Annotated in this window: 44 protein-coding genes; 18 read left to right on the forward strand and 26 right to left on the reverse strand. The window is 50.3% G+C overall.

What is annotated here, in order from left to right; all coding sequences use genetic code 11:
- Positions 1 to 222 precede the first annotated feature (222 nt).
- The gene (locus EYQ01_10455; GenBank protein ID HIE66206.1) at positions 223 to 492 is read left to right on the forward strand and encodes a DUF4321 domain-containing protein; all 270 of its coding nucleotides are present in this window, start codon (positions 223 to 225) and stop codon (positions 490 to 492) included.
- A gap of 55 nt (positions 493 to 547) precedes the next feature.
- On the opposite strand, the gene uvrB is transcribed toward EYQ01_10455, so the two are convergent.
- The 10 genes from uvrB to pdxA form a co-directional block, all read right to left on the reverse strand.
- Complete coding sequence (gene uvrB / locus EYQ01_10460) at positions 548 to 2,539, reverse strand: excinuclease ABC subunit UvrB (GenBank protein ID HIE66207.1); 1,992 nt, start codon at positions 2,537 to 2,539, stop codon at positions 548 to 550.
- Between the two features lie 76 nt (positions 2,540 to 2,615).
- Positions 2,616 to 3,533, reverse strand: coding sequence for a signal recognition particle-docking protein FtsY (gene ftsY / locus EYQ01_10465; GenBank protein HIE66208.1), 918 nt, complete (start codon positions 3,531 to 3,533; stop codon positions 2,616 to 2,618).
- Between the two features lie 6 nt (positions 3,534 to 3,539).
- Complete coding sequence (gene ybeY / locus EYQ01_10470) at positions 3,540 to 4,004, reverse strand: rRNA maturation RNase YbeY (protein ID HIE66209.1); 465 nt, start codon at positions 4,002 to 4,004, stop codon at positions 3,540 to 3,542.
- Positions 4,005 to 4,016: 12 nt separating this feature from the next.
- Positions 4,017 to 4,958 (reverse strand): PhoH family protein, encoded by a 942-nt coding sequence (locus EYQ01_10475; GenBank protein HIE66210.1) that lies wholly within the window; start codon positions 4,956 to 4,958, stop codon positions 4,017 to 4,019.
- A 394-nt stretch (positions 4,959 to 5,352) separates the two neighbouring features.
- A complete protein-coding gene (locus tag EYQ01_10480) occupies positions 5,353 to 6,174 on the reverse strand; it encodes an AAA family ATPase (GenBank protein HIE66211.1) in 822 nt (273 codons plus the stop codon).
- A complete protein-coding gene (locus EYQ01_10485; GenBank protein HIE66212.1) occupies positions 6,171 to 8,528 on the reverse strand; it encodes a hypothetical protein in 2,358 nt (785 codons plus the stop codon). Before EYQ01_10485 ends, EYQ01_10480 begins: the two co-directional genes overlap by 4 nt.
- Positions 8,529 to 8,579: 51 nt before the next feature.
- Positions 8,580 to 9,308, reverse strand: coding sequence for an outer membrane lipoprotein carrier protein LolA (locus EYQ01_10490; protein HIE66213.1), 729 nt, complete (start codon positions 9,306 to 9,308; stop codon positions 8,580 to 8,582).
- A gap of 80 nt (positions 9,309 to 9,388) precedes the next feature.
- A complete protein-coding gene (locus EYQ01_10495; GenBank protein ID HIE66214.1) occupies positions 9,389 to 11,554 on the reverse strand; it encodes a DNA translocase FtsK in 2,166 nt (721 codons plus the stop codon).
- Between the two features lie 271 nt (positions 11,555 to 11,825).
- Positions 11,826 to 12,641, reverse strand: coding sequence for a ribosomal RNA small subunit methyltransferase A (rsmA, locus tag EYQ01_10500; protein ID HIE66215.1), 816 nt, complete (start codon positions 12,639 to 12,641; stop codon positions 11,826 to 11,828).
- A gap of 7 nt (positions 12,642 to 12,648) precedes the next feature.
- Positions 12,649 to 13,704 carry a 4-hydroxythreonine-4-phosphate dehydrogenase PdxA gene (gene pdxA, locus EYQ01_10505; protein ID HIE66216.1) on the reverse strand — a complete coding sequence of 352 codons (1,056 nt, stop codon included), beginning with the start codon at positions 13,702 to 13,704 and terminating at the stop codon, positions 12,649 to 12,651.
- Positions 13,705 to 13,879: 175 nt separating this feature from the next.
- On the opposite strand from pdxA, the gene EYQ01_10510 reads away from it, so the two are divergent.
- From EYQ01_10510 to EYQ01_10520, 3 genes are all read left to right on the forward strand, one after another.
- Positions 13,880 to 15,601, forward strand: a complete 1,722-nt coding sequence (locus tag EYQ01_10510) for an ABC transporter permease subunit (GenBank protein HIE66217.1) — start codon at positions 13,880 to 13,882, stop codon at positions 15,599 to 15,601.
- A gap of 77 nt (positions 15,602 to 15,678) precedes the next feature.
- Complete coding sequence (locus tag EYQ01_10515) at positions 15,679 to 16,428, forward strand: ABC transporter ATP-binding protein (GenBank protein HIE66218.1); 750 nt, start codon at positions 15,679 to 15,681, stop codon at positions 16,426 to 16,428.
- A gap of 41 nt (positions 16,429 to 16,469) precedes the next feature.
- Positions 16,470 to 16,967 (forward strand): hypothetical protein, encoded by a 498-nt coding sequence (locus tag EYQ01_10520; GenBank protein HIE66219.1) that lies wholly within the window; start codon positions 16,470 to 16,472, stop codon positions 16,965 to 16,967.
- 116 nt (positions 16,968 to 17,083) lie between these two features.
- Here EYQ01_10520 and EYQ01_10525 read toward each other — a convergent pair whose 3' ends face one another.
- Positions 17,084 to 17,503: a DUF4399 domain-containing protein gene (locus tag EYQ01_10525; protein HIE66220.1), complete on the reverse strand. Its 420-nt coding sequence runs from the start codon at positions 17,501 to 17,503 to the stop codon at positions 17,084 to 17,086.
- An 820-nt stretch (positions 17,504 to 18,323) separates the two neighbouring features.
- Between EYQ01_10525 and EYQ01_10530 the strand changes: the two genes are divergently transcribed.
- Positions 18,324 to 19,622 (forward strand): spore maturation protein, encoded by a 1,299-nt coding sequence (locus EYQ01_10530; protein HIE66221.1) that lies wholly within the window; start codon positions 18,324 to 18,326, stop codon positions 19,620 to 19,622.
- A gap of 48 nt (positions 19,623 to 19,670) precedes the next feature.
- Here the strand turns inward: EYQ01_10530 and EYQ01_10535 are convergent, their stop codons facing one another.
- The gene (locus EYQ01_10535; GenBank protein HIE66222.1) at positions 19,671 to 20,078 is read right to left on the reverse strand and encodes a hypothetical protein; all 408 of its coding nucleotides are present in this window, start codon (positions 20,076 to 20,078) and stop codon (positions 19,671 to 19,673) included.
- A 533-nt stretch (positions 20,079 to 20,611) separates the two neighbouring features.
- Here EYQ01_10535 and EYQ01_10540 point away from each other — a divergent pair.
- Complete coding sequence (locus EYQ01_10540) at positions 20,612 to 21,268, forward strand: PAS domain S-box protein (protein HIE66223.1); 657 nt, start codon at positions 20,612 to 20,614, stop codon at positions 21,266 to 21,268.
- 5 nt (positions 21,269 to 21,273) lie between these two features.
- Positions 21,274 to 22,047 (forward strand): flagellar motor protein MotA, encoded by a 774-nt coding sequence (locus EYQ01_10545; GenBank protein HIE66224.1) that lies wholly within the window; start codon positions 21,274 to 21,276, stop codon positions 22,045 to 22,047.
- A 116-nt stretch (positions 22,048 to 22,163) separates the two neighbouring features.
- Here EYQ01_10545 and lpdA read toward each other — a convergent pair whose 3' ends face one another.
- Positions 22,164 to 23,633, reverse strand: coding sequence for a dihydrolipoyl dehydrogenase (gene lpdA, locus EYQ01_10550; protein ID HIE66225.1), 1,470 nt, complete (start codon positions 23,631 to 23,633; stop codon positions 22,164 to 22,166).
- Between the two features lie 234 nt (positions 23,634 to 23,867).
- Between lpdA and EYQ01_10555 the strand changes: the two genes are divergently transcribed.
- Together EYQ01_10555 and EYQ01_10560 are read left to right on the forward strand one after the other, a co-directional pair.
- A complete protein-coding gene (locus tag EYQ01_10555; GenBank protein HIE66226.1) occupies positions 23,868 to 24,101 on the forward strand; it encodes a hypothetical protein in 234 nt (77 codons plus the stop codon).
- Positions 24,102 to 24,187: 86 nt separating this feature from the next.
- Complete coding sequence (locus EYQ01_10560; GenBank protein HIE66227.1) at positions 24,188 to 24,511, forward strand: (2Fe-2S)-binding protein; 324 nt, start codon at positions 24,188 to 24,190, stop codon at positions 24,509 to 24,511.
- Here the strand turns inward: EYQ01_10560 and EYQ01_10565 are convergent.
- The 10 genes from EYQ01_10565 to EYQ01_10610 all read right to left on the reverse strand — a co-directional run bounded on the left by EYQ01_10565 (position 24,498) and on the right by EYQ01_10610 (position 35,422).
- The gene (locus tag EYQ01_10565; protein HIE66228.1) at positions 24,498 to 25,619 is read right to left on the reverse strand and encodes a KamA family radical SAM protein; all 1,122 of its coding nucleotides are present in this window, start codon (positions 25,617 to 25,619) and stop codon (positions 24,498 to 24,500) included. The genes EYQ01_10560 and EYQ01_10565 overlap by 14 nt on opposite strands.
- Before the next feature lie 264 nt (positions 25,620 to 25,883).
- On the reverse strand, positions 25,884 to 26,120 hold the full coding sequence (locus EYQ01_10570) for a glutaredoxin (protein HIE66229.1): 237 nt from the start codon (positions 26,118 to 26,120) through the stop codon (positions 25,884 to 25,886).
- An 82-nt stretch (positions 26,121 to 26,202) separates the two neighbouring features.
- Positions 26,203 to 27,669, reverse strand: a complete 1,467-nt coding sequence (locus tag EYQ01_10575; protein ID HIE66230.1) for a hypothetical protein — start codon at positions 27,667 to 27,669, stop codon at positions 26,203 to 26,205.
- A 112-nt stretch (positions 27,670 to 27,781) separates the two neighbouring features.
- Complete coding sequence (locus tag EYQ01_10580) at positions 27,782 to 30,601, reverse strand: acyl-CoA synthetase (protein ID HIE66231.1); 2,820 nt, start codon at positions 30,599 to 30,601, stop codon at positions 27,782 to 27,784.
- Between the two features lie 32 nt (positions 30,602 to 30,633).
- Entirely contained in the window at positions 30,634 to 31,359 is a 726-nt protein-coding gene (gene rsmI, locus EYQ01_10585) for a 16S rRNA (cytidine(1402)-2'-O)-methyltransferase (GenBank protein ID HIE66232.1), read from the reverse strand.
- A gap of 7 nt (positions 31,360 to 31,366) precedes the next feature.
- Positions 31,367 to 31,867 carry an SIS domain-containing protein gene (locus EYQ01_10590; protein ID HIE66233.1) on the reverse strand — a complete coding sequence of 167 codons (501 nt, stop codon included), beginning with the start codon at positions 31,865 to 31,867 and terminating at the stop codon, positions 31,367 to 31,369.
- Between the two features lie 116 nt (positions 31,868 to 31,983).
- Entirely contained in the window at positions 31,984 to 33,108 is a 1,125-nt protein-coding gene (locus EYQ01_10595) for a hypothetical protein (protein HIE66234.1), read from the reverse strand.
- 184 nt (positions 33,109 to 33,292) lie between these two features.
- On the reverse strand, positions 33,293 to 34,147 hold the full coding sequence (locus EYQ01_10600; protein ID HIE66235.1) for a hypothetical protein: 855 nt from the start codon (positions 34,145 to 34,147) through the stop codon (positions 33,293 to 33,295).
- A 159-nt stretch (positions 34,148 to 34,306) separates the two neighbouring features.
- Positions 34,307 to 34,936, reverse strand: a complete 630-nt coding sequence (locus EYQ01_10605; GenBank protein HIE66236.1) for a hypothetical protein — start codon at positions 34,934 to 34,936, stop codon at positions 34,307 to 34,309.
- 114 nt (positions 34,937 to 35,050) lie between these two features.
- On the reverse strand, positions 35,051 to 35,422 hold the full coding sequence (locus EYQ01_10610) for a hypothetical protein (GenBank protein HIE66237.1): 372 nt from the start codon (positions 35,420 to 35,422) through the stop codon (positions 35,051 to 35,053).
- A gap of 290 nt (positions 35,423 to 35,712) precedes the next feature.
- On the opposite strand from EYQ01_10610, the gene EYQ01_10615 reads away from it, so the two are divergent.
- The 9 genes from EYQ01_10615 (at position 35,713) to EYQ01_10655 (ending at position 47,957) form a co-directional block, all read left to right on the forward strand.
- Positions 35,713 to 36,519 carry a hypothetical protein gene (locus EYQ01_10615; protein HIE66238.1) on the forward strand — a complete coding sequence of 269 codons (807 nt, stop codon included), beginning with the start codon at positions 35,713 to 35,715 and terminating at the stop codon, positions 36,517 to 36,519.
- Positions 36,516 to 37,685: a 6-bladed beta-propeller gene (locus tag EYQ01_10620; protein ID HIE66239.1), complete on the forward strand. Its 1,170-nt coding sequence runs from the start codon at positions 36,516 to 36,518 to the stop codon at positions 37,683 to 37,685. Before EYQ01_10615 ends, EYQ01_10620 begins: the two co-directional genes overlap by 4 nt.
- A 20-nt stretch (positions 37,686 to 37,705) precedes the next feature.
- Positions 37,706 to 38,845: a hypothetical protein gene (locus tag EYQ01_10625; GenBank protein HIE66240.1), complete on the forward strand. Its 1,140-nt coding sequence runs from the start codon at positions 37,706 to 37,708 to the stop codon at positions 38,843 to 38,845.
- A 1-nt stretch (position 38,846) separates the two neighbouring features.
- Complete coding sequence (locus EYQ01_10630; protein ID HIE66241.1) at positions 38,847 to 39,371, forward strand: hypothetical protein; 525 nt, start codon at positions 38,847 to 38,849, stop codon at positions 39,369 to 39,371.
- Between the two features lie 153 nt (positions 39,372 to 39,524).
- Positions 39,525 to 41,363 (forward strand): hypothetical protein, encoded by a 1,839-nt coding sequence (locus EYQ01_10635; GenBank protein ID HIE66242.1) that lies wholly within the window; start codon positions 39,525 to 39,527, stop codon positions 41,361 to 41,363.
- Complete coding sequence (locus EYQ01_10640; protein ID HIE66243.1) at positions 41,288 to 42,406, forward strand: 6-bladed beta-propeller; 1,119 nt, start codon at positions 41,288 to 41,290, stop codon at positions 42,404 to 42,406. Before EYQ01_10635 ends, EYQ01_10640 begins: the two co-directional genes overlap by 76 nt.
- A 25-nt stretch (positions 42,407 to 42,431) precedes the next feature.
- Positions 42,432 to 43,856, forward strand: coding sequence for a hypothetical protein (locus EYQ01_10645; protein ID HIE66244.1), 1,425 nt, complete (start codon positions 42,432 to 42,434; stop codon positions 43,854 to 43,856).
- A 113-nt stretch (positions 43,857 to 43,969) separates the two neighbouring features.
- Positions 43,970 to 46,969, forward strand: coding sequence for a hypothetical protein (locus EYQ01_10650; GenBank protein HIE66245.1), 3,000 nt, complete (start codon positions 43,970 to 43,972; stop codon positions 46,967 to 46,969).
- 19 nt (positions 46,970 to 46,988) lie between these two features.
- The gene (locus EYQ01_10655) at positions 46,989 to 47,957 is read left to right on the forward strand and encodes a formylglycine-generating enzyme family protein (GenBank protein HIE66246.1); all 969 of its coding nucleotides are present in this window, start codon (positions 46,989 to 46,991) and stop codon (positions 47,955 to 47,957) included.
- A gap of 249 nt (positions 47,958 to 48,206) precedes the next feature.
- Here the strand turns inward: EYQ01_10655 and EYQ01_10660 are convergent, their stop codons facing one another.
- The 3 genes from EYQ01_10660 to EYQ01_10670 form a co-directional block, all read right to left on the reverse strand.
- On the reverse strand, positions 48,207 to 49,349 hold the full coding sequence (locus EYQ01_10660; protein HIE66247.1) for a carotenoid 1,2-hydratase: 1,143 nt from the start codon (positions 49,347 to 49,349) through the stop codon (positions 48,207 to 48,209).
- Positions 49,342 to 51,897: an ABC transporter permease gene (locus EYQ01_10665; GenBank protein HIE66248.1), complete on the reverse strand. Its 2,556-nt coding sequence runs from the start codon at positions 51,895 to 51,897 to the stop codon at positions 49,342 to 49,344. The genes EYQ01_10660 and EYQ01_10665 overlap by 8 nt, the downstream gene beginning before the upstream one ends.
- A 150-nt stretch (positions 51,898 to 52,047) precedes the next feature.
- Positions 52,048 to 52,722 (reverse strand): ABC transporter ATP-binding protein, encoded by a 675-nt coding sequence (locus tag EYQ01_10670; GenBank protein ID HIE66249.1) that lies wholly within the window; start codon positions 52,720 to 52,722, stop codon positions 52,048 to 52,050.
- Positions 52,723 to 52,817: the final 95 nt, after the last annotated feature.

Below are 52,817 nucleotides of genomic sequence, written 5' to 3' on the forward strand. Positions count from 1 at the left end.
TAAATCTTGATCTCTTCATCGTAGATTCTCCTCCTAAATTACTATATTGGAAAATTCTACTTCTGAGCACCTTTATATTTAGGGAGGATTACCGGTTAATCTAGCCTTTCCATGAGAATCTTGTCAATTTTTACCAATAATTATAACAATTTACCTGCCGAGGCGCTTTATAATCCTTGACATCCCCTGCAAAAAAAGATAGCCTTCAAATTGAGATCCGGTATGGCTATTTTAAATAAAACACCATGGACTTTAATTTTCTTTATACTCGTCGGGGGTCTTTTAGGAGGGGTCATGGGAGAGATTCTTCTCCTTTTCTCCCCGTCCGGACTCTTACAGGATATCTTTCTAAAAGGATATCAAGTCGGGATTAATCCTCCGGCAGTATTGGACCTTCGCTTAATTACCTTTACGATTGGGTTTACATTTCGGATCAATCTTCTCAGTCTCTTGGGCATCATCCTTTCCATTTATACCTACAAGCAGGCCTAAGGAAGAAAGCTTATGATCTTAATCGATTTTTTTGTAACGATTCAGATGCCGTCTTTTACTCCATAAGTTCCATCTCTTCCAGTGACCGGATCCGGTCACGAATTTCAGCTGCCCGTTCGAACTCCAATTTCTTTGCCGCCTCCTTCATGTCGTGGTTCAAGCTCTGAATGAGTTCGCCCCGGTCCTCTTTTGTGATATAAGACACGCCTTCCTCCGCAACAACGGAAACAGCCTGAACATCGGAATCAAGCTCCTGCCGGAGGGTCTCCGAAATTCCTTTCTGGATGGATACAGGCGTGATGTGATGTTTTTTATTATATTTCGCTTGAATATGGCGGCGACGGTTGGTTTCATCAATGGTCATCCGCATCGACTTTGTTATTACTTCCGCGTATAAAATGACCTTCCCTGATACATTCCGGGCCGCCCTTCCTGCAGTCTGGATGAGTGAACGATGCGACCGGAGAAAGCCTTCTTTATCCGCATCAAGGATTGCAACAAGCGAGACCTCTGGCAGGTCGAGGCCCTCACGCAACAAATTAATGCCCACCAGGACATCAAATTCACCGCGTCGCAAATCACGAATCACTTCCATCCGTTCAATCGTTTTAATATCAGAATGAAGGTATCGAACCCTGATCCCGACTTCCTGGTAATAGTCAGTCAGATCTTCTGCCATTCTTTTTGTAAGCGTCGTCACAAGAATCCGTTCAGACTGGGCCACCCTTTCCCGAATTTCTCCAATCAGGTCATCCACCTGCCCTTTTGCAGGCCGGACAAAAATTTCCGGATCCACCAATCCGGTCGGGCGAATGACTTGCTCAATGACCTGTTCTTTCGCTTTTTCCATCTCATAAGGTCCGGGAGTCGCCGACACATAAATCACCTGCCGCATAAACCCTTCAAATTCTTTAAAAGTCAAAGGACGATTATCAATGGCGGAAGGAAGGCGAAAACCATACTCGATCAGATTCTTTTTCCGGGCGCGATCTCCTTCATACATCCCTCCGATTTGTGGAACGGTTGCATGGCTTTCATCTATAAGTAAGAGCATATCTTTTGGAAAATAATCGAGTAGTGTCGGCGGTGGCTGACCCGGCATTCGACCGGAGAAGTAACGCGAGTAATTTTCGATTCCCTGGCAATAACCGATTTCCCGTATCATTTCCAGATCAAATCCTGTTCTTTGCTCGATCCGTTGTGCCTCCACCAACATCTGTCGGTCATGAAAGGTCTTAATCCTATCCTGAAGTTCCGCTTCGATCCCGCACAGGGCCGTCTCGATGCGTTGCGGGGGAATCACATAGTGGCTCCCAGGGTAAATTGCCACTTTATTGAGACGCCGGATGACTGAACCCAGGAGTGGATCAACCTCATGGATGGCCTCGACCATATCTCCGAAAAACTCGACCCGGATGCCGTATTTATCAGACGAAGCAGGAAAAATTTCAATGACATCGCCGCGAACCCGGAAGGTCCCCCTGTAGAAATCGAAATCATTTCTTTCATACTGAATCTCAACCAACTTTTTGAGAACCGCCTCCCGGTTATTCTCCCGGCCTTCTTCCAGATAGACGAGCATTCCGTGGTAGGCCTCAGGTGATCCCAGACCATAAATACAGGAGACCGAAGCAACAATTATAATATCATTTCGCTCCAATAAAGAGCGTGTCGCCGAATGCCGCATCCGATCAATGGCATCATTGATTGAGGCATCTTTCTCGATAAAGGTATCGGTATGAGGAAGGTAGGCCTCCGGCTGATAGTAGTCATAATAACTGACAAAATACTCTACGGCATTCTCCGGAAAAAACTCTTTAAATTCACGGTAGAGCTGTGCCGCCAATGTCTTATTATGGGCAATCACCAAAGTGGGTTTCTGTACCGCTTGAATGACATTTGCCACCGTGAAGGTCTTCCCAGAGCCGGTTACCCCCAATAGGACCTGATGCCGCTTCTCTTGAGAGATTCCCTTCGTGAGGGCCTTGATCGCAGCCGGCTGATCCCCTTTCGGCTCAAAATCAGAATAAAGTTTAAATGGTGACATTCAGATACCTTTACGGGAACAGTGTGGTTTTTCCTCTTCACTCCGACGGAAGAAGGTCAGGCAGGATGGTTTTACTTTAGGGGCTGTCTTCAAAAAGGGCATCTACAAATGATTCGATATGAAAGGGGATCAGATCGTCCGCCCCTTCTCCGACACCAACCTCGGTGACCGGGACTTCAAGGGCCTCTACAATCGGGATGACAATTCCGCCCCGCCCTGTGCCGTCAAGCTTCGTCAGGATAATCCCCGTGATCCCGATCGCCTCATTAAAAAGTCTTGCCTGGGAAAGGGCATTCTGCCCGGTGGTGGCATCGAGTACCAGGATTTTTTCATGGGGCGCTCCCGGCATGGCCTTGCCAAGAACCCGGACTATCTTCTTCAATTCCTCCATCAGGTTGTTTCGGGTCTGCAAACGGCCAGCCGTGTCAATAAGAACATGGTCTGACTTACGTGCCAGACCGGCACTCACGGCATCAAAGGCCACGGCCGCCGGATCTGCGCCCGGGCGATGGCGGATGACTTCCACTCCGGTGCGTTCCCCCCAGAGAGCCAACTGTTCACCGGCCCCGGCTCGGAAGGTGTCTCCAGCCGCGAGAACAACCCGGCGTCCCTCTGTTTTCAGTCTTTGGGCCTTCTTCCCAATAGTGCTTGTCTTTCCGACGCCGTTGACCCCGACAAAGAGAGTCACCCAAGGAGAGGCCGAATCGGGTTCTTCCTGCCTTCCTTTCTCCAGAATAGATACCATGAATGATTTGAGCTTCTTCTTCAGTGAAACGAGGTCGCAGACCTCTTTTCTTTCAACACAGGGCTTCAGGTCCGCCAGAAAGCGCTCTGTCACCTCTACCCCTAAATCCGCACCGATGAGAAGTTCTTCCAGGCGGTCGAGGGTATTTGCATCAATCGTTGGGCGACCCAAAAAGAGCGCGGCAACCCCCTCCGAAAAATAACTTCGGGTCCCTTTCAATCCTTTGCCCAATTTCTCCAGAAACCCCATTGACATCTATCCTCCCAGCAAGCCTTCATCGCTTATGATCTGGAACAGCCGTTTTTCCCGCCGCCGCATTCTCGCGGCCTCAAAAACCGATACTTCATGATCATATCCCAACAGATGAAGGAGTCCGTGAATCAATAAAATCAACAAGTGCTCCTGCATCGACCGCTCATAAAGGAGCGCCTCTTTTTCGACAGTTTCCAGTGAAATCATCACATCTCCAATCACTTCCGGATGGAGACCACTCCCGATCCCTTCCTGCATCGGAAACGCAAGGACATTGGTCGGGGCGTCTCGTTTTCGGTAGTCACGATTATATCCCCTGATTTGACGATTATTCACAAAAACAAGACCGACCTCGCCATTTAGTTTTTGCTCCTGAAGGACCCGGCCTGTCCATCGCAACAGTCTCTCACGGTCAAGGGGATATTTTCTTTGTCGATTCAAGATGGTGATCTGCATCGGGGGTGTCATACGGAAAAGGCCTTACTTCTTTTTTCTCTTCACTTTTTTTCCATCAAAACGGTCATAGGCCTTTATAATTTCCTGAACCAGGCGATGCCGAATGACATCTTTTTCGGTAAAATAGGAAAATTGAATGCCCGGGATACCCTCCAAAACATCTTGGATTTCAATAAGACCCGAGGGTTTATCGGACGGAAGATCAACCTGCGTCACATCGCCCGTGATCACCGCCTTGGAACGGAAACCGAGACGGGTCAGAAACATCTTCATTTGTTCAGACGTCGCATTTTGCGCTTCATCTAAGATAACGAAGGAATCATTCAGGGTCCGCCCGCGCATAAAGGCCAGGGGCGCAATCTCGATATCTCCCCGCTCCAGGAGGCCTTTCGCCCGATCCACCTCCATCATATCATACAGGGCATCATAGAGTGGGCGGAGATAGGGATTGATCTTTTCATACATATCCCCCGGGAGGAATCCAAGACGCTCTCCTGCCTCAACGGCGGGCCGGGCCAGGATAATGCGATCCACTTCTTTACGCTGTAAGGCCGAGATGGCCATGGCCATCGCCAAATAAGTTTTGCCAGTCCCGGCCGGGCCGATCCCAACAACGACATCAAACTTATTAATATGATCAATGTATTCTTTCTGAGCAGGCGTCTTGGGTATAATGGACTTCTTTTTTCTCGACAAGGGAATAGCCGCTTGAGCAAGCGAATCGGATTCTGTAACAGGTTTTTCTGAAAACGGAGAAGGCACTCCCCCCTCCCCTTCGATGCGGGAAACGCGGGAAGCACGAATGGCATGCCCAACATCTTCCTCCGTCAAGCGAAAGCCCTCTTTCAGGAGAGAGGACAATACGGAAAGGGTCTTTTCTGCCTGCTGGACTTTCTTGGGTCTCCCGTGGATCGTGATCTCTTCACCCCTGGCCGAAAATCTTACACCAAAGGCACCCTCAATCATCTTGATGTTCCGATCATAACTCCCGTATAGGGAAAAAATGTCGGTCCCTTTCTCTAGGCTTACTTTTCCCTGAAAAACCTTATTCAACGAGAAACATTTCCCCCAGGATGATGGTCACTACAGGTCCGAATCATATTATAACAATCGGATTTTCAAAAGACAAGGTGCGTCAGAAACCTCACCAATTTCAGAGTTTTTTGGATGAAAACGAGATGATTTCCGGCATTCTCACAGGAGAGGGCTCCGGAAAGATTTCATGAAACTATTTCCATGGAGGCGAGAGGAGGGAGAAGGGGCATGGCAACCTTCCGCGTTTTGTAATGATTCAGTAAGACCACCTAACAAAATCATAGGATGACAGAGCGGCTGGCCAAATCCTTACCCTGTTTTGTCATCAAGCTGTATCAACGAGGTCGAGGTCAGAACTGACTTCCTCAATCATCTTTTGATCAATCACAGAACGCCTTCGAAGAAACCCTTCAAAAAGAGCATTGTCGCAGATAATATTGATCAACCGGGGAAAGCCCTTTGAATACTCATGAATGGCGGATAAGGCCTCTTTTGTAAAGAGTCCATCATCAACCCCGGCCACATTCAAGCGGTATTGGACATACTCCTCTGTGACTTTCTTCGGGAACGACTTAAGCTCATACCGAACAGCAATGCGTTGCTGAAGCGGCTTGTCGAGGGCAAGATTCGAAGACAGCTCAGCCAGCCCAAAGAAGACAAAGGTGATCAGTTTCTGGTCATCCAATTCTATGTTCAGGATGCCCCGAAATTCTTCCATGAGCTCCTTGCTTCGAAGCATCTGCGCCTCGTCAATCAAGACAACGGCTTTTTTCCCGGAATCATAAATCTCTACGAGGCGACTGTAAAGTTGGCTCAAAAGATCAATTTTTCCCTCCAGGGGATCCTCCACCCCAAGCTGTATCGCGATCTTGCGCAAAAGCCACTCCGAAGAGATTGCGCTGTGAATGACAACGAGAAGAGCAGACTCAAACTCTTTTTCGTCGAGTTCCTCTAGCAGTCTATGGGCCAGAGTGGTTTTTCCAGTCCCAATCGCCCCGACCAGGACAGCAAGACCTTTTCTTTCCGAAGCAGCGTATTTCAACTTTATCAGAGCCTGCGAATGCTGGTTGCTGTTAAAATAAAACCGGCTGTCCACCGCAACATTAAACGGCTGGTTTTTTAATTTATAGTATTCAAGGTAGCTCATATATAAGAAATCCTATTTTTCTTCTTCGATTTCATGTGTAATTTCGATTCCGCGAGGGGGACACCATCTTTCTCCTCTTCGTTAAGCTGCCTTCTTTTTGCAACATCCCGGAAGTCCGGCTCAGCCTGATAGGCCTCCTCATAAAGTATCCCCGCCTTCTTTTTATCTCCGGCAAGATCGACCATAATTGCCATTTCGTACAACAGGGGAACACGCTTGTTAACTGCACACCGTGGATCTTCCAGGGCATCTTGAAGGATCTTAATTGCAGTAATCATCGCACCCCTGGAACGATAACAAGCGGCCAGCATAATCATAGAATCCTGAAATCGATTGTCCCCCTGCGAAGCCAATTCAAACTCCGTTATCGCCTCAGGGATCATATCCATCTCTTTATACGCAATCCCCAAGTCATAATGGGTTTCCATATCTTTCTCGTTATGAGTCGAATCCACTTCTTTTTTGAGTTCCTTGAAGGCCCCCTCCAAGAGAGTGTCATCAAAACCAGATGACTCCTCCATCTCCTCTCCAAGCTCTTCACTCAAGATCGAAGCGAGATTAATATACTCCTCTTTCTCCTCAGTTTCCGCAACAGTTTCCTCGGTGGGTTCCACAACAGGCGCAGATACCGCATCCTCCATTGATGTGATGCCAGAGCCCTCGCCTTCTAAGACTCCTTCAAAAGAAACCTCTTCTACAGGAACCTCATCTACAAGAGTATCCTGTGCGGCACTCGCTGAAAAGGACTCAATCTCTTCTGAAAAAGAAACCCCTTCCTCCTGCACGAGGCCTTCTTCTAAAGACCTCTCAACATCCGAAGAAGAAGCTCCGGCTTCAGACAAGGGACTTTCTCCCTCCACCGACTCAAGGGCATCTTTTTCAGAATCTTCCGCACTTTCCTGTTCAACCGGCTCGAGATCCCACTCAGAGGATTCCTTTTCTTTTCCCCTAGCTTCCTCTTTGTCCTCCTCCTGAATCTCCCCTGAAGAAACTTCATCCGCAAAATCGAAACCCATCTCGCTCTCTGGTGCTTTTGATTCAGCTTCCACAACGGGAGAAAGACCTTCACCAAGCTCCACATCTGAAGATATCGCCATATTTTCAAAGGCAAGAATCTCATCATGAAGCTCTTGCCGGTAGTTTCCATCCTGATCGAGCAGGGAGAGTTCATTCAGGGTCTCTTTAACATTTTCTTCGTCCCCCTTTGCATGAAAAATACGGGCCAGGGTGCAACATGCCTCAATCGCCTTTTCCGTAATCCCTTCTTGAATGTAGATCTCTTTTAGCTTTAAATGAGGCTCTTCACGGTCCGGGCACAGTTTAGAAACGAGAAGGAGTTGGTCAATGGCCTTACTGTTTAAGCCGTATTTAAAATAAACTTCGGCTTCCGTCAAATACCCTTTAAATGCCGACTCCGTAATCTTCTTTGGAGACTGTGGGTCAGGACCAGACATCGCATCGGCATGAGAGGCCTCCTCTCTCACCGGCAAGGCCTTCTCATCCGATGTTTCTTCCACTACTACACTTTCTCTGACGGGTAAAGAGACTTCAAATTGAGACAATCCATCTGCTGTCAGCTGAGAACCCTCTTCCGGTATTACAGGTTCCAGAACCTCCACCGCCTTAGGAGATTCCGAAGGCAAATCAGGTCCAACCAGTTCAGGTGATTCGGAGTCTTCAGCGGCGAGCATCTCTCCATCTGAGCTCTCAGAACCATCCTGAGAAGGAGAGGCTATCGCGGAAGCACTGAGGGTTTCAAAGTAATCGGGATCGAGACTTAAGATCTTTTCCCGCACCTCTTCAGACTCTGAGGTCATCCCTTTTCCTTCATATAACGTGAAAACCTTGCCAAACTCTTCAACGGCCTCTTTCTCGAATCCCTCCTTCTGGCACATATCGGCAATCCTGATACGAATGTCAAAATTCTCAGGATCAAGGTTGGCCATCTTTCGGTAAACGTCCAATGAAGCACGAACATCATCCTGCTTCACATAATACTTCGCGGCCTTGAGGTAATCACTAATCGCGTTTCCAACCAGGCCGCGTTCCGCATGGACATCGGCCAGTTTTTCATAAATATCATGGCGGGATTGGTCAACTTTGATGGTTTTTTTGTAGAGGGCAATACTCTTCAAGTCAAAACCTGCCTCCTTGAAGGCACTTGCCGCATCAAGGTAAGCCGTAATCGCATCCTCTTTCATATATGCTTTTAACTGAAGGTCACCAATGGCATTATAGATATTGCCATTGTCCTGCGAATCCGAAAGAAGTTTCCGCCACTCCTTGATGGCCTCCTTAATATTTCCCTTGGAGGCCAGTTTCTGGGCCTTTTCAATGATCGCACTTTTACTCATAGCCAACTGGAAGTCCCCTGAAGCAAGTTATAAACAATGATCACATTCCCCTTACGGCGCATCAAGGACCTCGACCCCCTTCGGAATTTTAAAGACAAAGATGTTGTCCTCTAAGCCCTTGTTTATTTCAATTCCCTCAAACGTAGAGGTCGATATATTCCCATTTTCTTCACGCAGGACCGCCTCATGTATCATCAAGCCCCCAATTTGAGGAGAGGGCGCGACCCGAATAACAATCTTGATGAGCCCCATCTTCTTCTTTGGAACCAGCCGAAGAGAAACCGAACCTTTCACAGAAGACCCTTCCTCTTCAAAAGAAAGATCAAAGTCTTCGTTGAGTTGTCCTCGACCCGAAAGAAGTTGGAGCGGAAGATGTACATCTGAACGCCCGCCAACACGGCTCCGGATGACCTGTTTATGTTCTGGAACGTAATAATGGAATCCACCGCCATCGACAAAAATCTGCTGCCGACTGGGTTCATGGTAATCCCAGCGCATCTTCCCTTTTTTTATAAAAAGATTCCCTTTGGAGACATACGGAACATTAAAATCAAAGATCTCAACGGTCTGGACAAAACGGGCCTTGAAGTCTTCCATTTTATCATATGTTTCATGAATCTGGGCGACGATATCATTTATGTTATTTGTCTCCTTGAGTTCTTCTTCCCCAAGCACATTAAATGCGGGAAAAACAAGGGCAAGCACGGATGACAATAACAATATTCTTTTGAAAAACCCCGCCCTAAAACGGAGGGGACTCCACTCGCTATACATGTTCACAAACACTCCTTTTGTAGAACCCTACATCGGAGAGGCCTCTCTTCCTAATCGGCATGTTTCAGGAATAACTTAATAATGCCTTAGAGAGGTTGTTCCTCTCTTCTGATCAGGATCTCTCTCGGTTTTGCCCCTACGGCCGGACCGATCAGCCCATCTTCTTCCATCATCTCGATGATGCGTGCAGCCCTGGGGTATCCCACTCTCATCCTCCTCTGAATAAAAGAGGCCGACGCGTGTCCTGTCCCAATGACCAGCTCTCGTGCCCGCTCATAAAACTCGTCCCTGTCGTCCTCCGTGGCGAGATCTCCTGAAGACACGGGAGCCGTAAAGGCAGAATCGTAAAGGGGTGAACTCTGCTCCTTAATGAATCCAACAACTCGCTTCACTTCTTCTTCGGAAACGTAGGAACCATGCACCCTGACTATCTTTCCTGTTCCCGCCGAGAGATAGAGCATATCTCCTTTCCCGAGCAACTGCTCAGCGCCGTTTGCATCAAGAATGGTCCGCGAATCGGTCTTTGACGAGACACAAAACGCGATTCGCGCCGGAAAGTTGGCCTTGATCAATCCTGTTAAGACATCTACAGAAGGACGCTGGGTTGCCAATATCAAGTGAATTCCGGCAGCACGGGCCATCTGGGCGAGCCGGGCGATTGAATCTTCAACATCCCGTGGAGCCACCATCATGAGATCCGCAAGTTCATCGATAAGAATAACAATATAAGGCAATGGACTCTCCTCGACGGCCGATCCTTCATCGTCTGTTTCCAACATGGACCGCCCTTTTTTCTTCTTGTCCTTGAGAAGACGTTTATTATATGCGTCGATATTCCGAACCCCCTTCCCAGCAAGGAGCTGATAACGGCGCTGCATTTCAACCACCATCCGCTTGAGCGCATCAGAAGCGGCCTTCGGGCGGACGATCACCGGCGTCACCAAATGAGGAATCCCGTCGTAAAGTGAAAACTCAAGCATTTTCGGATCGATCATGATCATCTTGACCTCTGCCGGCGTCGCAGAAAAGAGGATTGAAAGAACCATACTGTTTAATCCAACACTCTTTCCGGACCCGGTTGAACCCGCAATCAAAAGATGCGGCATGGCTGCCAGATCGGTTGCCAGGGGGTTTCCAAAGATGTCCTTCCCCAGTGCAAGCCGAAGTTTGGATTGAATCCGGTTAAATGAGGGAGATGCAAAGACCTCTTTTAAACCAACCTCTTCTCTTTTATAGTTTGGGATCTCAATGCCGACAGCGGCTTTTCCAGGGAGAGGGGCAACGATTCGGACATGAAGCGCCCGCATGGCCAGGGCCAAATCGTCACTCAGGTTTATAATTCGATTCAGCTTTACCCCAGGTGCCGGTTCAAATTCAAACATCGTAATCACCGGCCCGGGATGAACTTGTGAGACCCGTCCCTCCACATCAAAATCGCGTAACTTCCTTTCCAGGATCTGAGACTGAACGATCAACTCTTCCTTAGATCTTGCGTTGGGAAGTCGGGAGGAATCGGAGAGAAGAGAAAGCGGAGGGAGACGATAGTCTCCTGCATCCTCACTCACAAAGGTAAAGGTCTCCTGCTTTGGGGGCACCGCAATACGAGGCGGCGGATTGGCAATAGCCGGTCCCTCCTCCCGATTATTCTCACGTTCTCCATTCTGGATGGAGGGAGATCGTCGACCCCTTTTCTTTTCGGATGGGGACGCCGAGACCAGGCCCAGTTGCCTGATCACTTGCAGGCCGGTAATGAACCGATTCAGCACCTTCTGAGGGGAAAAGGAAAAGAGAAGGATTCCCCCCATCAGAAACAAGGAAAACAAGAGGACTGCGGTTCCAAATGAAGCAAAATAATCCAGGAGAAATTGCGACAGGAAACGGCCGAAAATACCTCCTTTTTGATCGAGAGAAACCAGTCGGGAAAAACCAAGCCATTCCAGGTGTGCCAAAGCGGACAGGGTAATCACCCAGAGAAATCCCCCCACAATAATCTTTTTATGGAAAAATCCTTCGCGCTTCTGAAAGAAGCGAACACCCAAGGCGGTCAAAAACAACGGGAAAAAATAGGAACCGACCCCGAACAACTGAAAAAACAGGGCGGAAAGGTGAGCACCCACCTTGCCAACTGCATTTTGAACAATCGATGTGGATGAGATTGAGAGAAATGAGGGGTCTTCTGAATGATAGGTCAGAAGGCTCACGCCAATAAGAAGTCCAAGGACAACAAGGAGCGTTCCCGCGACTTCATTCATATAGTCAAAGTCGGTGTCTTTTGAGGCCATAAACCCAATCTCACGATCCACAAAAATGAATTAAATTTATCACAGATCGATCCTATAATCAAACAAGTTGACCTTGTCAGAAGTCCTGGTAAGAACACCGGCTGAAATCGGCAAGTCGTCTAAAAGACAAGGCCAGAGGACATAAGGACGATCGAGACATCCTCCCTGTATGTTGAGGAGCCCTTATGTTCGATAACGCAGTATTGCAGGCGGATGGGTCTCGCGCCAGCCATCGGCGGTTTCAGATGAGGCGGCTGATTTCTTTGGCCATCGCCACAAACTCTGACAAAGTGAAGGTTTCCCCTCTTCTCCCTGGATCAAGACCTATTTTTTCAAGGGAACACAGAACGATCTCTTTTGAAAACCCGCTTTCAACCAGAGAATTTACAACCCTTTTTCTTCGGTAGGCGAAGGCCCCTTTCACCACTTTCAGGAAGAGAGTCTCGTCCTGAACAGGCATCCGGCCCTCAGACCGGGGTGTAAGGAGAATGACGGTCGAATGAACCCTCGGACGGGGCCGAAAACAGCCAGGCGGAACATCAAATGCGGCACGAACATCCGCACAATATTGAACGGTAACCGTCAGTGCTCCATAACTTTTTGTTCCAACCTGGGCGGCCAACCTGTCGGCTACTTCGCGTTGGAGCATCAGGATCATCATTCTTATCTGTCGATGTTCTTCAAGAAGACGGAACAGAATCGGGGTTGAAAGGTTGTAGGGAAGGTTCGCTACAACCTTATAAGTCCCTTGAATTGCTTCATAAGGATATCGAAGGGCATCTCCCAGGACAAGGTCAAAATTCGGCGTTTCGACGGAGGGCATCTCCCTTTTCAGGCGCTCAACCAGGTGAGGATCAATTTCGATCGCGGTCACAAGGGCCCTTCTTTCGAGCAATCCCCGGGTCAGCATCCCTCGTCCAGGACCGATTTCGATGACCTTCTCCCCCTGTTTTATCTCTGCCAGGTCGAGAATCTTTCTCTGAATATTGAAATCAATCAGAAAGTTCTGTCCCCATGATTTTCTGGGGCGGGTAAAGGTATTTGGTGCGGTCTTCATGTTGATATCAATCTATACGCCCTTGGGCTGACCGCCTTAGAAATCCAGCCCGATGACGAGCCATCTGAACGGCCAGTCGGACGGCTTCCTGAAGGCTCCCTGCATCCGCCACCCCCTGGCCGGCAATATCGTAAGCAGTGCCATGATCTACAGAAGACCGGACAAAGGGTAGACCTACCGTCACGTTCACCGCAGAGCCAAAAGCAAGAAGTTTGATTGGAATCAAGGCCTGATCATGGTAAAGGGCGACCGCAGCATCGAAGCGCCCCTGCTTCAGTTGATAAAAAAGAGTGTCTGCCGGGTAGGGGCCACTTACCCCGATTCCATCCGCCTGGGCCATTTCTATCGCGGGGAGGACCTCTCGTTTTTCTTCATCTCCAAAAATGCCTCTCTCCCCGGCATGCGGATTCAAAGCCGCGACGGCGAGTCGCGGCTCCTGACAGCCGAAATCTCTTTCTAGGCTTGCCGCAGTCAGACGAATCGCATCATAGATGCGTTCCTTCTTGATCTGTCCGATCATTTCTTTTAATGAAAGATGAATCGTCGTCAACAGGATCCGCAACCCGCCCCCGACCATCATCATTCCGAAGGCGTCTGTCTTCGCCATATCTGCAAAAAACTCGGTGTGACCCGGAAAGGAAAAACCAATCCTCTGCATCTGCTCCTTGTGAATCGGACCCGTCGCGATCCCGTCAATCTCACTCCGTAGTGCCATCCGGGCCGCCAAGATGATCGCGCTGAGCGCCATGGAAGCGGCCGCCGGATGGGGATTCCCGTACTGGAACGGGAAGGGGCCTAATTCCTGAGCAAGATCAAGAATATCCAGCATCCCCGCCTCAAAGCGTCCATCTTTAAGGTCTTTTATCGAGCAAACATCAAGCGACGGAGCAAAATGAGAAGCGGCTTGCATCATCCAGTCGGCATTTCCGATAACAAAGGGACGGCATGTGTCATAAATCTTTTTGTCCAGCAAGCCTTTTACGATCACTTCAGGTCCGATCCCGCAGGGATCTCCCATGGTGATCGCGATGATCGGCTTATCAATCTCGTTCATTATTCCCAAAAACTGTTCCTCCTGATTATCTTAAAATTGTATACCTGTGTCTGGATCTTATCATTCCTCGAAAAGTGATGTCAAAAATGTCTAAACCGAACAGGCATCATCGGAACATCTGAATACGTTTTGGGTCCTGTCACCTCGTTTGAACTTATTTATTTATTCTGCTAGGGTCTTTCAAATGAAGAAACAACTCAAGAAAGAAATCATTCGCAAGACAGCGTTTGGCATGGGCATCCTGATCCTCTCCGGGCTTCTCTACGCGCTGAGTCAACAGATCGCGTTTCCGGAAAACGAGGTCACCCTGGATACGACGATCTCGCAACTCCCCTATTACGCAAGTTATTCCCTCCTGAGAATGTCGGTTGCCTACCTTATCTCCTTCGTTTTCTCAATCATCTATGGGTATATTGCCGCAACTGTTCAAAAGGCCGAAGGGCCGATGATCGCGGTGCTGGATCTTCTTCAGTCTATTCCAATCCTGGGATTTTTTCCCGTCGCGGTCTTATTTTTCATCAACCTGTTCCAGGGAAGTCGATGGGGCATTGAAGCAGCCAGCATCTTTTTAATATTCACATCAATGTCCTGGAACATGGCCTTCAGCGTTTACGAATCACTCAAGACCCTGCCTAAAGATCTGGCCGAGGCCTCTGACGCCTTCTGTGTCCGCGGCTGGCTTCGATTCAGGAAAAATATCTTTCCAATCTGCATCCCGAAACTGGTCTACAGCAGTATGCTTTCCTGGTCCGGGGGCTGGTATTTCTTAATCGCCGCAGAAATTATCGCCATCGGCCCGGTGAAACATCGCCTCCCCGGATTAGGGAGTTTTCTGATTCAATCGACCGAAACGGGTCAACTCATCCGAACCTGTTCCGGATTAGCTGTTCTTATTCTCATTATTGTCTTCTTCCACCTCTTTATCTGGAAACCGCTTTCGGTCTGGAGCGAGAAGTTCCGCTATGAATCTTCCTCATCTACCACCCCTTCCGCTTCCTTTGTCCTGCAATGGTACCGGAAACTCCTCTCCCTGAAGCTCTTTTCCTCGACACGGATCGCGCAACAACCCCACCCCTTACCAGGGCATCCCAAACCTTCTCCTCAACACAAAAAGCCCCCGATTTCAACCACGGGCGGTAAAATCGGCCTCATCGCTCTAAAAGGAATCGGAATTCTTGCTGTCGGCCTGATCTCCTACGGTGTTGGAAAGAGTGTCCTTTTGCTCATCGAGGGACTCACGCCCCCGTTTCCCCCGGAAGTGGGCATGATCCCAATGGCCATCCTTGCTTCATTCCTCAGGCTGACCATCGCTTACATTATCGCCCTGGCATGGACCCTGCCCGCCGCGATCTGGGTGGGAGAAAATCCCCGAGCCTTTCGCATATTTACTCCGTTGGCTGAGATTGGCGCCGCCATCCCCGCCCCCGCGCTCTTCCCTTTCTTCATCTTCTTCGCCATCAATACTTTTGGAGGAATGAACGGGGCCGCAATCCTCTTGATCTTAACAGGAATGCAATGGTACCTTTTCTTCAACCTGATCGGCGGCGTTCGGAGTATTCCCGGCGATCTTAAAGAGGCTGCAAGGTCCTTCGGACTGACGAAATGGCAGTACTGGAAGCGGCTTTATCTCCCGGCCGTTTTCCCTTCTCTGATCACCGGGAGTATTACGGCCTGGGGAGGCGGGTGGAACGCCCTTATTGTCTCAGAATATATCGTCTACCAACAAAAGACCTATTCCGTTATCGGCATCGGCGCGATGCTCGACCGTGCCATCTACGAGGCCGGAGACACTCGCATGATTCTCTTTACACTTCTGGCCATGATCATCACGATTGCATTATTAAATCGTTTATTCTGGAGAAGGCTTTATCTTTACGCCATAACGCGCTATAAATTTGAGTATTGAGTCGCACATGCCCCTTCGAGACGGACCCGGGAGCGCGCTGCAAATATTGTTTCAGGATAGGATTGGATCAATCATCAATGGATCTTCTGGAGATTCAAAAAGTTTTCAAATCTTTTCGCCAGGACCGCGTCTTAATGCCGGTTCTCAAAGAGATCTCTTTTCGCATCCAAGAGGGGGAGTTTATCGCCCTGGTCGGTCCGTCCGGTTGCGGGAAAAGCACCCTGCTTCGCCTTTTAACAGGTCTGATTTCGCCAACAGATGGAGACATCCGCTACAAAGGGAAGACGTTGGACTCCGTGAATCTGGAATCCGCCATGGTTTTTCAGTCATTCGGACTCTTTCCATGGTTGAGCGTCCAGGAAAATATAGAACTCGGTCTTGAGGCCCGCGGACTTTCAGAAAGCGCTCGAAGAGAACGGGCGATCCACTTTATAGACAAAGTCGGTCTGGACGGTTTTGAAGAGGCCTATCCCCGGGAACTGTCGGGCGGAATGAAACAACGGGTCGGATTGGCGCGGGCTTTGGCAGTCGAGCCAAAACTTCTCTGTATGGACGAACCTTTCTCCGCCCTCGATGCCTTGACTTCTTTGACCCTGCGCGAAGAGGTTCTGATGTTGTGGGAGGATAAGTCTATGGCAGTGAATACCATTATTATGGTGACTCATATCATTGAAGAGGCCGTCCTGATGGCGGACCGGGTTCTGGTTCTTTCGCCTCATCCCGGGACATTGCTTGCCGACATTCCGATTAAGCTTGCCCGGCCTCGCGACAAGAACGACGCAGCGGTCAATGAATTAACGGATCGTATCTTTTCCCTGATGGCGTAGCATAATATCGGTTATTTACTTATTATTACATAGGAGCATCCATGCAAATTGAACCTCTACCTGAAGTTTCTGCAAGCGAAGTCATCGGATTACTGGAATATCTGGATGACGAACACGGCAGGGAAGACATCTATAAGCTGGCGGAGGCCATTCAGTACGAATCGGGAGAACTGCTTTCCATTATTAAAATGGCCGAGATGCTCGGTTTTGCTGAGACCCCGGGAGGCGATGTTGTCATTCTTGATCTTGGGAAAAAACTGATCAAAAGCAAAATAGGCCAGCGTAAGCTGATGATTCGAGATCAACTCAAAAACTTGGAACTCATACAGCGTCTCGTGAACGCTTTACAAAAATCCACAGAGGGTCGATTGGATCGGGAATCAACCTTGGAGGAGCTTTCACGTTTCCTTCCTCATGAAAACATCGAGGGACTCTTTAAAACAATCGTCAATTGGGGAAGATACGCCGAACTCCTCGGATACAACGACGACACCCAGACACTCTACCTGGACGAAGAATCCTTCCCTTCCTGCGCATAACATAACCCTTGAGCAGGGTTGTTCAAAACGACATCCATAATGAAAAGAAACAAAATGGCCGACTCTCCTGTCTCTTCCACCACGTTCAGCGAATCGCCGCTATAATACAATAGCAGTCACTTCACCAGAATAGTGACTGCTCCAGATGCCAAAGGTGGATCGAAAGGGATATGAGATTTATCCCCAAAGACAAGTTGAAGAGTATGTGTTCCGGGTGACAATTCGAGGGCGATTTCTGTCTGACCTTTGCCGAAGTGTTTGTGATGCTTATCTGAAGGGATCGGTTTGTCCAAAGGAGGAAACCGTTTTGCATCGATAAGCAAGTGATGATGGCCCGTGTTTTTCATGTCCACTCCTGCCGGAGCGACGCCCATCCCTTGCAAACCAAATTTTACGATGACCGGATTACGAACCCCCTCCCCATCCGCAGGAGAGATGATATATACCAGTGCACCCTCCGGAGACGGTGTGCGTGCATGCGTAATGAATGGAAAAATAAGAATGAATATCGCCAAGATCAAAAACCCCTTCTTCATCATGATTACCTCCTTTACCTTAGGAAAGGTCTGAACAAGTCATGAATTGTTTTTTCCGGGCAAAAATGTCCCGCTTCTGCGTTGCAAATCTTGAAAATAGCCGGCTATGGCTTCGCGAGAACGATCCTCTTCAATTTCCGCCTTGGATCGAAATTTTTTATCCTCTTAAAAACTCAAGCCAGGCTTAATCAGAGCTTCCTTAGAAGTTTCCTTTACCATTCTTCTGTCATCCCGAACAAGGTTCTGAAAAACCCCGCCCGAGGAGCATGGAGCCTGAGCTCGCTAGATGCGCTTATAGATGAGAGAGTCTCATTGTATAACTCAATCGATTTCAGGGTCAAGCCTCTGTCCCGTACCAAGAAAGAGATGAACCCCAAAACATAACAATGCGTGTTCTCCTGCGGGCCGGTTTGGCGAGCAAATAAATCGAGGAATTTCCTGATCTTCACGCCATAATTCATTGATTAATATCAACTTGTTGAGAAGGTCATGGTAAATTCAATAAATTAGAGAGTTTTAATGTTCATTTTTACTGTAATGATCTGATATCATTGATCTAATAATTCATTTATACCCTCAGAATACTCTATTTATTTATCCACAATTCCTGTGGATACATTGTGGATACACCCTTTTGATCCCCACTTTCCTCTTATCATTCAGGCCAATCAACACATTGCCCAAATAATGATCATTGGGACCTTCTTCATCTCTATACAAGATATAGTGTCAAGAAAAAAACGGAAGAAACGGAGAACAAATCTGTTGTTGACTGGAAGCCTAAAATCGTTAATATTGATCACAGATCTGAGGTCACCCTTTGAATATTATTTTTTTCCTCCTCATCCTGATTGCTTTTTTTACAACCGGGTATCATCAATTGATGTGGGACACCACGGGGGTGGATGCCGTTTCCCCGATGCAGGCCTTAACGGAGGGGATTGTGCTTTCGGCAAAGGGTTCCGTCGAACTCGCCCTCGGCCTGGTCGGAATTATGGCCTTTTTTCTGGGATTGATGAAGGTGGCGGAGGAAGGAGGACTGCTACGGATTATCGCACGTGTGGTCCGACCCCTCATGGTAAAGCTCTTCCCGGATGTCCCGGCGGATCATCCGGCCATGGGAGCGATGATCATGAACATCTCGGCAAACGCCTTGGGCTTGGGCAATGCGGCAACCCCTTTCGGTATTCGCGCCATGCAGGAGTTGGATAAACTGAACCCCACGAAGGGGACGGCAACCAACGCCATGGCCTTGTTTCTCGCGATCAATACCTCCAGCGTCACCTTGCTGCCGACCGGAGTCATTGCTTTGCGAGCCGCCGCCGGTTCCAATAACCCAGCGGGCATTCTGGCCACAACGCTCTTTGCGACGCTCTGCTCAACCACTGCAGCCATTATCGCTGCGAAAACATATCAGCGATTTTCACCCGTATCCCATTTGCCGGAACCACCTCAATCAGAAGAGCCCCCCCCCCACTCCACCTGTGAAAGAGAACGAACCCCACAGGAGAACTCCGGTGCTTATCCGAGCTGGGTTTCTTACCTCGCTCTGGGCGGACTGCTTACCTTCATCCCTCTTGCAATCGTTTATGGCAAGGAAATTGGCCCCTGGATTGTGCCGGGTCTGGCAGTGGGTTTGTTGGCCTTTGGTTTCGCCCGCGGGGTAAACATTTACGAAGTTTTTGTAGAAGGAGCAAAAGACGGTTTTAATGTTGCTATAAAAATCATTCCTTTTTTAGTCGCCATCCTGGTCGCAGTCGGCATGTTTCGCCACAGCGGGGCAATGGACCTTCTCATCGGAACCCTCGGCCATTTCACGGCAATGCTCGGTCTGCCCGCAGAAGCCTTGCCGATGGCCCTGATGCGACCGCTCTCCGGTTCCGGTGCTTTTGGCCTTTTGGCGGAAACCATTAACAACCCGGCCATCGGTCCCGACAGTTACATCGGGATCCTGGTCAGCACCCTACAGGGGTCCACGGAAACAACATTCTATGTGTTGGCCGTTTACTTCGGCGCGGTACAGGTACGTCGATCCCGTCATGCCTTGTTCGCCGGACTGACCGCCGACGCGGCCGGGATCATCGGCGCGGTTGCCGCATGTTCTTACTTGTATGGGTGATGTGCCTGGATGAACGCCATAATCAGAGCTTCCTCAAGGGTTATTACCTTACTTCTCATCACCCCAGTCTCTGACAATCGTTTCTGCATCAATAAAGTGTTCCTTCTGATGTCCCCCAAAGCTGCCTTCTTTATGATAGATCCCCTGAACGATCACCCTGCGGTTCAAAATATTGCTCGCGGGTTTGGTCATCACTACTGTAACGCGATCCTCTCCCACGCCCACAATAAGATCCAAGTATAAACTTCCCCGGCGTCCCGTCTTGACCTCGCCGGACTGGACCCATCCAAAAATCGTAATCCTCATTCCATCGTGCATGTCTCCAAGATCAGAGAGTTCGACAAGCAGAGGAAGTTCTCTCGCAAGACTGAAGCCCAGACAAAGCGTGGCCGAAAAAACAGCACTGAACAATAAAAGAGTGACTCCGGCCCGAAAGTTCTTTTTATGAGACCTCATACAGATGTTCTCAAATCATACATTGCAACAGTGAAAATGGATGGGAACATTTTTGATATACATCGAAATTTATTTGTTCATGACTATACTAATAATGTCTCGTGCCTTCAATAAAAAAAAATGTTAATCATCTAGTTCACATCCCAAGTTCCGCGATTGATCTTAGGGTGAACCGTCAAGTCTGCTGAAAAATAAGGCCAGAGGCCAAAGGACGACCAAGGCCTACTCACCGGAGTCCTTTGGCCAATAACGCGTTATTCTCAGAGGAATCGACGATATCATGAGAGTCCAGGATGAATTGCTTTTATAAATATTTTCTCTTGAGCCTTAAGTTTTATTTTAATTTTTCCGATAATAAGTCAGAGAGGAACTGCGCGAAGCACCGTTCAAATTGAGAAATGACCTCTGGGCCAGTATTGGATCTTTTTGTAAACAACGAAACTCTAGAACAGACAAGGGAAATACCCCATAAACCTTTCCGAGAGAGTTTCAGTATTTACTGAATATCCTCAGTCTCGATACCGAAAGAAGACATGGTAAAAAAAATTGCCAATCACTCGATTTTGCTTGGAGCGGTTTTAGGGTTGCTATTTTGGATCCTAGATTCCGCGATTGATGCTTTTCTATTTCAGAAACATACGTTTTCTGAACAATTACTCACCCCGAATGGGATGGAAATATATTTTCGTTTGGCCCTTGGAGGTCTTCTTGTCGCTCTCGTTTGTCTCAGAGTTGAGATCACCAGACAAAAGCTGGCGGAGGAGAAGGCTCGATTCCAAAAGGGGTTTTATGAAAACCTCATCAACAGCAGCATTGATGGCATACTGGCCTTCGACAGTGAATGTCGCTACACCCTTTGGAATGCGACGATGGAACGGATTACGGGTATCAAAAAAAAGAATGTCCTGGGAAAAACACAGAACGAGATTCATGTTGTGGGACATACAGATAACTTTCCCATACGCAGTACGCTTTTCCAAACAAACTGGGAACTTTCAGTGATCCGCGCATCGAGAGTGGCCCGGTACCTGATCGAAGCAGGCGACCTTGAACCCGGGCGCTTTAGCGTCCTTGGCCATTCCATGTACAGGCCTGTCGCTCCGAATACCACGGAGGAGAACAAGCAAAAAAACAGGCGTGTAGAAATAATCATTACCAGGGACAACTACACAGTGAACCCGACGAGGTAACGAACATGAGACCCACTAACTTTATAGGCGCATTCATCTGCATACTTGTGTTTATGCTCAGTTTTCTTCTAGGTGATGACAATGTCATCCCCTTATACTTTAACCTGATTGCCCTACTCGTGGTAATCTCCGGTACAGTTGGGGCTATCTTTCTGAGCTATCCTTTCTTCAGGATAAGGTCCGCGTTTCTTGTAGCCCGAAACGCCTATCTGACCCAACTTCCGAGTCAGGACAGCATCATCAAGGCCCTGCTCGGTTTGGCCGTCAGAAGCCGCTATGACGGCATCCTGTCTCTTGAAAAATCACTCGGTCGCTCCGGCACTTCTTTTCTAAAAGATGCCTTGAATGCCCTCGTCGATGGCCACAGAGAAGATGAGATCAGAGAGGTGCTTTACACAGAAATGTACTTCTTCAAGCAAAGGCGGGAGCAGAACGAAAGGGTCTTCAGGAGTATGGCAAGCGCTGCACCCGCCTTCGGGATTATCGGAAGCGTCATCGGCCTGATCGGGATGCTCTCCAATATCGGGGATGCCAATGTCATCATTCAAACAATCCCGATTGCTTTAACCTCGACCCTTTACGGAATATTATTCAGTAATTTTATCCTCACTCCCATTGCCGAATATATATATCCGCACACAAGAAGAACTCCTGCTCCAAAAGCTTATCGTCAGCGGCGTCATGGCCATCAGCAGCGCGCAAAACACCTATACCCTCGAGAAAAAACTCTGTTCTTTCCTGACCCCCTCGGACCGTCCGAACCACCAGAGAAGTTTTGAGGAGATCCGGAAGAAATATATGAAGATGAGCTTTCAGGAAAGAGAAAGAGAAACCATGGGAACGGCATAGGAAACCAAAGCGTTACGCCAATGATTCAGTATGCCGCAATTTTTCTTTAACCCCTCCCTTTCTTCGGGAGGTAGAGATCGGTGATCGTTCCGGAAAAGGTATCTGCGGCCATGGCGACTGTTTCCGACAGCGTCGGATGGGGGTGGATGGTCAGGCTGATGTCTTCAGCCGTGCAACCCATCTCGATGGCCAACGTGGCTTCGGAAACCAGATCTCCGGCATGGACCCCAACCGCACCCATCCCGATAATCTGCTTTGTCTCCGGATCAAACAGGAGCTTGGTCAGTCCTTCACTTCGACCCAATCCCAATGCGCGTCCGCTTGCCGCCCAGGGAAAAATCCCCTTACCGGTGGCGATGCCGCGATCTGTTGCTTCCTGCTCAGTCAGTCCGACCCAGGCGACCTCCGGATCGGTATAGGCGACCGACGGAATGACCCTCGTGTTAAAAGCACTATTCATTCCGGCACAAACTTCGGCGGCAACCCGGCCTTCATGTGTGGCCTTGTGTGCCAACATCGGCTGACCCACAATATCTCCGATGGCAAAGATATGAGAGATGTTGGTGCGTTGCTGTTTGTCGACAGGGATAAACCCTTTTGCATCCACTTGGACGCCTGCCGCTTCTGCGTTGAGCCTATTGCCATTTGGTGCGCGGCCCACGGACACCAGGATGCGGTCGTAAACCGTGTCCTTTGGCGCATCCGGACCTTCAAAAGAGGCCTTCAGTCCCTCTTCGAGAGACTGAATCTCCGTAACGCGGGTATTGAGGAGAATGGTTTCATATCGTGCTGAAAGATATCTATGCAGGGGCCGGATCAAATCTTTATCACTTCCCGGCATCAGTTGATCCGTCATTTCAACAACACTGACACGGGAACCCAGGGATTGAAAGACGCAGGCCATTTCCAAACCAATAATCCCTCCCCCCACCACCAACAGACGCCCGGGAATATCCATAAGCGCCAGGGCGTCGGTCGAATCAATCATCCGGGAATCTTCCCAGGGAAAGACCGGAAGTTTGATCGAATGAGACCCCGCAGCGATAATGCACTGATCAAATGAGATGCCTCGCGCGTCCTTAGTATTTTCAAGACGAAGCGAATGGGCCGAAATAAATCGTCCTGTTCCGCGGAGAACCTGCACTCCCCGTTTTTTGGCCAGGGTCGACAGGCCGCGTGTCAACTTCTGAACAACCCCCTGCTCAAAAGAACGCAATTGATCCAGGTCAATTTTCGGCTTGCCAAAGTAAATGCCCTGTTTGACCATCGCCTCCGCTTCATTGATAACCTGGGCCATATGCAAAAGGGCTTTGGAAGGAATACAACCGACATTCAGGCAGACCCCGCCAAGCGTTTCATAACGCTCCACAAGAAAAACCTTTTTCCCAAGGTCTGCAGCCCGAAAGGCTGCCGTATAGCCTCCCGGCCCCGATCCAAGGACGAGAACCTCGGCATGAAGCGTCTCTTTCGCACCTCTTTCTGCGCCAGAAGAAAGAATTTGGTTCATAGGAATCATCCTTGATCATCAAACAGGAAAAGACATGGATATGACTAAAGCCCGGTTGCGGCCTCAGTCATGATACATGATGTCTTCTCAGGCTGCAAACAGCCGCGATCATGCGAAGATGTTCATTCCCTTTTATCCTTCAGACAGGGTATAGTCATGAAAAGAAGCGCGTCAGATACACCGTTCCCTGCAATTGCAAATTTTTGTCACTTGGAGCGAATAATGATGAACCGACTTGGCAAGATAAAGCAATTGATACTCTCCCTCCTTTTTTTGCTATTCATACTCGGATGCAGCAACCCCGAGGAGAAGAGTCAGGAGATTTTTGAAACCGCCCAATTTGAGGAGCAACAAAACAACTTTAAACATGCCCGGCAACTCTATCAGGAGATTACCAGTAAATACCCGGAGACCTCCTTCGCCTATAAAGCAGCGTCAAGACTGGAAACGCTTGGAGCACAAAATTCCCCAAAATAAACCACACGTTGCAAAATTCTTTCCGATTGCGTATCTTCTCATTGTGAAGATTTCCTGGGGATAAAAATAAAAAGGGAGGATCACGGATGAGCGAGCAGATACATATTTTGATTAACGGGAAAGACATTGAAGTGGATAAGGGAACATCTGTTCTGGCTGCATCAATGAAGGCCGGAGTGAATCATATGCATCTGTGCGGGGGCCGCGGCCTGTGCTCAACATGCCGAATCCGGATACTGGAGGGGGGAGAACACTTAAGTGAAATGACCACTTTTGAGCGCTTCTCTCTGCGAGGACATCTCTCCTTTTCCTCAAAGGTCCGGCTCGCCTGTCAGGCAAAAATAGAAGGAACGGTCCGTTTGGAAACGATTTTTCCGACCATTGGGAAGCTGGACTTTAAAGGACCTTAGTGTCTAGGTGAGGAAGCATCGCAAGCGGAATGTCTGCCTCCTTTCCGGCCCCGTTGGACTGCACAGGCTGAGGATATCTAAAGGTAAGGTTCTCATAATTTTTGAGGACCACCTCTTCATCGTCCATGTAGAGAAGCGTCTCTTGCGGCAAAATCGCAATCTTTCCTCCGCCCTGCGGAGCATCGATCACATAGTGGGGAACCGCCATGCCGGACGTATGTCCGCGCAGGGCGGCAATGATCTTTAGGCCCTTTTCAACGCGTGTTCGGAAATGGTGCGTTCCCTTGACCAAGTCGGCCTGGTAGATGTAGTACGGCTTTACACGGATGGCGAGAAGCTTCTGCATCAGTCGCTTCATCACTTCCGGATCATCGTTCACCCCTTCCATCAAAACAGTTTGACTCCCAAGCGGGATTCCGGCATCGGCCAGCATCCCACAGGCCCGGGACACCTCTGGGGTAATCTCGTCCGGATGGTTGAAGTGAAGATTCATATAAAGGGGATGGTAGGCCTTCAGCATGCTGCAGAGCTTTTCTGTAATGCGCGACGGCAAGGACCCGGGCACACGGGTCCCGATCCGAAGGATCTCCAGATGCGGGATCGCCCGAAGCGCCTTTAACACACGTTCGAGGAGCATGTCCACAACCATGAGCGGATCGCCGCCGGAAAAGATCACATCACGCACTTCATGATGCTCGGAAAGATAGGCGACCACCTTCTCAAGATTGTCGGGCGTCAGTGTTCCCGGCGAACCGACAAAGCGTTTCCGCGTACAAAACCGGCAATAGATCGGACACTGGTTTGTAATCACCAGGAGAACCCGGTCGGGATAACGATGAACCAAGCCCGGCACAGGACTGTCCTTCTCCTCATACAGGGGATCCTCCGCCTCACATGCCGCATCGGAATTTCCTTCTTCGCTTGTCGGGACCACCTGCTTCCAGATCGCATCTCCCTTCTTTTTGATGCGGCTCAAGACGTAGGGTGTGATCCGCATCGGATATTGGTCCACAATATCCCGGACTTCATTCGCCGGAACACCCAACACCTTCTCAAGGGTTTCAACATCGACAATGCTTTCTTTAAGGTCTTTCTGCCATTGCTCCACAGGGACCACTCCATCATTAAGTCAGCAGTCGTTTCCGACTATCGTATTTCTTATCTAAGGAACCTCTGAATAAGTCATGAATTGTTTTTTCAGGGCAATAATGTCCCGCTTCTGCGTTGTAAATCTTAAAAATAGCAGGCTATGGCTTCGCGAGAACCATCCTCTGCGATTTACGCCTTGAATCGAAACATTCTATCTCCCGAAAAATTCAACCCAGACTTAATCAGAGGTTCCCTAACCATTCAGCATGCCACTATTTTCCTTTCAAGACTGAGACCCATAGGTCGTCTCCAGGTAAGCAAGGATCTTATCTTCGTCGTCAAGGACCCGGTCCTTGTCGACCAGGACCGGCACTAAATACTGCCCGGATACCTCATAGACCTCATGGCGATTTCCCTGCCAGGAAGGAACCTCAATTTTTTCATACTCCAACTCCAGGACCTTCAATCGATCACGGACCATTTTACAATAGAAACAGGATTCTAGATTATAAAGTTTCAAGCCCTTCCTTTCTTGAAGAACACTCTCATTGAAGAAGAAAGTTGTTCCCTTGATGTGGGCGTTCAATTATACCGTAATCCTGTTATAGGGCAGACACCGCACAGGGCGCCATGACAGCATCCACCATCCCATGAATTATTTTCTTCTCAAGTGAACAAACCGTCGCCAGTACCCCGCCGAGGCAGGCCTTCTTTCCCTCAACAAAATAGTAGGGAGACAAACGCACCCGCCCCTCCATCTCAACGAGACACTCTTTTTCAAAATCATAATACTCGACAACAACCTTCTTCCCTTTATGAAAGGCCTGGATAAGATAGGGCGTCCTAGAGAAATTTTCCATCGCCCGATCAATCGCCTTTCGCCACTCCTCCTCTGAAAGATCGTGGCCGATCGAGACCCCTCGGCTTCCCCATGCCAACTCGGAAAACCCGGACGGCTTAATGACAAAGCGACGCTGCTTTTGTGTCGCATCCCCCATCTGTCTAAAATCAGTCACAGGTCGATCTCCGAGTGTTAAGTCCGGGATCACGGCATGTGGAGGGAGGACCGTAGGGTCAATTATCCAGGTTTTTGGAAAAAGCGTCCCCAGAAAGGCATAACACCCTTCCCCCAGATGCCTCTGCCAAAATGTCTTCAGAACCGGGTGATGAAAAAGAGCAAAGAGATTTTTTTCTTCTAATTGTGCCTTCGGGGGTGGCGTCATGATCACACGCTTCTTTTTGGCCGCGTAGAGGATTAACTCCGCCTTCGGGATATTCTTCAGGTCAAAAAGCTCAAAGAAGCGATAGAGGATGTCGATCTGTTTTCTTTTTCCATCAAGGTTCAGCCAAAGCCCTTCTTCGGTAAAAATAATCTCTTCCGGACCAATGACCGCAGTCGAGAGACCACGGGCCCTGAGCGCCTTACCCAGCCAGATCATCTCCGGTCGATAGGCCTCAGATTCCTTCGAAACAACGATGGCCAGAACAAGATCTTTTTTGTTTGAGAGAGAACGGATCATCCGTTCAAAACCCTGGACCATCCCCTCTCGATCTCCAATAAGGGCGCCTTTCCGAATCAGTGAGGCATAGACCGCCACCAGGCCACCTGTCATGCCGATTCCACCCGGAACGGAATCGAGTTCCGTCGCAATCATGCCTTTTTCTGTTTGAATAAGGTCGGGACGGATAATCCCGGGAAGATCCTGTTTGAAGCGATTCATGCCCCCGTATTCAATAACCGCCTCCGGCTTCCCACGGTCCAGATAGCCGGCCACCCAGGAAGGAAGGCGACCATGGGTGCTGTCCAGATAAAGCCGGTTGGCCGCCTCATAAAAGGAAAGGAGATGATTGCCCAGGGACTCCAGGAAGGCCAACTCCTCCGGGGTGATCCAATATGGACCCGAAGCAATACGCCAATGCCGGTTGCCTTCATCCAGAGCAGGATTGGAGCTATCCTCTCCCGGCGAAGGCACACGGTATAAGCCTTCCTGAATCAAACGGGTCCGGATCTCACAGTAGGGCTCGGACAGCAACGGGCCTGATTCAGACAGATCTGCGTTTGTTGACATCAAATAAATAGTTCTCTCTCAAAAATAAATATCTTCACTATACCATTGAAAAAAGAAGCTCCGCAAGTCTGATTTAAAGAGTTACCAAGGGTGAGGATTCCGCTCACGATGCTTAATCACCACAATGGCGAGAAATTTCTTCTCGGCAGAGGTCACGAATGCGAACAATGTCTCTCCAATCCTTTCCACTCGGAAGAATCGGTTTTCCGATGATGACGGTAATACGGTGACGTCGAGGAAGCCATTCTTCTGCCCCAAGGACTTGTCTCGTTCCCCCCAGTGTGATGGGACAGAGCGGAAGGCCCGTCTCGACAGCCGCCTTAAACGCACCCAACCTGAAGGGGAGCAATCTCTCTGCCTTTTGAAAAGTCCCTTCGGGAAAAACCATGATGGAGGAACCGCTCCTGAGGATCTCTTCGATCTTCTCGGTATCTGAAGCACTCCTGGAAAGATCGGCGCGATCGACCGTGAGATGTCCTCCTTTTAAGAGGAAGGTTTTGAGTATAGGAAATTTGAGCAATTCTTGTTTGGCGATAAAATGAATTCCAGCAGGCAAAACCGCCGTCAGAACCCCGGCATCCACATAACTGGCATGATTTGCAACAAAGACCATCGGCCCTTTACTTTCAAGGTGATGTGCCCCCTCTACCACTGGAGTACAACCAAGCAACTTAAACAACAGACGCGCCGCGCCTTTCAGTAGACGATGGACCTGCTTTACGGGAAGTGCCGCAGCCAGGGCCCAAACCGGGACAAGGAGTACTGCCAGGACCAAGCCGACATAAAGTCCATAAAAGCATTGCCCCACCTTATCAATTCCCCTGCCCGTCCATGACCAGAACCACGCGGTAATGAGTCTTACAAACTGAATTTGCGTGGTGCTGCGCGGCTTGCCAAGCTGGTCCATTAAAAATGCCTCGCGACATGCCGATCTGGAGATTTTTCCACTCGATGTTTTCTGGACAGATCCCGGTGAGAGGAGGAGCACCTGGTCCGGGGGGATGCCAATCGCGGCAACGACCCGATTGTTTATCGCGGTAATCAGTTGCAGATGCCTCTCCTTCCCTTTTTCCCGAGTCTCAGCGACCACAACCAGTTTCTCGGTCGAGAGTTTCTTATCAAAGATCCCGAAGGCCGCGACGCATCCTTTTCGAACCTCGGGGACATCTCCCACAACATCCTCTATCTCATGCGGATAGAGATTACGGCCCCCCTTGATGATGACATCCTTTTTCCGGCCGGTGATAAAGAGCTCTCCTTCCGACAAGTAAGCCAAATCTCCGGAAATCAGCCAGTCGCCATGATAGAGGGCAGCGGTCGCCTTTGGGTTCCGATAATATCCCTGTGTGCATGAAGGCCCGCGAAACTCCAACCCTCCCTCGATGCGCTCGCCGACCACCTCACCCTGGTCATCCACAATCCGAATCTGATGGTCCATAATCGGCGTGCCGCAGGAAACAAATTCAAGGAAAGACAGCTCTTTTTCATCTGAAGGGACCGCCTGTCGGTCACGTTCAAAGGCCTCTCTTGATATGCGGTCAATCCTTGGAAGGGCCTCTATTTCCGGAAAGGTCAAGGCCACTGCGGTTTCGGCCAAACCATAAACAGGCGTAAAAGTCTCCGGGCGAAATCCATAAGGCGCAAAACGGCGCGTAAAACGAGCCATTGTTTTCGGACTCACCGGTTCGGCCCCATTCAAGGCCGCCCGCCAGGAACTGAGGTCAAGACCCTTGATATCCTCATCCTTGATTCTCCTGGCACATATTTCGTAAGCAAAGTTGGGTGCGGCTGAGAGCGTCGCCCGATGGCGGTGAATCGCCCAGAGCCATCGCTCTGGGCGATTCAAAAAGGAAAAGGGGGGGAGGATGGTCACCGAAATTCCATGATAAAGACAGAAAAGCCACGAGCCGATCAATCCCATATCATGATAAAGCGGAAGCCAACTGACACCGGAATCGGCCGGAGAAAGACCAAAGGCCGCACCGATACTCTGGATATTTGAAACAAGATTCCGATGGGTCAGGACAACCCCCTTAGGATCACCCGTACTCCCTGATGTGTATTGAATCAAGGCAGGATCATCTTCACTCACAACATGCAGAAATGTGGGGGCCTTTGATTCGGGCCGAAGGGCTGGATCCGGGCGCAACAACTCTTCCGGCATCAAAACATCAAGCAGGGCGCTTAGACGCGGCCTGAGAAGACGCGCCAGGCGTCCAGCCTGCTGAAAAGTGATCAAAAAACGGGCACCGGCATTATCAAGGATTCGACATTGTCGTTCGGCATACTCTTCAATTCGATCCGGCCTGAAGGGCGGGTAAACCGGCACGGCAATGCCGCCGGCGAGAAGGACACCAAAAAAGGATTGAAAAAAAGACAGTTCCGTCGGGAGCATGATCGCCACGGTCTCCCCTTTTTCAAGTCCTCGCGTCATCAGGTTATTGGCAATAACCGTCGCCGATTTGAAAAGTCTCTGGTAAGTAAAGATCTCTTCTTTCCCCTCCTCATGGAAGAGGGTGACATGGGTCCGTTCAGGATTATTCTTAGCTTGCAGTATAAGCGCTTCATTCAGGGTTCGCGCCGAGACGCGCCCGACCCCGGCCTCTCCCATGAGAGGAACACGCTCAGGTAGTGGCTTCACCGCTTTTACCTTCTGCGGCTCTGCACGAAGAATGACCTGCGCCAAATCGCGCGGTGTCTGGGCCCCTGCCATGGCGGTATCGGGAAGGCGCAGAGAAAATCGCTCCTCAATTCGGAGAAGAAGCTCCACCCGCTCCAAACTCCCCAGGCCGAGTTCGCGATCAAAGGAGGCCTTCGGCGAGAGAAAAGCGTTGCTTCGGTTTTCACCCGTCTCGGACAGAAGGGTCCTCACTACCTCCAGAACCACTTCCTCGATCTCGATATAGGATAAATCCAATTCTGTCGTCTTCACCGCTTGGTTTCCAAATGACCCATGACATCATTTTATTCCTCCGGGACTTCGATATCAAGGAAGCCGGGAATTCCTTTTTTCTTCTCGTGGTACCCTTCGATCAGGATTGTGATTTCCCCTTTGAGCTTTCTAGACCCTATTTTCTCAATCACTTCAGTGATGGTTCCATAAATCATCTCTTCATAGATCTTGGTCAACTCCCGCCCAACAGCAACACGACGGTCTCCGAAAATGGAGCTGATCTCCTCGAGAAGGGCACGGATACGATAGGGAGATTCAAAAAAGATGAGGGTTCTTGGGTCTGTTAGCAGGTAAAGGAGGCGTGTGGCACGCTTCCCTTTCTTTCGCGGCAGAAAGCCTTCAAAAGCAAAGCGATCGGTCGGCAAGCCGGAAGCAGAAAGGGCCGCGATCGCGGAACTCGGTCCGGGAATGGGGCTGACACATAACCCTTCCAGGACGGCCGCCTTGATCAGATAATATCCCGGATCAGAGATCGTCGGGGTCCCGGCATCGGACACGATTGCAATGGAATCCCCTTCCTGCATTCGGGAAATAAGCACGGGAGTTTTCGCTTCTTTATTAAAGTCATGGTAACTGGTTAGGAGGGCGTTGATATTATATCGCCTCAGGAGCCTTTGGGTGTGACGGGTATCCTCAGCAGCAATAATCGCAACTTCTCTCAGGATGCGAACGGCCCTGTATGTGATATCTTCCAAGTTTCCTATCGGCGTGGCAACAACGTAAAGGGTTCCAGTCATTTGATAATCAGGATAAGCTTTTTTCGATAAGTGAGCAGAGGATATGCCCAATCAGGATATGTGATTCCTGTATCCGCGCTGTATTTGATGAGGGAACTTTCAGGCATAGATCCGTGATGGACACAAGTCGTCCTCCTTTCTCTCCGGTCAATCCGATGGTCCGGGCGCCCTGGTCCTTCGCCGCCTCAAGCCCCTTCACAACATTGGCTGAATTGCCACTCGTACTGATTCCAAGGACGATGTCGGATGGGCCGGCCCAGGCCCTCACCTGCCTTGAAAATATCGCATCATAGTCGTAGTCATTCGCAATGGCCGTCAGCGTAGAGGTGTTGGTGGTCAACGCAATCGCTGGAAAGGGTTTCCTTTCCAGTTCAAAACGCCCGACCAGTTCCGCGGCAATATGTTGTGCATCTCCCGCACTGCCCCCATTCCCGAAGAGAATCAACTTCCCCCCGGAGGAAATCGAATCACTGATCCATTCGGCGGCCTGAATCAAAGAAGGAATCATCGTCCGGAGCACACCCTGTTTTACGGCAATACTGTCGTGAATCGCCTGTTCCGCGATCTTCTGCGCTTTTTCGAGCCCTTTCATCGTTCTCCCTCCCGGCAAACAATCCAATGCAATCATTTCCCCATGTACTGGCTGACCCCACCAAAGGTTCCAAACCACTTATTTCCCTGGCGATCAATCGCAATAGCATAGACCGAACCAATCCCATCTTTCTGGGTCAGGTTTGCGAACCTCTTTCCATCAAAGCGACTGACCCCGCCATTTGTCCCGATCCATAAAATCCCATTTGAATCAATTTGGAGAGCATGGACCATGTTTCCCGCAAGACCGTCCCGGGTTGTAAAACTCTTCCAGTTCTTCCCATCAAAACGGCTGAGCCCGCCTCCAAGGGTCCCGATCCAAAGGTGATTGTTCGCATCGATGGTCGAAGAAACAACATAGTTCGGATTATACTCCAGGGGCTTGTCGCCCCCCTGGTGATGCCTCGGGGTAAAGGGAAGCGCCTGGGCTTCGGGGGGAACCCCCCTTCCCGTATCGACCCCTACCCCATCCTCATTGCTCCAACTCTTCCAGTTTTTACCGTCGAATCGTGTCACGCCCCCTTCTGTTCCGAACCAAAAGGTCCCTTTTCGGTCAAGGGACAAGGTGTAAACCCACTTATCGATCAGGCCGTCATCGGTCGTATAGGTCTTAAACGACGTTCCATTAAACCGGCTGACCCCTTTCCAGGTTGCCACCCACATCACCTCATCCCGGTCAAAAAGAATCCCATAGACCCATAGATCTCCAAGCCCCGTCTTTTCGGGGAAGGAACGCCATTCTTTTCCATAGACCAAAGGGGAACCGCTTCCATAAGGGGTATACGTGACCCATCTTTTCCCATCAAAACGGCTGAGCCCGCCTCCATACGTCCCGACCCACTTGTCTCCACCAGGACCGATGGTCACCGTATGAATGATATTGGATAAAAGACCATCCCGCGTTGTATAGACCTTCTGATCATCATTGCTCAGGTCATATCTGAGTACACCATTGGCCGTTCCAACCCAAAGGACATCCCCCTCAAAGGCCAGCGAACGGACAATGGAAAAAAGCTGAAAGTGGTTCCAGATCAAGGCGGGCCGATTGGGTTCAGAAAAGGCCTTTAACGGAAACCCGGCTTGCCAGAACAGGCTGATAAAAACCAGGAAAAAGAAACAAGGAAAACGGCTTAAGAATCGAAACAATGCCAAACCCATCCTACTATAAATTGGTTGAAAAACCCCCACCGTTATTTAGGGAACCTCTGAATAAGTCATGATTTTATTTTTCAGGGCAAAAAAGTCCCACTTCTACGTTGCAAATCTTGAAAATAGCGGGCTATTCTCTTCGATTTTCGCCTTGAATCAAGACATTTTGTCTCCTGAAAAATTCAACCCAGACTTAATCAGAGGTTCCCTTAGAGAGGTAATACTTTATCTTCCGAAAAGTCACTTCGGTCGGGATTAATTCTGACGCGTCGCCCTCCTCAGAAATTTCCCAGGCGGTCTGGGATATCCAGTTCCCCTCGGCATCAAATTCGTAGCGATACCGTTTATCTGATTCCACGACGCCGGTGGGGCCAAAGTGTATTTTTCCCGTAGGATGGCCTTCTTTGCCATAACGATAGACTGATTTATAATTAAGAGATAGGCCTTTCTGATTGAGAAGAGGTTTGGATCGGATCAGATAAAAGGATTCCTCAAGCATTCTTCCCGCTCCGTCGTAAGCGTAGGTCCACTTGAAACTATTTCCGGCGAGTGAATGTCTGCGCACTTCCTCTATCAGATTGCCACTGTCATCGTAAAGGTAGACCGATGTGGAAAAGAGCTTTCCATTGGGAAAAACCCGTTTTTCCGTGATCTTCATTGCGGTCTCACGCGTGTAACGCCACTTAAACACGACGGTCCCTTTAAAATCGGTCTCAAGACCCTCTTTGAGTCTCCCCTTTGAATCATGCACAAAAAAAGATTTAAAATTAAGCGCCTCTTCGTTATAGAGTTGGTCCTCCTCAATCCGGTTTCCCTTCAGGTCATAGGTCGTGGAAAGCCAGGGCATTCTCGAACTGGGAACCCACTTTCCGGTCTCATCCTTTGACATCTTCCCGATCTCGACATAGACCGTCTTTACAGGGCCAAAAAGTCCTTCCCGTTCCTTATCTGTTTTTTGTCCGGGAGCGGCATTCAGGAGATCCGGCACGCCATAGAAGGAAAGAAAAAAAAATCCCGCCAAAACCAAGAATAATGGCTTACGCTTCATGGTGCCTCATTATATCATCTTCAAGTCGAGTCACATCAGGATACAGATCCACGAAGGAATCCGGGAAGAGAAAACATCAGGCAGGATTCTGGAATAAGGTCCACATACAACAAGTGGCCGGACCTCTAAAGATGTTGGGAAATACCTCTGCGGATCGATCTACTCTTTCGGCTTGACATGGCAACGGGTGCAGTTTGCAATCGGGAAGGCCACCCGCCCATGGCAACGCCCGCAGAATTCTCCATTCACAATCTTCACCATGGAGATCGGATTTCCGCCCTTTTTCATCATAAAAATCCCCGGATGGCAATTGCTGCAATCCAGCCAGAAGGTATGCGGAAAATGAGGAAAGATGACATTCGGCATCGAACCCACAGCAGGAATCTCAACGTCGAACATGAAAGGAGGGACAGGCGGCTTTGAAAGGTCGAGCGATTCGTGTGGTTGAATGATATTTTCCTTAAAGGCCTTGACCCAATCCTCAACGCCGGTCGCCTCTTTCGGAATATCTTTCATGACAACATGAGGATTGGTATTACTCTCGTTATAGGGTGGTCCCGGGGTCGGAAGCACGGCCGGATCTTCAAACTGCCGCAGTCCGGTAACAGGCGGAGGAGCTTCCAGGGAAAGAGGTTCATCCTTTCCCAACTCCATTTCCTGGGCCTGAACAGGCGCCTTCGCCTGAGCCAGAACAATTTCCTTTTTTACAGGAGAGGGCGCAGGTGAAATGGTTTCACTCTTTGCCTGCCGGGCACATGCGTAAAGGATCGAGAGGGAAAAAAGCACCATCACGAATCCTGTGTAAATACGTTTCTTTCGCCCTTTTTTGCCGGTCATCCGAACCCCTCCCCTCATCTTATATAAAACGGAGCCTCTCTACAAAAAAATCAAATCTCAAGTCGACTACTGCGGAAACCCCTCTAAAGGGCCGGTTACCATCCCCGGCACACCGGAGTGACACCGGGCGCAGACAATCGGCTTCCAGGAAATAGTCCCATTGTGGCATTTGCCACAGTACTGACCGTCAATAATAATTTTCTTCATGTCGATATCGTTGGCGCCGGACCGCATTTCAAATATTGCAGGATGACACACCTTGCACTTGAACTCCGCGCGATGATACCAGTGAGGAAAGACAACCGGAGGCATCCCCCGTTTCTCCGCCTTGCTGTTCAACACCATGTCGCCAAAATAACCTGATACGTGATCGCCGACAAACAGAAACGAAAACAGAAGGACAAATCCAAGTACGATGCCGACCCGAAACTTTTTCATCTTCCCTCCCTATTCTTTCGCCTTTTGCCCCGGATTTTATGTATTTCAGTAATATGCTTGTAGCCGTTTGATTATCATACCCCTTTTATTTTGTCAACATTTTTTTATATAAATCTGGATTTAATCAAGCAGGAATCAGGGCCGAGCAGACAGGGCAAACCTCTTTTTTTCTTGACAAAAACAAAAAAAAACTTATAGTTACCTTGATATTTTCAGGGTGGTTATTAATGTCGTTTCCCCATACATATTAACCTCAATGCCGAGTTGTGCGAGCGAGATGGATACTCAGGATGATATTTAAGAAAATCCATTTTTTTTTCTTACTCGGAACAGTCGGTCTTTTTTTTCTTCTTTCCGCCTCGGCAAAAGGAGGCTCGATCGTTCGCTCCCGTCACGATCTTTCAGCCCTGAACTGGCGTGGCTATCAAAATGAGACCGGACCGATGCAGGGAGGAACCTTCAGCGACTTTCGTGAAACATGCGTCTATTGCCATACCCCCCACAATAGCAGTAGTTTTGCCCCGCTTTGGAATCGAGTACTTCCGACGGAAAGAGAGTATCAGATGTATTCCAGCCCCAACTTTGACTCGACCCTGCCCAAGGCACCCGATGGGATTTCTCTCGCATGTCTTTCCTGTCATGATGGGTCGGTGGCAGTCGATTCCATCCTGAATCCCCCTCGGTTCCATGACATTGTTGAAAGCGGCGTAAAACATCGTATGACCCTGGAAGGAGAGCCGGGATCGGACGGCTGTTCCAAGTGTCATAACCGTGTGGAAGGGGCGTACGGCGGCGTCTCCGGAGCGCATGACGCCACCATCCGTTATTTCACAAAAGACCTTCGTGACGATCATGCCTTTTCAATGACCTTCCCGACGATTGATCTTGATCCGCAGTTCAATCAACCGACGATTCTCAAAACCGACGGGGGAAGAATGTTTGCAAACGGGATACAGACCTTTGAAGGGGACAAAGTTCAATGCGCCTCCTGTCATGACATACATAGTCCGGATGAGAAGAATCTGGAGGGGCGAGACCCTTTTCTCAGGACATCCAACCGCGGAAGTGCGCTCTGCCTGACCTGTCATCAGAAATGAGAAAATTGAGGAGTCTGTCCCTGAAAAACCAAAAAGGTACGTCGAAAGGAAAAGGAATGAAGCAGGTTCTCGTCTTTGGTTTATTTATTTTCATCCTGGGTGGCTGCGGCGCAAAGACACTCCAGAGAGAACCCGATCTCTTCTGGCCGCCCCCGCCTGAGATACCGCGGATAAAATTTATCAGGACGATTTCATCCTCCAGCGACGTTGAGAAGAAAAGCTTTTCAGATCGATTGAAGTCCGTACTCTTCGGAGGAAAATCCGGGGCCGCTCTGGTGAAGCCCTATGCTGTATTCACGACACCGGACGGACGGGTCTATGTTGCGGATTCAGGATGGCGAAAAGTCCTCGTTTTTGATCCGAAAAGGGAACGTTTTTTCATGATCGGAGTCGATGGCCCCGGCGCGTTGGCAGGACCTCTGGGTGTCACCGCGGATGAGAATGGACGGATCTATGTGACCGACTCCGTACTCCGCAAGTGCTTTGTTTACGACGCTGAAGGAAAGTACCTCTTTGACATGGGGGATTTGAACCGATTAGAGCGCCCGGTCGGCGTCGCCGTCAATAATAAGCTGAAGAGAGTTTATATTGCCGACACCCGGAAACATCGGATTTTTGTCTTTGATATGGAAGGGAATTTTCTTTTTGAATTTGGAAAACGGGGCAATAAAGACGGTGAATTCAATTTTCCAGCCAACCTGTTTATTGATACTAAAGGGAAGATCTATATCACCGACATGAATTTCAGGGTCCAGATTTTTGACCCGGAGGGGAAATACCTTTCACAATTTGGCAGTGTTGGAACCGGCTTCGGCCAGTTTTCACTTCCGAAAGGGATCGGCGTCGATTCTCAGGGAAATATCTATGTCGTGGACTCCCGCTTTAACAATGTTCAGATCTTTCGTCCGGATGGAAGACTCCTCCTCTTTTTCGGTGAATTCGGGGGAGAAAAGGGCCAGTTCTGGCTGCCCGCAGGCTTGACAATTGACAAAGAAGACCGGATTTATGTTGCAGATCAGTATAACCACCGCATTGATGTCTTTCAATATATCGGGCCAAAAGAGAGTCACGAAAGACCTGCAGACCAGAAACAGATGCCTCAGGACAAAGAAGGGAATTTCCGTCTGACCGACGAGAGACCGAAAGATGCAAACAAGAAAGAGTAATGAATGGAAGGGAGTCCTTGATGGAATCACCGGCCAGTTCTAAGCCCGGTACAGGAAAAAGATTGAAGGCCTTATTAAGGCCCTTTTTCCTTATCCTCCTGGTCGTCACGGCAGGATTGGTGTTCTTTCGGGTCAATGCCTCTGCACTGGAAGATGTCCGGCATTCAAAGCATAACCTGGCCGTCAACCCTGACATCCTCGCCGGGGAAGGAAACGATTCCAAACCGGGCGACCTGACCTCCTTACGAGGTGCGCGCAACCCTGAAATCCGGGGGGTTGAGGGCGACATTCGCCTCAACGAAGAGATCTGCATCTTCTGCCACACGCCGCATGGAGGTCGGAGCAACGTCGGGGGGGCCGTCGGTCACGCCCCGCTTTGGAACCGACGTCTTTCCAATCCGATGAATTTCACGCCCTATACCAGCCCCAACTATGATGCGCAAGACCGTCTGGGCGCACCAGGACGTCCCAAGGGGGTTTCCCTGGCCTGTCTTTCATGTCATGACGGCGCCGTCGCTTTCGATGCGCTGATCAACAGCTCAGGATCCGGCGGTTTTTTTCAGAGCAATAAATTTGGGTCCGGGCCGGGAGGGAGCATCGGCATGGATTTCTCGGGACCTGCGGTTGACGCGGCAAACAGCTTCCGGGAAGGAAGAAGAGACGGGACGGCGGGCGGGTTTATCTTCTTTGATGCCTTTGGCGGCGGACCGGTCTTCTCTCTCGGATCAGAGCCCTTTCCCAACCTGGGTCTCGACCTCCAGGATGACCATCCGATCAGCATCGAGATCCCGCGAACCGATCCCCAGTTTAGTGAGATCTTAACCAATATCACAACAAAAGGGGGGCGCGTCCCCGGCAGCGGCAGCGTGATGTGGATAGACCGAAACCCAAACGGCGCCTTTCTTCCCCTCGATAAGCGTGATCGGATCAGGGCTTATGCCTCAGATCCAAGTCGACCTGACGCCCCTTATATCGAGTGCGCATCCTGCCACAACCCGCATGATGCAAGCCGTCCGGGCGGACAACCGGCCCTGTCCGAACCGGTAAATGCTCGGACCATTAATAACAGCCTCTTCCTCCGGATGGCGTCAATGCCGGGTGCCAACCCGCAAGACCGGAATGAGAGGAGTCTGGTTTGTTTGAGCTGCCATAAGAAGTGAGATGATGAGCCAATGGATACTCAAATTTTTAAAGGGTGGGGTCTTACTCCTCCTTCTGTGTTTTGTGACGGAGGCCCATTCCTTAGAAGGACGCGTCTGGGCGGAGGTCAACAAGATTCCGATCACAGAAGAAGCCGTCAATGAGGCGACTCGGGGCTATCTCGCCCAAATCGGGCACAGCAGACTTTCGCCCGCCAGGATGCTGGACCTCAAAAGAAAAATGCTGAAGGGGTTAATTGAGGAAGAACTCCTCTACCAGGAGGGGTTAAAAAAAGACTGGGTTATCTCTGAAAAAGAACTCGAAGCTGAAGTTAAACGGATCCGTGATCGCTTCCCTTCAGAAGCCGAATTTTTGGCCGCGATCAAGATAAAAGATCTCAGCCTCAAGGATCTCAGGAAGGGAGTCCAACGCTTTGTTTTGATCCGGAAGATACGGGAGTCCATCTCCCAACTGCCCGATGGCGCACAACAGGAAAGGCTCCAGCAGATCACTGAAAACTCCGCCATCAGGATCCATGAAGAATAGCTTAAATACGTGGCCCGACTGCAATTAACGGATCGGCCCGGAGTGTGCTGGCACCCGCCGCGGGCAGGCAAAGAATGAGGGGGAAGATTGCTCCATTTTGGGAAGAGGACTTATTTTGCGTCCAGAATATTATCACTGTTCTTTCTTTTGCAGATGCTTGTCATCTTCCCTGCTCGCGTTGAAGGGCGGATGATCAATCTGGGGGGTTCTCTTGATTTCAGTTATGGACATATCCGAAGCCATCAGAACGAACGGAGGGATGAAACTACTTTTATCCAGCAGCGTTACAACCTTCACAACTTCGGTGAAATCTTCGATCCGCGTATTGGCACCTTTCTCATCAACGGAACCTTCTTGACCCAGAACTCTAAAACAAACCGGTCCGGAATAAATCAGGACTTCGAATTCAAAGATTACTCCTTCGCACTCAATCTCATTCCCTACATTTCCCCCTTCAGCATTTACTACCAACGGGTCAACCGCGCAAATGATATCGCCGTTCCAGATCCTGTTATTGTCGGAAAACAAAACCCGCTTACCGTGAAAGACCGTGTGACGACGATTGGAGGAAACTGGTCGCTTTCCGTCCCACGGCTCCCAAGAGTTTCACTCTCCTATAATCAATCCAAGCTGGAGTCGATAGATGATTCAAGGCGTCTTCCAAACACCCTCAGCCGCTTCTTCAATCTGGAATCGAGCGGCCGGGTCAGGGAGACCACCGTGGTCGCCCGCTATCAATTCAACACAACAGACGTTGCCCGACTGGGTGGCGTGGTGCAAAAGGTCACGGGAAATGCTTTCAACCTGTCGACCGCAAGCCGGCTCTCCTCCAAGCTCTTCCTGAATACCTATTCCCGCATTGCCAATAGAGGAGGAGGAAACGCCACGGGTGTCACATTCGCCCAGGAACGTGGTCTTGGGGCTTCCGTCTTTTATACGCCCAGTGTCTTATGGGATACTCATGCGCGAATCGACTACTCCGAGACCCCGGGTGGAGCAAATGCGACCGATTTAAAACGCATCACAGCCTTCTGGAGCGGGTCTTATCGTCCTGCCAACGAACTCGACATGGTTATGAGTGCCCGGTACTTTCAATTCGATGTGGCCGATGCCCGGACCACCTCGCCCTATCTCGACTACCATATTAACTACCGACCTTTTTTCGGTTTTTCGACAGGCTATGGATCCTCTATCGGAAACACAACAACCCGTGGCAGCGGATCTGAAATCAATACCCTCTTCCACCGCCACCGTGCCTTCGTTAATTACACCCGCTCTCTTGAGATTCTTCGATTCACCTCCAGTTACGCGGCCAGTTACGGGGTCTCGGATACGAAACAAAAAGGCCCTGGACGACCGGCATCTGAGCGATCGACGGATCTGATGAACACTCTCAGCGTGGGCGTTGAGAACACACGTATCCGCATCGTTCATGTTGCACTGGCCTACACCTTCAACCACGTTGAACGCCGCAGCCGAACCGTTCAGGACCTTGAGGATCAGAGATCACATGTGATTCAAGCCAACGCAGACAGCAGTTATTTCAGAGGAATTTTACTGGAAGATGACCGCCTCCAGTTGCAGTCCACGGCAAGCCTGACTCAAATCGATGGTTTTGGCCCCAGAGGAATAACCCTTCTTCTGGACGGCCGGGGAACCTATTACTTTCTTGGCGGCGGCATGGCCTCTCTGGGCTGGACACATCAGGACTATCCTGGCGGTTTCTTTTTGGAAACCGATGTCTTTTCTGAAGAGATCCGATGGACCTCCAGGTATGGAAATGCCTCGATCACGCTGGGTCTCCGTGGAAGCCAGACACGCGGTCCGGACGGTCGCTCCCTGGATCGAGACACTTTTGCTTCAACAAACACGATTGCCTACCGAATCGGAAAATTCAGGTTTAACCTTGACCATCGATGGTCGACAGACCGCTCCTCCGGTATCGAGTATGGCAGCCAATCCATCTTTGCACGCGCCTCAAGGTCATTTTAATGCTCCGAGACTTGTTCCGATACGCTATTGTAGGGATGACGCTTTTCAGCCTTTCCGCCTGTGCGGCTGCACCCGTCAAGGTAGAAGCCCCTCTTTTCTGGCCGGACCCGCCCGATCCCCCAAAGATAAAGTACCTGAAGAGCCTATCGGAACCGAAAGATATCGGCGTCAACCAGTCCTGGTTCAAAAGAGTCCTTCGCTTTATTTTCGGAAAGGGACGCACTTCCTACATCATCCGCCCCTCAGGCATTGCCGTGGATGATCATGGCGGCGTCTATATCGCCGACACAGGCCTACAGGTTGTCCACCATTTTGACCAGACTGAGAACAAGTACCGTCAGTTCTTCAGGATCTCTCCAAGGCTGCGCCTGCAAAACCCGATCGGCGTGGCCCTCGATGGATCCAACCACGTTTATGTCTCCGATGCGGACCTGAACCGCGTCTTTGTTTTTGACCCGAAGGGAAAGTTGGCCCGGGTCATCGGGAACGATGAAGAGATTAAAAGGATCTCCGGCATCGCAATCGACAGGATGCAGGAACGACTTTATGTGGTCGATACCATGGGGCACCGCCTGCTTGTCTATAGCCTCTCAGGAGAAAAAACAGGCGTCATCGGAAAGCGCGGCATCCAGGATGGAGAATTTAATTTCCCAACCTATGCCACGGTCGATTCAGAAGGCCGTCTCTATGTGTCCGACTCCCTTAACTTCAGGGTTCAGGTCTTCGACCGGGACGGGAATTACCAGTCACAAATGGGCTCACTCGGGAACAGACTCGGTCAATTTTCCCGGCCAAAAGGGGTCGCAGTCGATCAGGAACAAAATATTTACGTGGTCGATTCCCTTTTCGACACAATTCAGATATTTAATCCTTCAGGGGAATTGCTCCTCCATTTTGGAAAAACAGGGGTCGAACGGGGCACATTCTGGCTACCCGCAGGGATTGCGGTTGATCCGCAGGGACGTATCTATGTGGCCGATACCTACAATAAACGAGTTCAGATTTTTCAACTGCTAAGGGAAGAGGAGATCCCGGCAGGCTAGGCGTTTGTCTCCAGGGAGTAATCCAATGAAGAAAATCTTTTCTTTTTGGAATATTATTTTCATACTTTTCATTGTCACTCTGGCCGGATGTGGCGGGGAAGACTCCGCTCCTGCAGTCCAAGAAACAACCAATACGGGACAACCCGAATCAGGAGGAGGTCTTGTCGCGGACATCCCCAAAACCCTGACGATCGCAAAAACAGGGCCGGGGACCGGTACCATTGTTTTTTCTCCTTCAACTTTGGATATACGTGATTGTGCTACCCTCTGTTCAGGTGTTTCAATCAATGGTTTAAATGCATGGGTTCCCATCGCAACACCCCCAACAGTAGAAACGTTATCAGAGCGTTATGCCCACACTGCCGTCTGGACCGAGACAGAGATGATTGTCTGGGGGGGGTGGGTCGGCGATTTCAGTAACACCGGCGCGAAGTATAGCCCCGCAACAAATCAGTGGACCCAGATCGCAATTCCTCCATCCGATGTTATTTCAGCGCGTGACCGGCATTCTGCCGTCTGGACAGGGACGGAGATGATTATCTGGGGGGGAAGGGAAGGGAGTTCCGGTTCAAGCACCGAGGCCGTGGGTGATCAAGGTTCAAACACGGGGGCAAAGTATAATCCTGCAACCGACACCTGGACGACAATCACACCTCCGCCACCCTCTATTCTTGAAGCACGTATGGGACACACTGCCGTCTGGACGGGCTTGGAAATGATCATCTGGGGGGGATTTGAATTCGGACCGAATGCCCCGGTGAACACCGGCGCAAAGTACAACCCTGCAACCGACACCTGGACGCCGATCCTCACTCCTCCACCCCTCCTCTTTTTTACGGGGCGTGAGCGGCATTCTGCTGTCTGGACCGGGACGGAGATGATCATTTGGGGGGGACTCGGAGACGCTCCGATAGGCTTCCCCCCTACAAACAACTTTCCGACCAGTGATACGTTCAATAATGGGGCAAAGTACAATCCTACAAGCAATATTTGGAGAACGATTGCCACGCCGCCATCCAATATTATGGGAAAGCGTCGCCTCCATTCCGCCGCCTGGAACGGGACTGAAATGATCATCTGGGGAGGATTTGAACTCGGGGCGGTTGAAGTAAAGACCGGCGCAAAATATAATCCTGCGACCGACACCTCTCCCTCTCTATGGGAACCTATTCTTGCCCCCTCGAGTTTTTCAGAACGGGGTTGGCATTCTGCCGTCTGGACAGGAACAGAAATGCTCCTCTGGGGAGGGGTTGACCGTTTAAATCAACTCTTCAACGATGGCAGTGGTTTTAGAGGGGGTGAACTCATTACGCTCACTGCCACAGCAGATCCGGGTTCAATGTTTGATCGTTGGTCTGGGTTTGGGCCTTGCGAGATAATCACTGGACCTTGTGAGATAAATGTGGATGGCGACCAATTCATAACAGCAACTTTTATCGAGGTACCCTAAGGAACATAGAACTTGACCTGTCATCTCCTGTTCTTTACTCTTTGCGAAACTTTATTGACAAAAATGGCGTACTCCTATTATATTGATTGTTCGATGAAGAGGCTGACCGGACCATGCGACAATTTCGTTCAATAATTCAAGGTATTGGGCTGTTTTTAACGCTCTTTCTGCTCTACGGCATCGCCTCTCAAAAAGGCATAGAACTCCTGCCTGCCCTCGATACACTTGCCTGGGGACAGCCAACCGCGGAGCCGTTTACCGAGGATGTCAGCAGTACCAAGCACAATCTCTCCGCCGTTCCGCTTGACCCGAACCAACAACGTATTTTCGATGAAATTTTCAGTCCGGACAAGGAGAGAAATGTCAAGTCGGTCCAGGGACCGGGCGGAACAACCGAGGTTTGCGTCTTTTGCCACACGCCCCACGGGGCCAACCGGGCAGGAATAAGCTTTCGCGCACCGATCTGGAACCGGAAACTGTCCGCCAACCAGTACCAGATGTATGACCAGGTCTGGAGTAAATCATTCGAGGCAAGGCCGAACATGCCCGGTCGACCCACCGGCTATTCACGCCTCTGCCTCTCCTGCCATGACGGTACAATTGCCCTCGGAAGCGTGATTAACCGGGGCGGAAGCGGAGGCCTGGACTCAGAATACCAGATGGAATATCCAACGGGGCAGGCGCCTGCCGGGCCCTTCGGAAGCATTCCGGTTGGCGAAGGGGCCACCGCCCAGGCAACCCGGGCCTTGGGCCGGGACCTTCGGAACGATCACCCGATCTCAATGGTCTTTGACTCCCTCCTTCGCGCAACGAAAGATATTGAATTTGTTGACCCGGGACCCCCGATCCGAAGGCCTTTCACACAAAGCACCCCAACGCCGATCTCCCCGCTCAGGAGGGCAACCGGAAATAATAATAATGTCTTTGATTCTGTCCAGTGTACCTCTTGTCACAATCCCCATCAGGTTGATTTTCCAAAGTTCTTAAGGGCCAACCGCCTCCAGGAAAAGACCTTTGCCTCAACCCAGGCAGAGAAGCGTGTCGGCCCGCCGGTTCCCGGACTGTCCAGCCGGGCGGATAAAGCACCCGCCGGTGCGATTCTTTGTCTCTTCTGCCACGACAAGCCAGGCTGGCCCTACAATCCGGATGAGTTGAATACCCATTTTGGTGACCGAAAGACGGGGGTATTTGATGATTCAAGGCTCAAGCTGGGGGCGACCAATCTTCATAGTGATGAAGCTCCGGTGGTAGCCGAACGCGCCTGTCTGGTCTGCCATGATCCCCACACCCGCCAGGGTGCCGTTCGAATTATGCGTGAAGGCGTCGATGCCTTCGGAAATGTGGCCATTGAACAAACCTGTTATCAATGTCACCAACCCCAAGAGACATCCATCCTCCAGAACAACACCCGCGCCCCTGATATCAGAACACAATTCTTCAAAGATCGGGAGGGGAACGGAAACAATGGGACCTCTGCAACCGGGAGCGCGATGGACCTGACGCTCGGGCTGGGACACCAACCTGTTTTTGTCGATCTTCCCAAGGAAGGGGTTCAACTCGGGAGTGATAACCGTGTTCCCTCTTTCTTTGGCGGACCCTTCAATGAGCCCGTTGGAAATAAAGACATCAATATGGAACATGCCCCCAATACACCCGATACCTCCCACATCGAATGTGTCGATTGCCACAACATGCACCGGGTCACTCGACGGAATCGATTCCAGGGCATGCCCGGCATCACCATCCGAAGCGGCATTGTGGCGAAGACACTCAAAACGGTTGATTTCAAGGAAGAACCCCTCATCTACGAAATCTGTCTCCGATGCCATGGAAACACCTTCAATAACCATGTCCGGGAGGCTCTTTTTACCGCCCTCGGCACGGGCAAGATCATTCAGGCGCGCGGGAACAGTCCGATCGATCCGGGAAGAGGGGTCAATGCGCATGGGAGCAACAAGCGAAAAGAATTTGACCCAACGTCCACGCCCTTTTATCCGGAACTCTTTATGAAAGAGAATCCAACTCCGGGCGATGGCCGGGGCCTTCTCGTCCCGGATACGCCTCCCGCACTCAACACCTCATTTCATCCGGTGGCCGATCTCGGGAAAAACCAATCCGGGGTATTAAACAACTTCAACCTGAATGTGGATGTGCCAACACAGCAAGGCCAATTGATGGGAGGATTCGGACATCAAGCCAGCTTTGATGGAAGCGGCAGAGTCATTGGTTCTGACGGCTCAGGAGGCCTCTCTCGACAGGCAACCATCATGTGCCCCGATTGCCACAATACTGATCTTTTCGGAACCTTCAATGCCGGACTCTTTCCTGTCTTCAAAGGACTCAGGATCAAGCCTGAAATCAATTTTCCCGATTATCCGGGTCCCATTCTTTATGACGACACCAGAGGAAGGGCCTTCCGACGGACCACAGACCGGTCCCCGAGTATCCCCGTCAACCCGGATGTGACAAGACGGGCCTCTCTGAACGATCCCAAAACTCCTCAGGGGCCGCACGGGTCAATTTATAAGAGGATATTAAGAGCCAACTACGATACGACTGTCGGGACATCCGAGGAAGAACCGCCTTTTACGGAAAGGGGGAGATACAATCCACAGAACTTTGCCCTCTGCTTTAACTGTCACAACGAAGCGGCCTTCATCACACCCTACTGGGAATCCCCCATAGCGTTCGGCCCAAAGGAAAGGCTCACGAACTTCTATCGGGGGAACACACAGGATATCGATGGAAAAGGAAATGTCGGCGGAAACCTTCATCTCCTCCATCTTGCCGGTCGGACGAACGCCCGTTGTCACGAATGTCATAACAATGTCCATAGCAACGTCGAGGCCGGGAATACGGTCTTTGTCGGACTGAACGATACTCGGTTCAAGATGGACAATCCCGGACATGATCAAAGCACACACCTTCTCAATTTTCAGCCCAATATTAAAGGAAATCGCTTCTCCGAAGGACCGGCTTGGGGAAATGGTAAAACCGTAAACCCGGCCGATTGGGACCTAGGGCACATAGGACCCGGTTGCAACCTCCGATGCCATGGCTTTAACATGGAGCATAACACCGACGCCCACTCGGTCATCAACGGCGAAAAATGAGGAAATTCCTGAATAAGTCATGAACTTTTTTTCAGGGCACTTATGTCCCGCTTCTGCGTTTCAAATCTTAAAAATAGAGGGCTATGGCTTCACGAGTACCATCCTCTGCGATTTTCGCCTTGAATCGAATCATTTTATCTCCAGAAAAACTCAACCCAGACTTAATCAGAGTTTCCTGATGTCCCTCAAAAAGTCGCTCGTTCTTTTCTTTCTTCTTTTTGTTCCCTTCGAGTACACCATCATCTCTTTAAGCAAGAAGGTTGTCCCGGAGGAGATGCTCCTTGTTTCGGCCGGAGAATTTATCATGGGGAGCAACGAGGTGGATCTGGAGGAAACCCGGGGGGAGTTGGGAAATAGAAAACCCTTCTATCTCGATGAACATCCTCAACATCGCGTCACCTTACCTGAGTTTTTGATCGATCGGACGGAGGTGACCAACCGAGCCTACGCCGATTTCATCAAGGTCAAACTGCGGAACCCACCTTCTATCTGGAAAGAAGGAGAGTATCCCTCCGGACAGGGACTTCTTCCCGTTGTGGATATCAGTTGGTATGAGGCACGCGACTACTGCCGGTCTGTCGGAAAGCGCCTCCCTACGGAGGAAGAATGGGAAAAGGCCGCCCGCGGCCCCTCAGGGAATATCTATGTCTGGGGCAATAACTTTGATCCGATGAAGGCAAATGTCAGCGCCGGCAGTCATGGCGGGATCACCATGGTTGGCCGCTGGAGTAGCGATCGCAGCTTTTACGGCCTCTACGATATGAACGGGAATGTCATGGAGTGGACCGACGACTGGTACAAGCCCTATCCGGATGGCTATTATGAAAGCCCGGATTTTGGAGAACAATTTAAGGTGGCCAAGGGAGATGCCTATGGCGAATCAGGACATTACGCCATGTCGATCTTCTCCCGCCTCCCTTACCGCCAGAACGTCCTGCCGGAAACCCGCTTTCCCTTCCTCGGCTTTCGCTGCGCGAAAGATTGGTAGCAGAGTACTAAGGAACCCCTATTAAGTCTGGGTTGAATTTTTCTGGAGATAAAATGTTTCGATTCAAGGTGTAAATCACAGGGATAGCCTGCTATTTTCAAGATTTGCAACGCAGAATCGGGACATAAGTGCCCTAAAAAAACAATTCATGACTTATTCAGAGGTTCCCTAAGCCACTTTCTCCTTATTTTTCTGTGTGTAGGTAGGTATTTCATCCAAGAAGAAGAATGAAATAAAGGAGATCAGCAGCTACTCAGGGAGAGAATCTGTAAAAGGTTCGGCATAGCCGGTCAACTCGATATATCCCTTTCCGGAAATTTCCTTTCCGGCCTTCGTCCCTTCAAAACGACTCGCCCCTTCCCAATAGGTTACGCGTGTACTCTTGGCTGTAATGAGTTCTTGTTCCGGAAGAAGCGGTTTTGATGTCAGGACCAGTTGCTCGGACGGGATTTCAATCCGCCATTCCACAGGATAGACCGCTCCGCTTTCTTGGCTCTTCCAGTTCTGTACTGGCGTTAATGAGAAAGAATTGGCCCCAAGGTGGCGTGCCCTTCCATCGGGAGAGATCACCGTACCGCTCGATACCGAATCTTTTTCACCGCCTTTTCTCCGGATCTGGTAAATCATCACTTCGCTCTGGTCCTCCAACTGGATGGAGAACCAATCCCATCCGATCTGGGCGTCATTGAGAACACTGGTGCTGAATTCATGATCCATCCAAGAACTCCCGGTGACCTGTTCTTCCTTTCCATCGATCCAGAGAGAACCGCGTGTTTCAAGCCTTGTGTAGGAATAGTAATGGGAGGCCTGGCCCTCTTCTTCTCCCTTACGGCTGATCCCGCTCTTACCATGAATGACAAGGGGTTTTGAGGGAGAAAGCATCAAATCGATCTGCCACCCGTTTTTTTCCTGAGATCTCCCACCCGCCTGAAGGTGGATTTGTTCTCCTTCTTGAACGGCCTGCCAGCGGTCAATCCAGACCTCCAGGTAATCCTCTTTGGCTCCCGCCTTCCCGACGGCTGCCCGGCTGATCTTCTCCTGGTAATGGAAACGTCCACCGGCCAGGTCTGTTACGGCAAAGTGGGCCAGATAGATCTCCCTGACTGCCCATCGAGAAGGGTTTTCCAGGACTTTCGGGTTCGCGATCCCGCGCCTAAAGAATGTCAACTCATATCCGTATTCTTTCCCTGTTTTCGATTCGAGGTTCCCCGTAAAATACCACCATTCAATTTTAAATTTGGGGTGGGACCCATGGTCCCTCGGAAAAGTGTAGGCATAGCCCGGCCTGGCGTCCTCAAACCGCTTTTCCCCTGGCGCAGCCTTGGCCCCTAAAGCGCTGAGGGAAAGGAAGAGAGTCAAGACAAGGACCCTCATCAGTAACCGCTTATTCATAGGCAATCGCCTCCGTAATATTCATCTTCGCCGCCTTCCATGCCGGGAAAAACCCAGCCAGGAGGGCCGTGACCGTTGCCAGGATGAAAGCATGCAAGACGATGTATGGAGGGAAATGCAGGAGAATGGTCCATCCGAAGGACTCCTTATTGATCACGAGGATCAGAAGGAGGGAAAGAAAGAAGGCACAAAAAAGAGCCAGAAACCATCCAATCAAGCCCATATAAAAGGCCTCGATCAGGACCACCTGGATCACCTGGCGCCGTGAACCGCCGATGGCCCTCAAGAGACCAATCTCTCTCCGGCGCTCCAGGACCGAGACAAAAAGGGTGTTGGTTATACCCAGTAGGGCCACGACAACGGCGATCCATTCGAGGGCGTAGGTAATTAAAAAGGTCTGGTCAAAGATCTCCAGGACTTCTTCTTTAAAATCAACCTGGGTCGTAAAAGCCAGGCCATATTGGCTCCCCCATTTTTGGACCAGCGTTTGCCGAACGGCATCCGCGCTTTCCCCTTCTTTGAGATAGATCGCAAGGACGTCGATTTCCTGATCATCCCAATCCTCTTCCAGAAAGGATCGGTCGATGACCATCTTTCCGCCGTCCGTGCTGTACTCATAAAAGATCCCGCCGATGCTCAGGGGGATGCCCCCACGGGGAGAAGGAAGCTGCACCTTATCTCCAACGCCTAGATCGAAACGATTTGCAAAAACCTCTGAGATGAGAATTTTCTTTTCTCGAATCGCCTCTTGAATGATCTCTGCCGACTCACCCGATTGAAACAGATACCGACTGTGGGATCGATGAATCGCCAGATCGCGCCCGACAAGCCGGGCCGGCTCATCCCGGAAGATGATCTCAATCGACCGATAGCGATCAACCGCCGCTATCCCCGACATGGCTTCGACTTCATCGCTGAGTTCCCTCGAGATGGTCTCGTCGGTATCTCTCGACATATAGGAGACTGGAAAGCCGATGATGTCGGATCGGATCGTTTGATCGATCCAGACTTCAACGGTGCTGCGGAAGCTCTCAATCATGATCACGACACTCATCATCATTGCCAGTGCCCCCATGAAAGCCGAGATGGTTGGGGCATTCCTTCGAAGCGCTTGCTCGAGGTGTCCTTGTGCCATCCGCCAGGATGGCGGCATCCCAGAAAGAAAAGGGCGAAGACTTCTGGAGAGGACAAGGATCGCCGCCGGGACAATCAAGGAAAAAGCCATTAGAAGGAATCCCGCTGAGAGGTATCTGGCCCATTGAAGCCCCCATTCAGAAGGAACTTGCGAAAGGAAAAAGGACACCGTAGCGGCAATCAATCCGGCACCCAGATATAGCCCCTGCTTCACACCTCTTTGATTGTGGTAAATCCCTTCCATTGACTCGCGCGGTTTCAGGCGTGCGGCCTGCAACGCGGGGAAAAGGGAAGAAAGTGTAGCAACAAAGGCCCCGATCCCCATCCCCTCCACAATGAGAGAAAGGGGAAGTGAAAAAGGAGAAGGTGGAATAGGAACATAGAGCGCGCTCACGGTTTGAGAGAGAATCTGAATGACCCATCGCCCCAGGAGCGCACCCGCAAAGACACCCGCAAACCCGCCTGCCGTCCCGATCATGATCCCCTCGAGGGTAAAGAGCCAGAATATTTTTGAACGGGGAACGCCTAAAGCACGAAGAATGCCGATCTCCTTCCTCCGATGGACGACGGAGACGAGAAGGGTATTATAGATCAGGAAGACCCCGACAAAGAGAGAAATGGCGCTCAAGGCCGTCAGATTAAGTTGAAAGGAAAAGAGCATCTTTTCAACCTGTCGAGAACGTTGTTCCGGCCGACGGATCAAGAGCCGCCCGCCAAGTCGTTTCCCGAAGCTCTCTATAATCTCATCAAGCTTGGCCTCTTCATCCGTGATCAGATCGATGCGGTCGAGTTTTCCGAGTTTTCCCAGTGTCCATTGGGCCGATGCAATGTCCATGACGGCGATATTGCCGTCTTGCCCCAGTGCAACACCCTCCGCCTCCAGAAGTCCTGCAACATGAAGGTCCAGCAGATGTTCCTCTTTCCGGACCGAGAAATGATCGCCGACTTGAATACGGTGCCTTTCCGCGAACGTCACCGTCAGAAAGACCGCCGCGGGGTCGATCAAGGCATCAAAGGCCTCTCCCTCCGCACCGCGGACTTCGTAGCTTCGAAAGGGGGTCTCCTGTAGGAGATCGATCCCCATCAAGAGCAGAACCTCCCCCTTTGCAGAAGACGGGGATGCCATCGGGAGAACGGATTGAACAATCGGCGCGATGGAGATCACCCCGGGCACTTTACGAATCTCGACCAGGTCCATCTCATCAATGGCCCCTCCCCGCCCTATAATCTCCAGCGTTGTATTCCCGGCAAATAGATCAACTGATTTTTGATAGGTCTCCAGAACACTCTTATTTGCTAATCGGATTGAAATAAAAACAGCAATCCCGAGGGCAACGCCGACCAGGGTCAGCCAGGTCCTCCTTTCATGAAGAAGGTGGCGCAGGGAAATCGACTGGAGGAGGACACGTATCATATACCCCTTCTCTCCGTAACTATCAGCATGCCTGGATATTTCTTCAGGGCAAGGCGCGAGGCGCGCAGAACCGGAACGTATGGGCTATACGTGAGGATTTGAGCACCACAGCAACGCCGCCATGGAGGATTAGATGGGTATGCTGAATCGTTACGATTCAATGCGGTCAATTTGACTGTCCTTTAGATGAATAATCTGGTCGCCATAATCAATGGCCTGTTTACTATGGGTGGCGAGAAGAATGGTCACACCCGACAGACGTGATCGAGAGGCCAGGAGCCGGAGGATATCCTCTCCGGTTTTTGAATCCAGATTCCCGGTCGGCTCATCCGCCAACAAGATCTTTGGGCAGATGGCATCGGCCCGCGCGATGGCAACACGCTGCATCTCCCCGCCCGACAAGGCGCTCGGAAGGTGATCCAAGCGGGGTTCAAGACCAACGCCGACCAGGGCGGCCCTGGCCTTCTCCCGTGCTTCAACAGGACGGTCCCCTCGAAGCAAGAGAGGAAGGGCAACATTTTCCAAGGCATTGAGCATCGGCAAGAGGTTAAAAAACTGAAAAATCATCCCGATCTCTGAGCGACGAAGCGCCGTCCACTGCGTGTCGCTAAAATCCCGCGTGGGTTTTCCTGCAATAAAGATCTCCCCCGCAGTCGGCTGGTCCAGCCCTCCGATCAGATTCAAGAGGGTCGATTTTCCACACCCGCTCGGCCCCATCAATAACGAGAATGACCCTTCTTTGATCGTAAGCGTGATTCCCTTCAGCGCCGTCACCGGCTCTGTTGGATGAGGATAGGTTTTCTCCAGATTGACAACTTGAATCACATGCTTCCTTCACAGGGAAAGGTAATCCCCCCATTAATAATGGTTCACAGAAGTAGAGCCTGTGTTGCCAGCGTCAATTTTTGATAGGGTGTAAT

The organism is Candidatus Manganitrophaceae bacterium, from assembly GCA_012960925.1.
Classification (GTDB): domain Bacteria; phylum Nitrospirota; class Nitrospiria; order SBBL01; family JAADHI01; genus DUAG01.

Excerpts from the sequence above, each read along its gene's own strand:
- EYQ01_10545 (HIE66224.1), top strand. The coding sequence starts at position 21,274 with ATGAGACCCACTAACTTTATAGGCGCATTCATCTGCATACTTGTGTTT.
- EYQ01_10625 (HIE66240.1), top strand. The coding sequence starts at position 37,706 with ATGGAATCACCGGCCAGTTCTAAGCCCGGTACAGGAAAAAGATTGAAG.
- EYQ01_10650 (HIE66245.1), top strand. The coding sequence starts at position 43,970 with ATGCGACAATTTCGTTCAATAATTCAAGGTATTGGGCTGTTTTTAACG.
- EYQ01_10475 (HIE66210.1), bottom strand. The coding sequence starts at position 4,958 with ATGATTGAGGGTGCCTTTGGTGTAAGATTTTCGGCCAGGGGTGAAGAG.
- EYQ01_10540 (HIE66223.1), top strand. The coding sequence starts at position 20,612 with ATGGTAAAAAAAATTGCCAATCACTCGATTTTGCTTGGAGCGGTTTTA.
- EYQ01_10510 (HIE66217.1), top strand. The coding sequence starts at position 13,880 with ATGAAGAAACAACTCAAGAAAGAAATCATTCGCAAGACAGCGTTTGGC.
- EYQ01_10660 (HIE66247.1), bottom strand. The coding sequence starts at position 49,349 with ATGAATAAGCGGTTACTGATGAGGGTCCTTGTCTTGACTCTCTTCCTT.
- EYQ01_10560 (HIE66227.1), top strand. The coding sequence starts at position 24,188 with ATGAGCGAGCAGATACATATTTTGATTAACGGGAAAGACATTGAAGTG.
- EYQ01_10485 (HIE66212.1), bottom strand. The coding sequence starts at position 8,528 with ATGAGTAAAAGTGCGATCATTGAAAAGGCCCAGAAACTGGCCTCCAAG.
- EYQ01_10515 (HIE66218.1), top strand. The coding sequence starts at position 15,679 with ATGGATCTTCTGGAGATTCAAAAAGTTTTCAAATCTTTTCGCCAGGAC.
- EYQ01_10630 (HIE66241.1), top strand. The coding sequence starts at position 38,847 with ATGATGAGCCAATGGATACTCAAATTTTTAAAGGGTGGGGTCTTACTC.
- rsmA (HIE66215.1), bottom strand. The coding sequence starts at position 12,641 with ATGAAGACCGCACCAAATACCTTTACCCGCCCCAGAAAATCATGGGGA.
- EYQ01_10605 (HIE66236.1), bottom strand. The coding sequence starts at position 34,936 with ATGGTGCTTTTTTCCCTCTCGATCCTTTACGCATGTGCCCGGCAGGCA.
- EYQ01_10455 (HIE66206.1), top strand. The coding sequence starts at position 223 with ATGGCTATTTTAAATAAAACACCATGGACTTTAATTTTCTTTATACTC.
- EYQ01_10620 (HIE66239.1), top strand. The coding sequence starts at position 36,516 with ATGAGAAAATTGAGGAGTCTGTCCCTGAAAAACCAAAAAGGTACGTCG.
- EYQ01_10525 (HIE66220.1), bottom strand. The coding sequence starts at position 17,503 with ATGAAGAAGGGGTTTTTGATCTTGGCGATATTCATTCTTATTTTTCCA.
- EYQ01_10575 (HIE66230.1), bottom strand. The coding sequence starts at position 27,669 with ATGTCAACAAACGCAGATCTGTCTGAATCAGGCCCGTTGCTGTCCGAG.
- EYQ01_10655 (HIE66246.1), top strand. The coding sequence starts at position 46,989 with ATGAACTTTTTTTCAGGGCACTTATGTCCCGCTTCTGCGTTTCAAATC.
- EYQ01_10595 (HIE66234.1), bottom strand. The coding sequence starts at position 33,108 with ATGGGTTTGGCATTGTTTCGATTCTTAAGCCGTTTTCCTTGTTTCTTT.
- EYQ01_10610 (HIE66237.1), bottom strand. The coding sequence starts at position 35,422 with ATGAAAAAGTTTCGGGTCGGCATCGTACTTGGATTTGTCCTTCTGTTT.
- EYQ01_10635 (HIE66242.1), top strand. The coding sequence starts at position 39,525 with ATGCTTGTCATCTTCCCTGCTCGCGTTGAAGGGCGGATGATCAATCTG.
- rsmI (HIE66232.1), bottom strand. The coding sequence starts at position 31,359 with ATGACTGGAACCCTTTACGTTGTTGCCACGCCGATAGGAAACTTGGAA.
- EYQ01_10665 (HIE66248.1), bottom strand. The coding sequence starts at position 51,897 with ATGATACGTGTCCTCCTCCAGTCGATTTCCCTGCGCCACCTTCTTCAT.
- EYQ01_10640 (HIE66243.1), top strand. The coding sequence starts at position 41,288 with ATGGTCGACAGACCGCTCCTCCGGTATCGAGTATGGCAGCCAATCCAT.
- EYQ01_10535 (HIE66222.1), bottom strand. The coding sequence starts at position 20,078 with ATGAGGTCTCATAAAAAGAACTTTCGGGCCGGAGTCACTCTTTTATTG.
- lpdA (HIE66225.1), bottom strand. The coding sequence starts at position 23,633 with ATGATTCCTATGAACCAAATTCTTTCTTCTGGCGCAGAAAGAGGTGCG.
- EYQ01_10520 (HIE66219.1), top strand. The coding sequence starts at position 16,470 with ATGCAAATTGAACCTCTACCTGAAGTTTCTGCAAGCGAAGTCATCGGA.
- ybeY (HIE66209.1), bottom strand. The coding sequence starts at position 4,004 with ATGACACCCCCGATGCAGATCACCATCTTGAATCGACAAAGAAAATAT.
- uvrB (HIE66207.1), bottom strand. The coding sequence starts at position 2,539 with ATGTCACCATTTAAACTTTATTCTGATTTTGAGCCGAAAGGGGATCAG.
- EYQ01_10645 (HIE66244.1), top strand. The coding sequence starts at position 42,432 with ATGAAGAAAATCTTTTCTTTTTGGAATATTATTTTCATACTTTTCATT.
- EYQ01_10600 (HIE66235.1), bottom strand. The coding sequence starts at position 34,147 with ATGAAGCGTAAGCCATTATTCTTGGTTTTGGCGGGATTTTTTTTTCTT.
- EYQ01_10615 (HIE66238.1), top strand. The coding sequence starts at position 35,713 with ATGATATTTAAGAAAATCCATTTTTTTTTCTTACTCGGAACAGTCGGT.
- EYQ01_10495 (HIE66214.1), bottom strand. The coding sequence starts at position 11,554 with ATGAATGAAGTCGCGGGAACGCTCCTTGTTGTCCTTGGACTTCTTATT.
- ftsY (HIE66208.1), bottom strand. The coding sequence starts at position 3,533 with ATGGGGTTTCTGGAGAAATTGGGCAAAGGATTGAAAGGGACCCGAAGT.
- EYQ01_10590 (HIE66233.1), bottom strand. The coding sequence starts at position 31,867 with ATGATTCCTTCTTTGATTCAGGCCGCCGAATGGATCAGTGATTCGATT.
- EYQ01_10480 (HIE66211.1), bottom strand. The coding sequence starts at position 6,174 with ATGAGCTACCTTGAATACTATAAATTAAAAAACCAGCCGTTTAATGTT.